The sequence below is a fragment of the Streptomyces angustmyceticus genome, from assembly GCF_019933235.1.
GTDB lineage: Bacteria > Actinomycetota > Actinomycetes > Streptomycetales > Streptomycetaceae > Streptomyces > Streptomyces angustmyceticus.
Map to the genome: position 1 here is coordinate 897630 of NZ_CP082945.1, position 57200 is coordinate 954829.

A 57200-nucleotide genomic window follows, 5' to 3' on the forward strand; every position below is an offset into this window, starting at 1 on the left:
AGGGGTCACCGCGCTGTTCGGGCGGCCCGCCGAGGTCGTCGCGCCGCTGCTGGACGGGACGCGGACGCTGTCGGAACTGCTGACGGAGGCGGCCCGGGAGCTGCCCGCGGTGCAGGCCGGCGCGGTGGTGGCCGAGCTGGCGACGGCCGGGCTGATCGGCTACCGCGCGGCGCCCGGTGCGCCGTGCGACGGTGCGGCCGCGGCGTTCTGGGACCTGGCCGAGGTCTCCGGCCTGCGGTCCGCGCCGCCGCGGGCGCGGCCGACGGTCGAGATCCTGACCGTGGGCCGGGGCGCGGCCGGCCCGCTGGGCGCCGCCTGCGCCGAGTCCGGCCTCACGGTGGCCGCGCCCGGCCCCGGCGGCGGCCCGTCCGCGGGCGCGGCGGATCTCTCCCTGGTGCTCTGCGACGACTATCTGGCCCCGGACCTGGCGGCCGTCGACGCCTGGCACCGGGCGCAGGGCCGGCCCTGGCTGCCGGTGCGGACCGGCGGCGCCGAGCCGTGGGCCGGGCCGGTCTTCCGGCCGCGGGACGGGGCCTGCTGGCACTGTCTGGCCCACCGGCTGCGCGGTCACCGGCGGGGCGAACTCGCGGTGCAGCGCGCCCTGGGGGCCCGGCGCCCGGTGGCGGCGCCCGAGGCCTCGCTGGCCGCCGGGCGCGCGATGGGCCTGCAGTGGGCCGTGCTGATGGCGGCGACCTGGCTGGGCGGGGTGCGGCGGGAGGGCCATGACGCGATCTGTGCGCTGGACACCCTGACGCTGCACACCCGCCACCACGCCGTGCACCGAAGACCCCAGTGCCCGGCCTGCGGTGACCCGGCGCTGGTGGCGCTGACGGTGTGCCGGCCGGTGACACCGGTCTCCCGCCTCAAGGCCGCGCACGGCGGCGGCAACCACCGGGCGCTGTCCCCCGAGGAGATGCTGGCGCGCCACGGCCACCTGGTGGGACCGGTGACCGGCGTCGTCAGCGAGATCCGGCGGGCCGACAACGCCCCTGCCGCGCTGCACTGTTACACCTCGGGGCACAACGTGGCGCTCGGCGGCGGGCTGGGCTGGCTGCGCGGCGGACTGCGCAGCCTCAGCGGCGGCAAGGGCGTGACCGCCGTGGAGGCGCGGGTCAGTGCGCTGTGCGAGGCCGTGGAGCGCTATTCGGGGACGCGTCAGGGCGATGAGCCGGTGATCCGTGACTCGCTGCGGGCGCTGGGCGGCGACGCGCTGCACCCCAATCGCTGCCAGCTGTGGGCGGCACGGCAGTTCCGGGACCGCGCGCGGTGGAACGCGACCGCCTCGCCGCTCCAGCGGATCGCCGCGCCCTTCGACGCCGCCGCCCCCACCGACTGGACCCCGGTGTGGTCGCTGACCCACGGCCGTCAACGCCTGCTGCCCACCTCGCTGTTGTACTTCGGTCCCGGCCCGGACGGCAGGCCGCCCGCCCTTGCGGCCGACTCCAACGGCCGCGCGGCCGGCAGCAGCCTGGAGGACGCCGTCGTACAGGGCTTCCTGGAGCTGGTGGAGCGGGACGCGGTCGCCCAGTGGTGGTACAACCGCACCCGGCACGCCGCGCTGGACCTCGACGCCTTCGACGAACCGTGGATCGCCGGGCTGCGCACGGCCTACGAACGGGACCTGCACCGCGAGGTGTGGGCACTGGACCTCACCTCGGACTTCGGCGTTCCGGTGGTGGCGGCCGTCTCCCGGCGCCGGGACAAGGCCGCGCAGGACATCACCTTCGGCTTCGGGGCGCACTTCGACCCGCGGCTGGCGCTGCGCCGCGCCCTGACCGAGCTGAACCAGTTGCTGCCGCCCGTGCTGGGCGCCCGCGAGGACGGCACGGGGTACCTCACCCGGGACCGTGATCTGCTCGCGTGGTGGACCGGGGCGACGGTCGCCGCGCAGCCCTATCTGCTGCCCGACGGCGGGCAGCGCGCGTACACACCGGGGAGTTACGGATACCGGCCGCGGGCGGACCTGCGCGACGACATCGAGGCGGCGAAGCACCTGGTGGCCGCGCGGGGGCTGGAGTTGCTGGTCCTGGACCAGACCCGGCCGGACGTCGGCATTCCGGTGGTGGCGGTGCTGGTTCCGGGTCTGCGGCACTTCTGGGCGCGGTTCGCCCCCGGCAGGCTCTTCGACGTCCCCGTGGCCGAGGGGCGGCTGTCGCGCCGGACCCGATACGAGGACCTCAACCCCGTCCCACTCTTCGTGTAGAGGGGGCCGTACGACGGCCCGCGGGCCATATGCCAGAGGCCCCGGCCACCTCCGCAAAACCCGCTCCACAGACGGTCAGGACCCAGGTTTGGGCCATACTATGCTTCACGTCCGAGAGCCGCGCAGCCAAGGCACGGGGGGCATACATGGGTGTCACCGGCGTTCCGTCCGGTGCCGGCGCGGAGCCGTTACCTCAGCGACCGCGGTGGCCCGCGGGGCTGCCCGACCGTGACCTGCCGGCGCCGCGGCTCGCCCGGACCATCACCATCGTGGTCCTGCTGTGCCTGTCGATCGTGGTCTCGCTCAACTCCCTGGAGTACAGCGCCAATACGCCGACGCTGGTGGCGTCGGTGGCCATCGTCCTGGCCGTGTTCCTCCTGCAGTTCCTGCACTCCTCCGCACGCGCCCAGCGCTGGACGACGCGGACTAGGGTCCTGATGCTGCTGACCCAGGCGGTGTTCACCTACGCGCCCGTCCTGATCTTCCACCGCACCTGGGTCAGCATGACCGGCCCGCTGGCCGGATCGATTCTCCTGCTGGTGCCGTTCCCGCGGGCGTGGATCCCGTTCGCGGCGACCGTCGCGGTGCCCGCCTCCTTCCAGCTGGTGGTCTCGCTCAGCTGGCTGGAGACCTCCTATCTGGTGCTGTCGACGCTCTTCACCGGCCTGGTGATCTACGGCCTGTCCCGGCTGACCGACCTCGTCCAGGAGGTGCACCGCTCGCGCGCCGAACTCGCCCGGCTGGCCGTCTCGCAGGAACGGCTGCGCTTCTCGCGGGACCTGCACGACCTGCTCGGATACAGCCTCTCGGCGATCACGCTCAAGAGCGAGCTGATCTACCGGCTGGTGCCCGGCCGGCCGGAGCAGGCGCGCGAGGAGATCGCCTCGCTGCTGGACATCTCCCGTCAGGCGCTGTCGGATGTGCGCATGGTGGCCAGCGGGTACCGTGACATGTCGCTCGCCGCGGAGGCGGAGTCGGCGGCGGCGATCCTGGCCTCGGCGGACGTCCGGGCGGAGGTGGAGATCTCCTGCGGACGGCTGCACCCGGTCATCGACACCGTGCTCGCGACGGCCCTGCGCGAGGGCGTCACCAACATCCTGCGCCACAGCAAGGTCGAGACCTGCCACATCAGCGCCGTCACGGAGGAGGAGCGTGTGACGCTGACCCTGACCAACGACGGCGTACCCGACGATCTGCCCGCGCTCTCCCCCCACAGCGGCAGCGGCATCGGCAATCTCACGGCCCGGCTCGGTGCGGTCGGCGGGCGGCTGGAGGCGGAACGGACCCGGGACGGCACCTTCCGGATGGTGGCCGAGGCGCCGACGCGGCCGATCGCCGCGCGCACCACGCAAGACCGGATGGCCGCGAGACCCGCGGCCTGATCGATGACTGCCCGGCCGCGGCCGGGCACCTGCCGGCCGGGGGAGACCTGCCATGCTCGCCGTCAAGATCCTGCTCGCCGAGGACGTGCACATGATCCGCGGTGCGCTCATCGCCCTTCTGGAACTGGAACCGGACCTGCGGGTGATCGCTTCCGTCGACCGCGGCGACAAGATCGTGGAGGCCGCGCTCGCCAGCCGGCCCGATGTCGCCGTCGTCGACATCGACCTGCCGGGCATCGACGGGCTGACCGCCGCCGCGGAGCTGCACCAGCGCCTCCCGGACTGCCGCACGCTGATCCTCACCAGCCTCGGCCGCCCCGGGACCCTGCGCCGCGCGCTGGCCTCGCAGGTGACGGGTTTCCTCCTCAAGGACGCACCGCCCGACCAGCTCGCCCAGGCGGTACGGAGCGTGGCGGCGGGGCGGCGGGTGATCGACCCCCAACTGGCCCTGGCCGCCTGGGACTCCCCCGAGAACCCGCTCTCGCCGCGCGAGCTGGAGGTGCTGCGGCTGGCCGCGCGCGGCGCGGACGCCGCGGAGATCGCGGGCTGTCTGTTCCTGTCGCAGGGGACCGTCCGCAACTACCTCACGGCGATCGTCGCCAAGCTCAACGCGCGCAACCGGATCGATGCGGTCCGGATCGCCGAGGAGGCCGGCTGGATACCGTGACGGCGGTCCCCCGGCGGCGGGAGCCGGGCCGGCGCGGGGTCAGCCGGCGGTGTCCAGCAGGGCGTCCAGCAGTCCGGCGTCCAGGGCCGTCTGGACGGACAGATCGGTGCCGTCGCCGAACCCCGCGTCCTGCACGGCGGCGCTGACGACGTACTTGTCCTCGACGGCGAAGGTGGCGAAGAGCCAGTCGTCGGCCCCCGCGTCCCGCCCGTCGGGCCCGACCAGCCGGGCCCGGGTGCCGTCCAGGGCGAAGCCGAACTCGGTGAAGCGGAACCGCAGTCCCTGCCCCAGCGCCTTGCTGTACGCCTCCTTCAGCGTCCACAGCCGCACCAGCGTGTCGTTGCGGTCCCGGCCGTCGGCCGCGTCCAGCCGCTGCCGCTCGAAGGGGGTGCAGCCCTGTGCCTCGGAGCCGGTGCCGGCCATCCGGCGTGCCGCCAGCTCCACGTCGACGCCCACCCGCCCGCGGCTGGTGATGCCCACCACCATCACCTCCTCGGTGTGGCTGAGGCTGATGTCGATCTGGTCGCAGCCGCGCACGAAGGGCCGGCCGCCGGGCTGGTAGGCCAGGTCCACCAGGTCCGGCGCGGTCTCGATGGCCACCGCGGCGGCGTGCCGCAGCAGCAGCCGCGAGGCCAGGAACCGCTCCTTGGCCCGGGGGTGGGTCAGAGTCTGGTAGCGGTGCCAGTCACGGCCGAGGACCGGCCGCACCCGCGCCACGTCCTGGATGTGCGGCAGCCACTGCGCCAGCAGCCCGTAGACGAGGACCACACCGGTGGCGGACAGGTCGTCATGGACGGTGTGCCACGGTCCCTGCGGTCCGGCAACGGCCCGGGGGCGGCTCGGCGGGGGCCCGGCATGGGGGGACGCCGGTGCCATGTCAGGCCCGCACCAGCGGGTCGGAGAGCGGGCCCGCGTCCAGGGCGGACAGCACGCCGGCCAGGTCGACGGCGTTGCTCTCCGGGCCGCGGCACACCCCCAGGCAGACCGGGCCGGCCGAACCGCCCATCCTCCGGACGAACGGGGTGAGCACCACCCGCGGGCCGATCTCCACGACATGGCTGGGGGTCTCCTGGTCGAGGAGCTGCCGTGCCGCGTCGGCGAACCGGACCGGGGCGGTGATCTGCCGGCTCCAGTAGGGCGCGTACAGGGGCTGGGTGGTGAGCCTGCCGTGGACGGTGGAGTAGTAGGGCAGCTGCGGGGCGCTGCCGGGCAGCCGGCGGGCGACCGCCTCGAAGCGCGGCAGCATCGGCTCCATCAGCGGCGACTGGAAGGGGTGCGAGACCTCCAGCAGGGTGCAGCGGATGCCCCGTTCCTCCAGCCGGACGCGGACCCGTTCGAGGCCGGCGCGCTCCCCGGACAGCACGGTCGCGCGGGCGGCGTTGACCGCGCCGATCACGACGCCCGGCTCGCCCGCGATCGCCTCGGTCGCCTCGTAGGGCGCGGCGCAGGTGGCCATCATGCCGCCGTCCGAGGACGGCAGGTACTGCATGAACGCCCCGCGCAGGGCGACGAGCCGGGCGGCGTCGGCCAGCGGCAGGGCCCCGGCGGCGGTGGCCGCGGCGTACTCGCCGATGCCGTGGCCGAGCACCGCGACCGGCCGTACCCCGGCCTCCTCCAGGGTGCGGGCGAGGGCGTACTGCACGGCGAACAGCGCGGGCTGGGTGAACGCGGTCCGGTGGATGCGGCGGTCGCCGCTGAGGATGAGGTCGACGACGGAGCGGCCGGTGTAGGGGCGCAGGACGTCGGCGGCCTCGTCGAGGTAGCCGCGGTAGCCGGTGGAGTGCATGTACAGGCCGGCGGTCATCCCGGGGTGCTGGCAGCCCTGGCCGGTGAAGACGAAGGCGGCGCGGATGCGCCGGCCGCCGCAGGGCCGGATGTCGCGGAGCTGGAGGTAGCGGGTGAGTTCCCGGACGGTGGGGTAGTCCCAGATGTCGGTGGGGTCGATCAGCGGCCCGAACTCCTCCTCGATGTCGCCGTAGAGGCTGAGCGCCGCCACCGAGTCCAGCCCGTACTCCGCGAAGGCGACGTCGGCCGCGACGGGCCGGCCGAGGTAGTGCCGCAGGCGCGCGGTGAGCCAGCCCTCGTAGTCCGGTTCGTTCGGCGGGGTGGACGGGGGCGTGCGGTGCATGGCGGGCTCCTCGGGACGGGGTCGGGTGCGTCGGTACGGCGACGGGGTGCGCGGGTGGTCAGGCCAGCGCGGATCCGTACAGGTCGTAGCTGCGGCGGCCGTGGAGCCTGGCCAGCACCTCGGCCAGGACGCGTTCCTCGTCGGCGGCCGGGCGGTCGGGCAGCGGCAGGCCCAGGCGGCGGCCGAGGCGGTAGAGCGCGGCGGTCGCCCAGGCCGGGTCGGCGAGGAAGGCGTCGGTGCCGGCGCGCTGTTCGTGCCACACGCCCAGGCAGGCGGCCGCGGTCAGCACCAGGGAGTAGCGGTCGGCCAGGCCGAAGGCGTGCGGGCTGGCGAGCGCCTTGCGGTCGTCGGGGGCGATGTCGGTGAACGCCTTGCGCAGGTCGGCGAGTTCGCTGGTGAAGGCGCGGGCGAGGAACCGCAGGGTGCCGCCGTCCCGGGACGCGTCCGCGGCGCCCTCCAGCCGGTCGGTGCAGGCCACCAGGGTCGCGGCGAGCGGATCGCCGTCGCCCAGCAGCGCCGGCTGCGAGAGGTCCAGCGGCGGCAGTCCGTCGTGGACGCGGAACAGCGCGGCCGGGGCCTCGGGGTCGGCGAACCAGGCGTTGCGGGCGAAGTACGGCAGCTGCGGCAGCAGGCTGACCTGCCGGCCGGCGCTGCCGGCGTGCCCGAGCGAGGTGACCGGCAGGTCCCGCAGCTGCTTTTGGAACATCGCGTACGCGCCCGCCTCGGCGAAGGTCGCCTTGCCCAGCACCGCCGACATCTCGTCCATGGACTCGGCCAGCAGCTTGGGGGCCTGGTAGGCGGCAGCGGCGGCGTAGGCGCTCATCTGGCGGGGCAGCAGGTGCAGCGCCCGGGTGGCGACGGCGGCCAGGCAGTCGCCGAGCAGCAGGTCGAGGAACGCGCCGGTCAGCACGTCCCGTACGTGCCGTACGTCGAGCGAGGAGCGGCCGTCGGCGCGGCGCCGGGTGGCGAACTGGGCGACGGTGCGCAGCGCGGTGTCGGCGCCGGAGAGCACGATGGACGGGATCAGGCCCCGGATGACGAGGGAGGAGCGCAGGCTCAGTTCGTAGCCGTCGCCGAGGGAGCCGACCAGTGCCTCGTGCGGGACGGTGCAGTCGGTGATGCTCAGTCCGCTGAAGTCGGTGCTGCGCATGCCGTTGGTGGCGCGGCGGCCCAGGTTGCGCACCCGCCCCGCGGGCAGCCGGTCGCGGTCGAGCAGCAGCACCGAGTGGGTGCGGCCCCTGGTCTCGCCGGTGCGGGCGAACACCACCAGTCCCGCGGAGCGGGCGGCGTTGGCGATGACGGACTTGCTGCCGTGCAGCCGGTAGCCCTCCGCGACCGGCTCGGCGGCGAACTCCTCGCGGACGAAGGCGTTGCCGTGGGCGACCTCGTGCCGGGCGACCGCGATCCGGCGGCCGCCGAGCAGCAGCCGGGCGGCCAGCGCGCACTGCTCGTCCGTGCCCCCGGTCCACACCGGGACGGCCGCGAAGAAGCAGTTGAGTCCGTAGCCGAAGCCCAGGGAGGCGTCGCGGCGGAAGACCGGGCGCAGCACCCGGCCCAGGACGTCCATCCGCGCCAGCCGCCCGCCGTGGCGCTCGGGCACGAACTCGGCGTCGAAGGCGAAGGAGTCCAGCACCGCTTCGGCCGCCGCCGGTGCCCGGCCCGCGGAGTCCGCGGCGAGCAGGGCGTCCTGGCCGCACGGGTTGCCGGGGTCGTCCAGGGGACCGAAGGCGGCCTCCAGCCGGTCGATGCGGTCCTGTGCCGGGGCGCTCACCGCGGGCTCCCGGCCGGCAGCAGTTCCTGGACCTCGGGGTCGATCCGCTGGTGCAGCGGCCGCAGCTCGCCCTGGAGGAACAGCCGGCGCATCGCGGCGCGTTCGACCTTGCCGCTGGTGGTGCGGCGGACCGTACCGGGCCGCACCAGCAGTACCGCCCCGGCCCGGACGTCGTACTCGTCGGTGAGGGCCGCGCCGACCGCGGAGGTGAGCGCGGCCAGGTCGGTGTCGTAGCGGCTGCCGGGGCGCAGCTCCTGGACGACGACGACGCGTTCGCGTTCGCCGGGGACCACGAAGGCGGTGGCGGCGCCGAACAGGGCGCTCAGGCGCTGGACGGTGGTCTCCAGGTCCTGCGGATAGAGGTTGCGGCCGGCCACCACGATCATGTCCTTGAGCCGGCCGGTCACATACAGCCGGCCGTCCTCGCGGGTGCCGAGGTCGCCGGTGCGCAGGTGGCCGCCCTGGCCGGCCGCGGTGGTGCCGTCAAAGGCGGCGGCGGTCTCGGCGGGGCGGCGCCAGTAGCCGCGGGCGACGCTGTCGCCGCGCAGCCAGATCTCGCCGATGCGGCCGTCGGGGAGCGGCCTGCGGGTGGCCGGGTCGACGATGAGCAGGGTGCCGTCGGCGGGTTCGCCGCAGTCGGCGAGCAGGCGGCGCGGCGCGTCCTCGGCGGGGGCCCGCAGCTCGTGCGTCTCCAGGGCGGCGGCGTCGGCGGTCAGTTCGCGGCGCTCGGTGCCGGCCGGGGCGCCGGAGACCAGCAGGGTCGCCTCGGCCAGGCCGTAGCAGGGGGTGAGCACCCCGGGGCGCAGGCCGGCCGGGGCGAAGCGTTCGGCGAAGGCGCGCAGGGTGGCCGGGCGCACCGGCTCGCCGCCGCTGACCGCGATCTCCCATCCGGACAGGTCCAGGCCGGCGAGCTGTTCGTCGGTGACCCGCCGCACGCACAGGTCGTAGGCGAAGTCCGGGGCGCCGCTGACGGTGACGTGGTGCTGCCCGATCGCCTCCAGCCAGCGCGCGGGGCGGCGGACGAACGCCTCGGGCGAGAGCAGCACGCTGCTGCCGCCGAGCCACAGCGGGTGCAGCAACTGGCCGATCAGGCCCATGTCGTGGTGGAAGGGCAGCCAGCCGCCGAGGCGGGCGCCGGGCGGGGTGTGCAGCACCCGGCTGATCGCCCGCTGGTTGGCGAGGAGGTTGTCGTGGGTGACGATCACGCCGCGGGGTTCGCGGGTGGAGCCGGAGGTGTACTGGAGGAAGGCGACCGTGTCGCCCCGCAGATCCGGCTCCTGCCAGGTCCCGGACGCGGGGACGACCTCGGTGGCGAGGCAGGGGATGTGGCCGTGGCCGTGCCGGGCGAGCAGCCGGGAGACGTCCGGTGCGCCGGCACCGTCGGCCAGCGCGAGGAGGGGCGCGGCGTCCTTGACGATGCCGGCGAGGCGGGCTTCGAGGTGGCCGCGCCCGTCGGGCGGCGGCACGGGGACGGCGAGTGCGCCGGCGTAGAGGCAGGCCAGGAAGCTGATGGCGAACAGCCGGCGGTCGCTGTGCACGACCAGCACCCGCTCGCCGGCGGCGCCGCGCTCCTGCAGCCAGCCGGCGAGGCGGCGGGCGCCCTCGTCCAGCGCACGGTAGGTCACCACTTCGGGCCGGGCCCGGCCCTCGTATTCGGGCAGCACGATCAGCGCTTCCCGGTCGGGCGTCTGGGCGGCCCTGGAGCGGACGAGCTGGGCGAAGTCGTGGTTGCCGTTCAACGCCTCCCCCTCCCATGTCGTGGTGGACGGGCCCCGGTCGGCCCCTGCGGCGGTGCGGTGCGGGCGCCGGGCGCGGCCCCGCCGGCGGGGTGCGGGTGCCGGTGGTGCGGTGCGCGCGGCGGCCGCGGGGTCATGGCGTGGACCAGCCGACGGGTGCGCGGCGCGCGCGGCTCCATCCGGCGCGGGGCACCGGCGGTTCACCGGGCGCGGGTGCGGCGGTCTCGCCGGCACGCAGCACGGCGAGCAACACTGCGGTGACGGCGGCGAGTTCGGCCTTGTCCGGTCTCCCCCGGACCACGGTGAACCGTATGTCGTTGGCCATGTCCGCAGGATGCGCCGGGTCGCTCGAAGGGCGCTCGGGTCCGCCCGGGAAGATCGCTATACGCGGGCCGTCCGGGGCGGGAACGGCCGGAGCCGAGGACCGGTGGGTCCTCGGCTCCGGCGGTGCGCGCGGGTGCGGCGTCAGCCGATGACGCGCTGGTAGGCCATGTGCACGGTCCGTTCGGTGGTGACGTCGGCGATCTCGGAGACGTCCCTGAGCCGGTCGCCGGCCCGCGGGTCCGCCAGCGCGGAGACGCAGGCGTCGCCGTCGCGCCACCACGACAGCCCGACATAGGTCGTGGGACTGAGGGTGGAGCGCAGCAGGTCGCTGCCGCCGAAGCCGTCGAGCCGGGCCCAGCGGTGGGTCAGCTCCCTGAAGCGGCGCTCGAACTCGTCGCCGGAGCCGCGGACCCTGGCGTGGAGGAGGACGACGTCCGCGTCGCCGACGGCGGCGTCGTCGTGGAGCGTCCGCCCCACGCTGACGGCCTGGTCGGCCTCGGTCTCCACCAGCGCCCCGAGGCGGCGCACCCGGTCGAGGAAGGTGTCGTCGTGGACCACGTCCAGAAAGTCCCGCAGGCTGCGCCAGTGCCCCAGGTGCACATACCGCTGCGGCTGTTCGACGAGCCGGACGGTCACCAGGAAGTCGAAACCCCGCTGGCGGCGCAGGAACTGGGAGTGCTCGTGGAACTCCCGCTCGAACTTTCCGGTGTCGCCCTTGACGCGGAACCGGTTGATGACGGTGACGGGCCCGTTGAGGTCACGTCCGGGCATGTGCTTCCTCCGCGAACTGCTTGGCGTGGCGCAATGTGGTCGAGCTGTTGGTCCCCAGCGCCCTGCGCACCAGGGTGCGGGCCTCTTCGAGCGTCGCCCCGGGCCCGAGTGTCTGGCGCACCCCCTCCGGATCGAGGGTGACGGTGTGCCAGGAGGTGGCGGTGACGCCGGTGCCGTGCGGCGTGATCTCCCAGCGGCCGGTGTGGCCCGCCATGGCGACGGGCACCCGCAGCTGCTTGTAGACGATCTCCGCGCGGTCGGCGAAGCAGATCCGCACGGACGTGGTGTTGTGGGTGGAGCCGTCGGGGCTTCGGGTGTCCATGTCCAGGTGCTGGAGGCCCGGTTCGTCCTCGGTGAGCCGGAGCCGCGCCACGTGCGGCAGGCGCTCGGGCCACCGGTCGGCGCGGTCGAGGAAGGCGAAGACGTCGGCGGCGGCGCCGTCGATCTCCACCGAGTCGCTGAACGTGAACGTGGTCTCCCCGCGCCGGCCGGCGAGTTCGGCGGCGTTCTTCAGCGCCGCCAGTTCGGCGCGGCTGTTGCGGTCGACCGCCTGCTCGATGAGGGCGACGGCGGCCGGGTCGTCGCCGACGGCACGGTAGTCGTGCAGCAGCATCACCCGGCAGCCGCCGTCGTCGTCGGGCATGATCCGCCAGGTGCCGCCCATCGACGCCACCGGCGCGGCGGAGACCACCTGGCGGAAGGTGATGGTGTGGGCGGCGGGGTCGAGGGTGCGGCGGGAGGTCCAGTCGCGCACCTCGCCGTTGGCGAACGCCCAGAGGTGCAGGAGCTGTTCGCCGCGGGCCTCCTCCAGCACCTCGACGTGCACGGTCGGCCCGAAGACCTGCGGCCAGGCGGTGACGTCGGCGACCAGGTCGTAGACGGTGCCGGGCGGGGCGGCGACCGTGACGGTGTGCTCGGTGACATGGGTTGTGCCGGTGGTGGTGACGGTCGGCGCCACGGCGGACCTTCCCTTCGATACGCGCCGCGCAGGCGGCGGCAGCAGACTGGCAGGGGGGACTTGAGCGGGGCTGGAGCGCGGGTCGGACGGCGCCCGGACCGGCGGCGCACCGGTCCGGGGGCCGAGGGGCGGCGGCCGGCCGGGGACCACCCGCCGGGCGGGCTCAGGCCGTTGCCCAGGCGGGCCGGTCGCAGATCTCCACCACGGCGGCGCCCCAGCTGTAGCCGGCGCCGACGCCGATGAGCACGACCCGGTCGCCGGGCCCGGCCCGGCCCGAGGTGACGAGGTGGTCCAGGCCCGCGAACTGGTCACCGGCGCCGAGGTGGCCGACGGTGCGGCTCCACTCCCAGGTGGTGCGGGCCGGATCGATGCCGTAGGGCCGGTAGTAGATGGCCTCCAGCCGGCGGCGGCCGAAGTGCGGCAGCACCACCCACTCCGCCTCGGCCAGCTCCAGGTCCGCGTCCGCCAGGGCCTGTTTGACCACGGTGCGCTGGCCGGCGTTGGCGCGGCTGATCGCGAAGGACATCCCGACCCGGCCGACGAAGGCGCGCTTGGCCTCCTCGAAGTCGACCGGGGTGCGGTGGCTGAAGGGGGCCGGGCCGAAGGGTTCGTCGCCGCGGTGCATCGGCTCCAGTTCGGGGTCGGCGAGCAGCGCCAGCGACCGCAGCCGGGCGAAGCCGCCCTGCCGGGAGAGCACCAGGGCGCTAGCGCCGTCGGCGTAGGGGGTGCCGGGGTCGGTGCGCCAGCGGTCGATGCCGGGCGCGCAGAACCGGTCGGCGGCGCTGAGCAGGGCGTCGCGGCGGCCCGCGGCCGCGGTGAGGTAGGAGGTGGCCAGGTCCAGGGCGGCCATCCCGCCGTTGGACATCTGCCGGATCTCGATCGCCGGGCAGGTGTTGCCGACCGCCTCGCGCTGGATGTACGAGGCGACCGGCCACAGGTCCTGGCCCTGGTGGTAGGTGTCGGCGTGCAGGATCAGCGCGATGTCGCCCGGGGCGGACGCGGCCCTGGCCAGAGCCTTGCGGGCGGCCGCCGCGCCCATCTCGGCGGCCGACTCGTCCGGCGAGTGGGCCACCGCCAGCATGCCGGTGGCCCGGGCCACCTGGGGCGGGCAGCTGCCGTCGGCGACGGCGTCGGCGATCGGTAAGGAGGAGGGCAGCCTGGTCGCGGTCCCCCGGATGAAGATGTCGTCCACTCGCACAGCCACTCCTGGAGTGTGGTTCGCGGCCGGCGCGGCCGCATGAGCGGCGGCCCGCCGGCGGGTTCAGTCGGCAACGGCGGCGGTCGGCCGTGCCCGGCGGTCCTCACCGCCGGTCCGCGCACCGGACAGCAGCACATAGCGGACCGCGTCGAGCAGGGCCCGCCAGGACGCGGCGACGGTGTTCTCGTCCACGCCGACGGTGCCCCAGCGGCGCCGCCCGTCGCTGAAGGTGACCAGCACCCGGGCGGCCGCGCCGCTGCCGTCGCCCGCCACGGCGCTGCCGGGCAGCACCCGCACCTGGTAGTCGACGACCTCCAGTGCGGCCAGCTCCGGGAAGAACGGGTCGAGGGCGGTGTGCAGCGCGCGGTCCAGGGCGTTGACCGGCCCGTTGCCCTCGCCGGCGGCGCTCAGCGGCACCCCGTCGACCCGCAGCCGCACCGAGGCCTGGGTGCGGGTGCCGCCGCCGGGCCGCCGGTCCACGCCGACCCGCCAGGTCTCGACGTCGAAGGGGCACTCCGGCGGTCCGCCGACGGCCCCCTGCAGCTCCTCGCGCAGGAGCAGTTCGAAGGACGCGTCGGCCGACTCGAAGCTGTAGCCGCGCGTCTCCAGGTCCTTGATGCGGGCGGCGGCGCGGGCGACCGGCTCGGAGCCGGCCTCGACGTCGTAGCCCAGTTCACGGGCCTTGAGCTCCACGGAGGAGCGGCCGCCCAGGTCGGAGACGAGGGTGTGCATGGCGTTGCCGACCAGCGCCGGGTCGACGTGCTGGTAGAGGCCGGGGTCGACGCGCAGTGCGGAGGCGTGCAGCCCGGCCTTGTGGGTGAAGGCGCCGGCGCCGACGTACGGGGCGGCGGCGCGCACCGGGATGCCGGTCAGTTCGGCGATGGACCCGGCGGAGAGGGTCATCTCCCGCAGCTGTTCGAGGGAGATGACCTCCAGCCCGCGCTGGAGCAGCAGGTTGGCGGTGACGGTGAACAGGTCGGCGTTGCCGCAGCGTTCGCCGTAGCCGTGGGCGGTGCCCTGGACGTGGTCGGCGCCGGCGTCGACGGCGGCGAGGGTGTTGGCGACCGCGCAGCCGGAGTCGTCGTGGCAGTGGATGCCGAGGCGGGCCCCGGTCGCCGTGCGGGTGTCGTCGACGACCGCGCCGATCCGGTCCGGCAGTCCCCCGCCGTTGGTGTCGCACAGCACCACCGCCTCCGCCCCCGCGTCGGCGGCGATCCGGACCACCTCCAGGGCGTACTCGCGGTTGAGGCGGTAGCCGTCGAAGTAGTGCTCGGCGTCGACGAAGACCCGCCGGCCGGCGTGCACGAGGAAACGCACCGTGCTGCCGATCATGGCGAGGTTCTCGGCGAGCGTGGTGCGCAGGGCCAGTTCGACATGGCGCGGGTGGCTCTTGGCGACGATGGTCACCACCGGGGTGCCCGCGGCGAGCAGGGCACGCACCTGCGGGTCGCTGGACACCATGGCGCCCGGCTTGCGGGTCGCGCCGAAGGCCGCCAACTGGGCGTTGTGGAGCTGGATTTCGTGTGCGGCGCGGCGGAAGAACTCGGTGTCCTTGGGGACCGCACCCGGCCAGCCCCCCTCGATGAACCCGACGCCGAAGGCGTCCAGATGGCGTGCGACGGCGAGCTTGTCCTCCACCGTGAGCACCATGCCCTCCTGCTGCGTTCCGTCGCGCAGGGTGGTGTCGTAGAGCTGGAAACGCTGGTCGGCCATGGCCCCTCCGTCTCCCTGACTCACGCCGCTCTCGGTCGGGCGGCTCGGAGCGGTCACGGTCGGGTGGTGGGGTGGAGCGGGGATGGAGGGCCGCTCAAGCGGGGGGGGCGGGGCGGCGGGCGCGGGCCGGTGGGGCGCGGGCCGGTGGGGCGCGATCGCGGCGGTTGGCCTGGCGCGGGACGGGGCAGGCCGGCGGGGGGTACGGGGAGGGCGAGGCGCGCAGGACGGTGCGGCGACGCGCGGGACGGCGGGCGTGCCGGACGGCAGCCGCGGCCAGGCGACAGGGCACGGTGGCGGCCCGTCCGGAGCGGCAGTCGAGGCATACGGCCCCGTCGGCCGGCGGTGCGAGGTGGGTGAGCGCGCCCGGCCGGGGAGCGCCCACCCACCGGTCAGGCGGCGACCTCGACGCTGGAGTGGTCGCCGACGACGAGACGGGAGCAGCGGGTGCGGACGGCCGAGGTGACCGTCGCGTCCCGGCCGATGACCGAGCCCCGAACGCCGCCGACGCGCCGGACCGTGGCGCCGTCCAGCATGATGGAGTACTCCACCTCCGCCGCGGTCAGCACACAGTCCCGGCCGATGGAGGTGTGCGGCCCGACATGGCTGTCCTCCACCACCGTGCCCGCGCCGATGATGACCGGGCCGGTGAGGCGGGAGCGGACGACGCGGGCACCCTCCTCGATCACCACCGGGCCGCGCACCTCGCTCGCCCCGTCCACGGTGCCCCGTACGGAAGGGGCGAGCCGGTCGAGGAGTTCGCGGTTGCAGTCGAGGACGTCCTCGATCTTCCCGGTGTCCTTCCAGAAGCCGGAGTAGATCCGTGCCCGCACCTCCGCGCCGCGGGAGACCATCCACTGCAGCGCGTCGGTGATCTCCAGTTCGCCGCGGGCACTGGGCTCGATAGCGGCGACCGCCTCGTGCACGGCCGGGGTGAAGAAGTAGACGCCGGTCATCGCGAGGTCGCTGCGCGGCTCGGCGGGCTTCTCCACGAGCCGCACCACCCGGCCGTTCTCGTCGATCTCCGCGACCCCGAACGCCCGGGGGTCCGGCACCTTGTGCACCACCACCTGGGCGGCGGGCCGGTCGGCCCGGAACTGCCGGGCGATGTCCGCCACGCCGTCGGTGAGCATGTTGTCGCCCAGGTACATCACGAAGTCGTCGTCGCCGAGGAAGTCCTGAGCGATGGTGATGCAGTGCGCCAGGCCGAGCGGTGCGTGCTGCCGGATGTAGGTGAGCTCGACGCCGAGGCCGGTGCCGTCGCCGAGCGCGGCCACGATCTCCTCGCCCCGGTCCCCGACCACCACGCCGACCCGGGTGACGCCGAGGGCGCGCAGCTCCGCCATCACATGGACGAGCACCGGGCGGTTGGCGATCGGGATCAGCTGCTTGGGCATGGAATGGCTGAACGGGCGCAGCCGGCTGCCCAGCCCGCCGGCCAACACGAGTGCCTTCATGGGAAGTCCTTCCTCACCGCGTCGCCGGCCGCCGCGCTGCACGGCGGCGGCGGGCCTGTGACCTAGCCGGCGCAGAATGCGGCGGTCAGGTCGCGGCGCGCTCAACCCCCGCTGGTTCTTGCCGTCGCAGCGGGCTGCTCCCCCGCGCCCAGTCGCGCGCTCTCCGCCTCCGTGAGGCCCCAGCGGGCGAGCAGGCTCCGGGAGGGCCTCCGGGGCGGTGCCGGGTCCGGCCGGGCCGGGGTGCGGGCGAACCGGGGCGCGGGGGCGGGCTGGACGCCGTCGGGGGCGGGGCGGTAGGTGCCGCGCGCACGGTGGTGCGGGTGGGCGGCGGCCTCGGCCAGGCTGAGCACGGGGGTCACACACGCCTCGGTGCCGTCGAAGGCCGCGGCCCACTGCGCGCGGGTCCGGGTCGCGAACCGCTCCTCGAACTCCCGCCTCAGGGCTGGCCAGTTGGCGGGGTCGTCGCGGTCCGGCAGCCGGTCCCCGTCCAGTCCGAGGCCCGCCAGCAGCGCCCGGTAGAAGCGCTCCTCCAGCGCGCCGACCGCGACATGCCCGCCGTCGGCGCAGGGGTACACGGCGTAGAAGGGCGCCCCGCCGTCGAGCAGGTTGCCGCCCCGGTCCGCGTCCCACTGGCCCGCCTGCGCCATGGCCAGCAGCATGCCGGTCAGCGACGCGGTGCCGTCCACGATGGCCGCGTCCACCACCTGGCCCAGGCCGGAGCGGGACCGTTCGACGAGGGCCGCGAGGATCCCGGCGGCCAGCAGCATGCCGCCGCCCCCGAAGTCGCCGAGCAGGTTGGCCGGCGGGACCGGGGCGCCGCCGGCCGGTCCGATGGCGTGCAGCGCTCCGGTGAGGCCGATGTAGTTGATGTCGTGGCCGGGGGCCTGGGCCAGCGGCCCGTCCTGGCCCCAGCCGGTCATCCGGCCGTACACCAGCGCCGGGTTGCGCGCGCGGCACGCCCCGGGCCCGACGCCGAGCCGCTCGGCCACCCCGGGCCGGAAGCCTTCGACCAGCACGTCCGCGCCGTCCACCAGCCGCAGCAGCAGGCCGGTGCCGGCGGGATCCTTGAGGTCGAGGGCGACCGGCCGGCGGCCGCGGTCGAGGATGCGGTGCCACGGGGCGAAGGCACGCTCCTGGCCCGGCCGGTCGACGCGGATCACCTCGGCGCCGAGGTCGGCGAGCATCATGCAGGCGTAGGGGGCGGGGCCGATCGCGGCGAGTTCGAGGACCCGCAGGCCGGCCAGCGGGCCGCCGCTCACCGCGGGCCCCGGTGGTGTGGCGCGGACGGGGCGGCGGGGCGGGGCGGCGTAGCGGCGGGCGGGCGGCCGGGATAGGAGGAAGGCGGCATCCGCGGAGGGTGGCAGCGGGCGCTGCACCGGGCCTTGAGGGTCTCTCGCGCCACGCCGACGGCCCGCCGACACCCCGCCCGCGCGGTTCGAGCCGGAGGCGAGTGCCGGGGTCCATAGTGGGCCTGCCCTCCCGCACCACGACCGAAGGAACCCGATGGCCACCCGGATGCCGGCGAGCAGCCGCCCGCACCACGGCGGCGACGACCGTCCCGTCCTCAGCACCCGAGCCCTCAACCGCGCACTGCTGGCCCGCCAGTTGCTGCTGCGGCGCCACCGGCTGGGCGTCCTCGACGCGGTCACCCGGCTCGTCGGACTGCAGGCCCAGGCGCCCAACCCGCCCTACATCGGCCTGTGGACCCGTCTGGACGGGCTGGCGATCGCGGACGTGGCGGGGGCGATCGAGGACCGCTCGCTGACCCGTATCGCCGTGATGCGCAGCACCGTTCACCTCGTCACGGCGCAGGACTGCCGCACGCTGCGGCCGCTGACCCAGCCGGCCCTGGACCGCGACCTGTGGGTGGGCAGCGGGTCCGGCAAGGCGGTGAAGGGGGTGGTGGACCCGGCCGAACTCGCCGTCGCGGCGCGCGACGCGCTGGCCGACGCCCCGCTGACGACCGCCGAGCTGGGCGAGGCGCTGCGCCGGCGGTGGCCCGACGTGGCGGCGCGGCATCTCGCGTACGCGGCGCGCACCCTGCTTCCGCTGGTGCAGGTGCCGCCCCGTGGCATCTGGGGCGTGGGCGGCCGGACCCGGTACGCCACCGCCGAGTCCTGGCTGGGCGAGCCGCTGGTGGCGGACCCGTCCCCGGCCGAGATGGTGCTGCGCTATCTGGCGGCGTACGGGCCGGCCACCGTCAAGGACGTCCAGACCTGGTCGGGGCTGACCCGGCTGCGCCCGGTGCTCGACGGGCTGCGGGACCGGCTGCGCACCTTCCGCGACACCGCCGGCAACGAGCTGTTCGACGTTCCCGGGGCGCCGCTGCCCGACCCTGATCTCCCCGCCCCGGTGCGGTTCCTCCCGGAGTTCGACAACATCCTGCTGTCGCACGCCGACCGGGGCCGCGTCATCGGCGACGACGACCGCCGGCGCATCTTCACCCGCAACGGCATCGTCCGCGCCACCTTCCTCGTCGACGGTTTCGTCCGCGGGATGTGGGCCCTCGACCGCGACCGCGAAGGGGCGGTCCTGCGCATCGAGCCGTTCGCGCCGCTCGGCGCCGCGGACCGCGCCGCGCTGTACGGGGAGGGCGCCCGCCTGCTGGCGTTCGCCGCGGCCGACGCCGGCGCGCACGACATCCGCTTCGCACCGCCCGGAGGGTGAGAGCGCCCTCCCGCACGGCAGGTGCGCCCGTACGACCCGCCCCGGGCGGACGAGCCGCCCGGCCTTCCCGAGAGGAACCCGCCATGCCCCACGCACCGTTCGCCGGCCGGACCGTCGTCGTCACCGGCGGCGGCAGCGGCATCGGCCGCGCCACCGCGCTCGCCTTCGCGGAGCAGGGCGCCGCCGCCGTGCTCGTCACCGGCCGCCGCAAGGAGCGGCTGGCGGAGACCGCCGCGGCACACCCCGCGGTGGTGCCGGTGACCGCCGATGTCACCACCGAGTCGGGCGCCGAGGCGGTCGCCGAGGCCGTACGGGCGCACGGCGGGACGGTGGACGTGCTGGTGCACAACGCCGGCATCTTCCGCTTCAGCCCGCTGGCGGCGCTGGACGCGGCCAGCGCCCGCGAGGTGCTCGACACCAATGTGATGGGCCCGGTGCTGCTCACCGCGCACCTGCTGCCGCTGCTGCGGACGCCCGGCGGCTGCCTGGTGCTGGTCTCCAGCCGCGGCGGCCACAACCCGGGCCCCGGCAGCTCGCTGTACTCGGCCAGCAAGGCGGCCGTGCACAGCCTGACGCGCAGCTGGGCGGCCGAGCTGTCCGGGCAGGGCATCCGGGTCAACGCGGTCGCCCCGGGTTTCGTCCGCACCGACGCCTATGCCGCCAACGGTCTGGCGCCGCAGGAGGTCGAGGGCCTGTTCGCGGGCGTCGCGCAGAGCATCCCGCTGGGCCGGGTCGCCGAGACCGACGACATCACGCCCTGGATCGTGCAGCTGGCCCACCCGTCGTCCGCCCAGGTCACCGGGCAGGTCATCACCATCGACGGCGGGCTGGACGTGGGTGGGCCGCAGGGGGCCTGACCTGCGGCGAGGGCCGGATCCAGCCGGGCTCGACCCGCTGTTCAGGGGCCGCTCCTAGCCTCGGTGCGACCGAGGGACACCGCAGCGTTGGAGGGGACGTCCACATGAGCCCGGCAATCACCCCGTTCCGCATCGACGTGCCGCAGCCGGAGATCGACGACCTCCGGCTGCGGCTGGCCCGGACCCGCTGGCCGGAGGCGGAGACCGTGTCCGACCGGTCCCAGGGCGTCCCGCTGGCGGTCATGAAGGACCTGTGCGCCTACTGGGCGGAGCGCTACGACTGGCGGGCCACCGAGGCCCGGCTGAACGCGCTGCCCCAGTTCCGTACCGGGATCGACGGGCTGGGCATCCACTTCCTGCATGTGCGCTCCCCGCACCCGGGGGCGGTACCGCTGCTGATCACCCACGGCTGGCCGGGCTCGGTGGTCGAATTCCTGGACATCATCGGCCCGTTGACCGACCCGGAGGACCCGGCGGACGCGTTCCATGTGGTGTGCCCGTCGCTGCCGGGCTACGGCTTCAGCGACAAGCCGTCCGAGGCCGGCTGGAGCGCCGAGCGGATCGCCGCCGCCTGGCAGGAGCTGATGGCCCGGCTCGGCTACCGGCGCTATGCGGCGCACGGCGTGGACTGGGGTTCCTTCATCTCGGCGGTGATCGGCGAGACCGACCGCGGCGCCTTGCTCGGGCTGCATCTGGCGATGCCGTTCGCGCGTCCGCCGCGGGAGGAGGCCGAGCTGTCCGAACGGGACCTGGCCGGGCTGGCCGCGATGAAGCGGTTCCAGCAGGAGGAGGGCGGCTACTCGGTCCTCCAGACCACCCGGCCGCAGACGCTCGGCTACGGGCTGACGGACTCCCCCGCCGGACAGCTGGCCTGGATGGCCGAGAAGTACTGGGCGTGGAGCGACCACGACGGGGACCCGGAGAAGGTCATCCCCCGCGACCGGCTGCTGGACGCCGTGTCGGTGGCCTGGTTCACCGCGTCGGCCGCGTCGTCGGCCCGGATCTACTGGGAGAGCCAGAACAAGCTCGCGCTGGCCCCCGTCCACGTCCCCACCGCCGTCGCCAACTACCCGAAGGACGGCCGGATGCCGCGGCCCTGGATCGAGGGCCGCTTCACCGATCTGCGCGACTGGAAGGACCACCCGCACGGTGGCCACTTCCCCGCCCTGGAACAGCCCGAGCACCTCGTCCGCGAGCTGCGCGCCTTCTTCCGCACCCTGCGCTGACCCCCGCCCCTTCTGGAAAGGACCCCTTGTGACGACCTCTGCCACCGGACCCGGCGCGGCCACCGGCGCCAAGACGTTCCCGTACCAGCGCCGGTGCCCCTTCAGCCCGCCGGCCGAGTACCGGGAGATGACCGAGCAGGACGTCTCGCAGGTCACCCTGACCGGCTCCGGGCTGCGGATCTGGACGGTGACCGGATACCACACCATCCGCCGGCTGCTCACCGATCCGCGGGTCAGCGCCTCGCGCAAGCACGCCAACTTCCCCTTCTACTTCGTGGCGCCGCCGGAGTACCGCACCGAGACCTCGTTCATCGGGTACGACGGCGCGGAGCACACCACGACCCGGCGCAAGGCCGCGCTGACCTTCACCAACCGGCAGGTGCAGCGGCTGCGTCCGCGCATCGAGCAGATCGTCGACGAGCACCTCGACCTGATGCTGGGCATGCAGCCGCCCGTCGACATGCACCGGGTGTTCTCGCTGGCGGTGCCGATGACCGTCATCTGCGAACTCCTCGGCATCCCGCAGGACAAGCACGACTTCTTCATCAAGCACGGTACCGCCCTGCTCGGCGGGCACAGCTCCACCGAGGAGCGGCAGGCCGCCATCGTCGAGGTCAACGCCTATGTGGACGAGCTGATCCAGCTCAAGAAGCGCGAACCGGGCGACGACCTGCTCAGCCGGGCGATGGCCGACTACGCGGCGTCCGGTGAGGAGTACACCGACCGGGACCTGTTCAACATGGTGCGGCTGCTGATGAACGGCGGGCACGAGACCACCGCCAGCCAGATCTCGCTGGGCACCGCCTGCCTGCTGGAGAACCCCGACCAGCTCCACCTGCTGCTGGACGACCCGTCGCTGGTCAAGCCGGCCGTCGAGGAGCTGGTGCGGTTCGCCACCATCGGGGACACCGCGGTGCCGCGGGTCGCGCTGGAGGACATCGAGATCGGCGGGCGGCTCATCCGCAGGGGCGACGGCATCCTGTGCCTGGGGCTGGCCGCCAACCGCGACCCGGAGACCTTCCCCGAGCCGGAGAAGCTCGACATCACCCGCGGCAGCCGCAAGCACCTCGGCTTCGGCCACGGCGTGCACCACTGCATCGGCGCGGACCTGGCCCGGCTGGAGCTGGAGATCGTGTGGAGCAAGCTCTTCCGGCGCATCCCGACCCTCCGGCTGGCCAAGCCGTTCCTGGAGATCCCGCGCAAGGAGGGTGCGGTGATCTACGGGCTGTGGGAGCTGCCGGTCACCTGGTGACCTCCCGGGTCCGTCCGGCGCCGCCCGCCGCCCCGGTCCCCCGCACCAGCCGTCTTCCGGCCGCCACCAGACGAGGAGAGCTCCATGGCCAAGATCACCTACCGGCACCCGAACGGTACCGAGACCGTCGTCGACGTCCCGGTGCCCAACACCGTGATGCGCGGCGCGAAGATCAACAACATCGACGGGATCGAGGCCCAGTGCGGCGGCTCCGCGCAGTGCGGCACCTGCCATGTGTACGTCGACGAGGCCAACACGCTGCCGCTGCCCGCGATGCACGAGTCCGAGGACGACGTCCTGTACGGCACCGCCGCCCCGCGCCGCGCGACCAGCCGCCTCAGCTGCCAGCTGCCGGTCTCCGAGGAGATCGACGGGCTCGTGGTGCACCTGCCGGAGACCCAGAGCTGATGGCGGCGCCGTCGGTCGTCGTCATCGGCGCGGGGCAGGCCGGCTCGGACACCGCCGCCGCACTGCGGTCCCAGGGCTTCGACGGGCGGATCACCCTGGTCGGCGCCGAGGGCGTGCCGCCCTATCAACGGCCGCCGCTGTCCAAGCAGTTCCTCGCCGGGGCCGGGGGCGGCGGCGATCTCGCCCTGCGCCCGGCCTCGTTCCACGCCGAGCGGGACATCGAGTTCGTGGCCCGGGACCCGGCCGTGCGCCTCGACCGGGACGCCCGCCGGGTCGCCCTGGCCTCCGGGCGCACCCTCGGCTACCGGCACCTGGTCCTGGCCCTCGGCGCCCGGCCGCGCCGGCTCGCCGTTCCCGGTGGCGGGCTGGACGGGGTGCTGACCCTGCGCACCCTCACCGAGGCCGGCCGGCTGCGGGACGCGATGCGCGACACCGGCCGTCTCCTGGTGGTCGGCGGCGGGTTCGTCGGGCTGGAGGTCGCCGCGACGGCGCGGGCGGCCGGGCTGGCGGTGACCGTCGTGGAGTCCGGGCCGCGTCTGTTGGCGCGCGCGGTCAGCGGCGCGATGTCGGCGCATCTGCTCGCCGAGCACCGGGCCCACGGCGTCCGGGTCCTGCTCTCCCGCGAGGTGGCGGCCCTGCACGGCGACGGCGCGGGCCGGGTGCGGGAGGCCGAACTCGCGGGCGGGGAGCGGATCGCGGCGGATCTGGTGCTCGTCGGGATCGGCGCGGTGCCGGAGACCGCCCTCGCCGCCGGCGCCGGCCTCGCCGTGGACGACGGCGTCCTCGTCGACCGGCACCTGCGCACCGGCGACCCCGCGGTGTACGCGATCGGCGACTGCGCCCGGTTCCCCGACCCGCGCACCGGGCGCCCGCTCCGCCTGGAATCGGTGCAGAACGCGGCCGACCAGGCCCGGTGCGTGGCCGCCGCGCTGTGCGGGGCGCCGCGGCCGTACGCGGCGCTGCCGTGGTTCTGGACCGAGCAGTTCGGGCTGCGGCTGCAGATCGCCGGGCTCGGCACGGGGCACGACCGGGTGGTGACCGTCGGCGATCCCCGCACCGGCCGGTTCTCGCTGCTGTGTTACCGCGGCGAGCGGCTGCTGGCCACCGAGTCGGTGAACCGGCCGGCCGACCACATGATCACCCGGCGGCTGATGGGCGCGGGAGCACCGCTGCCGACCCCGCGTCAGGCGGCCGCGCCCGGCTTCGGCTTCAAGGAGTTCCGGCAGACCGCCGCCGTATGACGCGGTGGCGGGCGGGCCCGTCCTCCGGTGTCCGGGGTGTCAGCCCGCCGTGCCGTTCTCGGCGCGGGACAGCGCGACGTCGAGGACAACGAGCAGGGCGTCCCGGACCGAGCCGGTGGCGCGGGCGTCGAAGACGACCAGCGGTACGTGGTCGGAGACGTCCAGTGCCCAGCGCACCTCGTCGAGGGCGTGGTGGACCTCGCCGTCGAAGGCGTTGACGGCGACGGCGAAGGGGATGCCCTTGTGCTCGAAGTAGTCCACCGCGGCGTAACAGTCGTCCAGGCGGCGGGTATCCACGATCACCAGGGCGCCGAGCGCGCCCTCGACCACGTCGTCCCACATGAACCCGAACCGGTCCTGGCCCGGCGTGCCGAACAGATAGAGCTTCAGCGTCGGGTCGATGGTGAGGCAGCCGAAGTCCATGGCGACCGTGGTGGTGGTCTTGCCGGGGGTGTGGGTGAGATCGTCCACCCCCGCCGCGACCTCGGTGATGGCGGCTTCCGTGGTCAGCGGCCGGATCTCGGAGATCGCGCCGACGGCCGTGGTCTTGCCGACGCCGAAGCCGCCGGCGATGACCAGCTTGACCGGTACCGGCGGCTGTTCAACCGCTGTCACGGAGTGCGCCTCGTGAGTCGGGGACGGCGCGGAGACCATCGATAACCCTTCGCAGTACGGAAATGTCCTGGGTGGTGCCGGTGTCCGGGACGTGCACGGCCAGATGTCCGGCGGTGCGCAGGTCCTCCGCCAGCACCCGGACGACATTGAGGTGGAGGCGGAGTCCGGCGGCCAGCTCCGCCACCGATTGCGGCCGCCGGCAGGCGGCCACAATGTCGTGTTGCTCGAAGGCGAGCGATCCCAGGGCGGTGATCCCGGACGAGGTCGCCACGATCTGCGTCTCGACCGGCAGCGACGCGCCGGTGCCGCCCCCCGCCACGCGGCCGGCGGTCAGCAGGAAGGGCCGGATCGCGGGAGCGCGGCCGACCGGCTCGGACGGGGCCGGGGCGTCGCCCGTCCCCGGACTCGCGGTTCCTGCCCCGCTCCCGGCGTCGTTCGAGCGGGGGGAGCCCCATGAGCCGGGGGGACCCCCGTCCTCGTCCGGTCCTGGTTCACCGGCGGCCATCATGATCCTCTTCTCGGTACCCGTGTCCCGCCTCCGCGGAGTGGAACGGTCAGCTGGCCGGTGCGGCGCCGGCGTTCTTCTTGAGCTCCATGACCAGCTGGGGGGTGAGCGCGCCGCCCGCACGGTTGGCGAACAGGGTCATCTCGTAGGCGATGTTGCCGAGCTTGGCCTCCTTGGAGGTCACCACGCCCAGGACGGCACCGCAGCCGATGGCCGACACCAGGACATGGCCGCCCTCCAGGTCGATGATGACCTTGTTGAGGCCGCCCAGGCCGTAGTTGCCGGACGCGCCGGCGGCCAGGCTCGTGACGCCCGAGACGATCGCCGCGAGCCGTTCGGAGTCGGCCTGCTCACGCAGGCGGGAGACGGCGATCAGCAGGCCGTCGGAGGACACCGCGATGGCGTCGACGACACCGGCGGTCTCGCTGGCGAACCGGTCGAGGAGCCAGGTGAAGTCGGCCGCGGCGGCTGTGAGATCCATGGGTTCCGCCCGCTCGGGACTGCTCTTACCTGTCGGCGTCGTCACTGCCCGACTCCTTCCGGGGTTGCTGGTGTGGCGAGGGCGCTGGGTCCCCCTGGGGCGGAGCGCTCTCTTGCTCCGCCCGGCGTACTGCGGCTTCGAATTCGTCGAGCTCGGACCGGACCGCGTCGGCGTCGACGGGCCGGCGCGGGGCCTGGGTCTCCCGGTCGGCCACCGGAGTGGTCATGGTGAGGGTCGCGCCTCGTACCCGCCGTCGCAGCGGGCGGCCGGCCGGTGCGGAGCGCGGACCGGCCGGGGAGCCGGTCCCCTCCTCGTCCGTGCGCTGCGGGAGGCGCCGCGGGAGCTCGCCCTGTCGCGCGGGGGCGACGGGCCGCCGCTCGGGGGCGGCGGCGGGGGTCCGCACGGGGAGCGGCGTGGCGGGAGCCGGCGCGGACCCGGGCGTGCCGGGCTCGGGCGCGGCCGACGGGGCCTCGGTGCCGTCCGCCCCGCCCTCACCGGAGCTGTCCGGCTCTCCGGTCTGCTCTCCGGCTTGTTCCCCGGCCTGTTCCGGCGCCTCGTCCCCGCTCTGCGTCGCGGACGGGTCCGCCGCCGGGGACGGGGTGCCGGCGGGGAGCACGGCCGGCAGCAGCGCGGAGGGGAGCCAGACGCTGGCGGTGACGCCGCCGCCCGGCGTACGGCCGAGGGCGACGCGGATGCCCGAGCGCCGGGCGAGGCTGCCGACCACGAACAGGCCGAGGACCTTCGTCGGTACGAGGTCGAGCCGCTCCCGGCGGACCAGGCGGGCGTTCTCCTCGCCGAGCCGGTCGGCGCTCATGCCGAGGCCGTGGTCGATGATCTCGATCAGGGCACCGCCGTCCGCGGTGATGTCGGTGCCGGGGCGGACGACCACCTCGACGGGGGTGTCGGACGGCGAGAACGAGACCGCGTTCTCCAGGAGTTCGGCGAGCATCAGCGTCAGGTCGTCGACCACGTCGGGTCCGACCGTGACCTCGGTCTCGGACCGCAGGGACACCCGCTGGAAGCCCTCGATCTGGCCGAGCCCGGCCCGGATGACATTGACCAGGCTGGTCGGCCGGGCCTCCAGCTCGGGGTCCCGGACGCCGGCGAGCAGCATCAGGCTGTCGGCGTTGCGCTGGAGGCGTACCGCGATGTGGTCGATGCGGTACATCCGCTGCAGCACGTCGGGGTCGGTCTCCTCGCGCTCCACGGCGTCGATCAGCATGAGCTGGCGGGAGGTCAGGTTGCTGACCCGGCGTCCGACGTTGCCGAACATCTCGGCGACGTTGCGGCGGCTGAGCACCTGCCGCTCCAGCAGCGCCGCGGCGGTGACCTGCACCTGGTTGAACGTCTCGGCCAGGTGACCGATCTCGTCGCGCACCGGGACGGGGATCGGCCGCGGCCTGAGCGGGGTGCTGTCCGTCGACTCGTCCTCCTCGACGCGGGCGAGTTCTTCCCCGGCCACGTCGACCACCTGCTGCGCGGCGCCGGTCAGGGCCGTCAGAGGACGCACGACCGAGCGCCGGACCTGGACGGAGAAGGTCAGCCAGGAGGCGAAGCCGAGCAGGGCGAGGCCGAGCATCAGCAGCGCGTTCCGCAGGGCGTCGGCGGAGAGGGTTTCGGCGCGGGCGGCGATGTCCTCGATCAGCGACCGGGTGATGTCGAGACGGGCCTCGGCCTGCCGGCTGCCCGCGGCGATCGCCTTGCGCAGTTGCTCCGGGGTCTGGCCCTGGAGCGAGGCGGGGTCGATCTGCAGCTCCGCGAACTGCGCGTCGATGCCGTTCGCCTCGGCGTCCCGCTCGATCCCGCCCAGGCGCAGGACCTGGCTCGGCGAGGCGATCCGGGCGAAGTGGGCGGCCTGTTCCTCGTAGAGCTGGTGGGCGCCGACGGCACGGGTGTACTCGGTGAGGGCGTTGGCGTCCCGGGTCTGGGCGGAGAACACCCCGCTCTCGTAGGTCGCGTGGGCGGCGTCGGCGCGCAGCACCGTGTCGAGGAGATCGGTGACCGAGGACGACGAGGTGCCCAGGAAGCGGTCGAGGCCGATGCCGTCGATCAGGTAGTCGACCGCGGCGGCGTAGGCGGGGTCGATACCGGCGGCCGGCACCGAGCCGCGCTCGACCTTGTCCCGCAGCACCGCCAGGCCCCGGACGTACTCCAGCGCCCGCGCCCCCTCCTTCGGCAGGCCGGACCCGAACGCGGAACGCACGGTGGTGACCTGTGCGTCGGTGCTCCGCTGCGCCGCGCGGTAGGTGGCGGTCGACGGCAGTGCGGCACCGGGCCGGGCCGCCTCCTGCTCCACGGACAGCAGCAGCGCCTGCCGGTGTTCGGCCTGGATGTCGTTGATCAGCCTGGTGACCTGCTCGCTGTCGCGCACCAGCTCTTCGGTGCGGCCGGCGTCCAGGGCCTTGTCCATCTGGTTGTCGACGCCGATGGCGAGCAGGACGCCGACGACCGCGACCGGCGCGATCACCAGAACGTTGAGCTTCCGCCGGAACGGCCAGCGGTCCAGGAGCGCGCCCGTCCGCTGACGGAGCCGCGGCCCCGACGGCGCACGCCGGGCACGGTCCGGTTCGTGTGGTGGGTCCACTGCGTCCACAGACACCCAGGTCTCCTTACGACGTGCTCCTGAGCGGGGACCGAGAGGGTGTTGGTGCCGACCGCCGACGACGGGCGCGGAGCGCGGCCCTCGCGATCCTCACCCCCATGACAAGCGAAAGGATCACGCCACACCTCCGACGGCCGTGAACACTACCGCTTGTGCACGCACAGGCAACACAGGACTACCAATGATCAGGCTGTATTCAACTCTTTGTCATGTTTGGCCCGTTGTCTTCACCGGGAGGCGCGAGCCGGGATGGATGGCCTGATTGGCCGGTTTCCGACGGGGAGTGGAGTATGTGGAGTGACTCGTTCCGGTGTGCGTGCGGTGTCGGCGGCGTACGCCGGGCCTGCCGGAGGCGGCTGCTCCGCGGACCGCCGCCACCCGTAACCTGTCTCCCCCACCCCACCCGTATCCTCATCCTGCTGCCCTGCGAGGAGACCCGTGCACCCCACCCGCAAGGCGGTCGTGACCGCCGCCGCATTCCTGGTCATGGCCACCGTCGCCGGCTGTGAACCCGGCGGCGCCGCCGCGTCCCACCAGGGCTCCGCCGAGCCCGGATGCCCCACCGCCCTCGCCAGGGCCAAGCGGGCGGTCAAGAAGGCCGAGGCGGTGAGCGCCCCCTGGGAGGGGCCCACCACGGGACCCGAGGCCGTCCACGACAAGACCGTCGTCTACATAGCCCAGACCCTGACCAACCCCGGCGTCGCCGGAGTCGCCCAGGGTGTCCAGGAGGCCGCGAAGATCGTCGGATGGCACGCCCGCACCCTCAACGGCCAGGGCACGCCGGAGGGCCTCAAGGCCGCCTTCCAGCAGGCCCTGCGCCTGAAGCCGGACGGCATCGTCATCAGCGGATTCGACCCCTCGACGACCGCGGCGGAGGTCAAGAAGGCCCGTGCCGAGGGCATTTCGCTGGTCGGCTGGCACGCCGCGCCGGCCCCCGGCACGTCCCCCGAGCTCTTCAGCAACGTCACCTCCCGGGTCGAGGACGTCGCGAAGATCAGCGCCGACTGGATCATCGCCCGGTCCAACGGGCACGCGGGCGTCGTCCTGTTCACCGACGCCACGGTGCCCTTCGCGAAGCGCAAGTCCGACCTGATCAGGAAGGAACTCGCGACGTGCTCGGGCACCAAGCTGCTGAGCTACACCAACATGCCCATTCCGCAGGTCAACAGCCGGTCCATCAAGGAGGTCCGCTCGCTGCTGTCCCGTTTCGGCCGCAAGTGGACCTACTCCGCCGCCATCAACGACCTGTACTTCCAGCACGCCGCCCCCGCGCTGCGCGCCGCGGGCAAGGACGGCGCGGGTGCCCCGTTCAACATCGGCGCCGGTGACGGCGACCCGTCGGCCTTCCAGCGGGTCAACGGCAAGGAGTTCCAGGCGGCGACCGTGCCCGAGCCGCTCTCCGAACAGGGCTGGCAGATCGTCGACGAGTTCAACCGCGCCTTCAGCAAGGCCCCGGACAGCGGGTACACCGCCCCCGTCCACATCGCCACCTCCGCCAACAGCGGCGGTGCGCTCTCCTGGGACTCCGAGGGCTACCGCCAGGCGTACCGCAAGATCTGGGGCAAGTGACTCAGGAGCGGGTGCCGGTGTCGTGCGCCCGCACACTGCGCACGAGGACGTCGTCCGCGTCGTACTGCCGGGAGACGCCGCTGCTGGTGAAGGTGTCGCCGGCCAGCCGGGCGCGCTGGTCGACGCTCACCCGGCCGAGGTAGTCGCCCTGTGCGCCCCAGACGGGTTCGGCGATCCGGAAGGTGAAGCGCCCGTCCCCGGTGCGGGTCCAACTGCCCGCGCCGCCGCCCACGATGAAGGCCGTGCCGCCCGGGGTGAACTGCACGGTGCTGTCATAGGTCCGGCCCTCGAAGGACACCTTCAGGGCCCATCTCCCGACCGGGCTCGCGGCGGCCGTCCGGCCGGGGCGCGCGGCCGGGGCGCCCGCTCCCGCCGGGGCCAGGGCCGTCGCGGTGCCGGCCATCACCGGCACCGCGGCCAGGACGGCGGCCGCCACGACGACCGCGCTCCTCGGCCGCCGTGCTCCGTCTGCCGAACGCTTCATGCTGTTCCTCCCCCGCGCGCAGCGCGTCTGCTGTGGTGGACCGGTCGGGCCAGGCTGCGGCCGCCGCCTCGACGGGCGCTCGAACCGCGCTGCACACACGGTGCTCCAGCGGGCTGCGAGGCGGCGCCCGGACACTGGGCGGCCGCATCCCGAGGAGGCCCGATGCCGCTCCCCCGCAGCCGCTCCGACCGCGACGCCCCTTCCCCGCTGCCGGCCGCGGCCGGTGTCTGGCGGGCGCTGGTGCGGCGGCCCAGGGAGACGTCCACCGCCACCTTCGTCCTCGGCCCGCGGGGCACGGCGGTGCTGCTCTCGGGCACGGCGGGCCACGGCTCCTGGAGCACCACGGATACGGGGGTGTTCTCCTACCGGATCACCGAGCCCCTCATCGGCGCGGACGGCCGGTGCACGGGCTGGGTGGACGTCGACCAGACGGGCGTGTTGCGGGGTGCGGTGTTCACCAGTCGCGGGGTGTCCCGGGTGCACGACGCACGGGGCGTCCTGCGCTCCCGCGTACCGGTGGCGGTCCTCGCACGCCGGTGGGAGTGAGCGCCGCACACGAAGGGGGCGGGCACCGGAGGTCCGGTACCCGCCCCCGGCGCCCGGCCGGCCCGGCGTGCCGTCAGGCGGCCGTCAGATCCAGCGCGACATTGCCCCGGTAGGCCCCCTGGAGCAACGAGATCAGCGCGGCCGGCGCGGCCTCGATGCCGCCCTCGACGGAGGTGTGCGGGAAGACGAAAGTGCCCTCGGCCACCCACATCGCGAAGTGCCGCGTCCACGCGGTGATCTGCTCCGGCGTGTGGTACGTCGCGAACGGCCGCAGCTCCAGATGCTTGGTGATGGCCGTCATGAGGTCGAGCCGGGGGTGTGCCCGGTCGCCGTTCTGCGCGGACAGCGCACCGCACAGCGCGAACCGCGCGTGCGGGGCCGCGACCTCGATCGCGGCCTCGAACTGCTCCCCGCCGACGTTGTCGAAGAACACCTGGATGCCGTCCGGGGCCAGCTCGCGCAGCCGGTCGACGACCGGGCCGTCGTGGTAGTCGAAGGCGTCGTCGAAACCCAGCTCGCCCACCAGGTAGTCGACCTTCTCCTTGCTGCCCGCGCTGCCGATCACCCGGGCCGCTCCCCGGCACTTGGCGATCTGCCCGGCGAGCGAGCCCACCCCGCCGGCCGCGCCGGAGACGAAGACCGTGTCGCCCTTGCCGGCCCGGGCGATGTCCGCCATGCCGTAGTAGGCGGTGGGCCCCTGACTCAGGTAGTACACCGGGCTGGGGAAGAGGTCCGGGTCCACCTTGAAGTAGGTGTTGGCCGGACCGCAGGAGTACTCGCTCCAGCCGGACATCGACTGGACGACGTCACCGACGGCCAGGTCCGGGCTCGCCGACCGGACCACCGTGCCCAGGGCGCCCCCGCCGAGCCGCTCGCCGACCTGGAACGGCGGCAGCGGCAGCGGGCAGTCGGCCCGCATCAGGTCCTGGTAGGCCGCCGCCAGCGGCAGATGGTCCGTACGGACCAGGACCTCCCCGGGCGCCGGCTGCGGCACCTCGACCTCGACGATGTCGAAGTGGCCGAGGGTGAGTTCACCCTCCAAGTGCGCGGACAGCCGTACCTCCCGGGCCTTGGGCGGAATGCCGGGACCCACACCAGCGCTCATGACTCTCCTCCGTCGGCAGCCTGGGCTGAGAACACCCCAGGGATATCCCGGCCCGCTCGCGGCCGCCTCGGGCGCCGGTGCAGCGCCGGGCGGAACGGCGGGCGGTGCGGCGGGCCGGGGGCCGTCAGGCGTCGGGGGCGGCCTGCTGCAGGTCGAAGGCGTTGGCGCCGTCGAGGGACTCGCGGATGAGATCGGCGTGGCCGGCGTGCCGGGCCGCCTCCCCGATCAGGTGCAGCAGGATCCAGCGGACCGTGCGCGGCTCGTCCTGCGGGCCCCACGGGGTCTTGGGCATCGGCACCCGCTCGTCGAAGTCCTTGACCGCCCGCACCGCCTGCGCCACCTCGGTGCCCACCCGCTCGTGCTCGGCCAGCAGACCGGCCACCGTCTCCGCCGCGGGCACCTCGAACTCGGCCTGCCCGTCGCGCTGCAGCCAGTCGGCGCCCCGGCCGGCGATGACCGGGATCCAGGCCGGCTCCCCGCGCACGGCGTGGGTGAGCAGCGACGCGAGCGACAGCGTGCTGACGCTGGGGGTGCTGCGCGCCTGGTCGTCGGTGAGGCCGGCGAGCGCCCGGCGCAGCGCGGCGCGGTGCTCCTGCCAGGCCGCCAGCAGCTCTTCGCATTCGTCCATCCGGGGGTCAGCCATGGTCGGCATGCCGGTCTCGCCTCTCGTCCGTGCTGGGTCCGCCGCGCCGTCCGCGGCGCCGGCCTGCACAACGCCGCAGGTCCGGCCGGGGACACGCGGCGCCGCAGGGCCCGCCTCCACCGTCCGTCCGCCACGCGGCGCCGGACACCGGGCCCGTGAAGGTGCGTCTGCCCCGTGGTGCCCTGCCCTAGCGCCTCTCCAGGGCGCGTCCAGCCCGTCGGGGCACGGTGGGCGCGCCACAGACCCCCGGCGACGGTGGCGCGCCATGGCCGGAAGGAGCCGATGTGTCCCAGGTATCGCACCGCACCGTGCCGCGGGTGACCGCGGAGCTGTATGTGGAGGTGCAGCAGTTCTACGCACGGCAGATGCCGCTCCTGGAAGCCCGGAAGCTGGTGGAGTTCCTGGAGACCATGACCGAGGACGGTTCGATCGAGCACCGTCCGGGCGGCTGGAAGCTGGCGGGCCGTCAGCAGTTGCTGGCCGAGATGCGGGCGCGCCGCGGGGACCCGGAGCGGCCGCTCGTCGAGGAGATCTCCGCGCGCGACGCACGGGAGCACGACGTCGCGTACTACGACGGACTGGTCTACCGCTACTGGTTCGACCGGATGCACATCGAGCCGGCCGGCGAGGACACCCTGCACGTGCGCTACCAGGCGATCGTGAGCATGACGGACGCCGCCGGCAAGGTCAGCTTCGAGCCGACCACGGTCGTGGAGGACGTCCTGGTGCGGATCGACGGTGAGCTGTACACCCGTTCCCGCGTCGTCACCCATGACTCCCCCGCCTGGGCCGACAAGATCCACAACCCGTCCTGAGCAGCCCGGCCGGCCGCCGGCCCCCGGTCCGATCCGATCCGATCCGAACAGGCCGCACACCGCGGAGGTGCCCCTTGTCCGCCTGCCCCGTCTCCGACGCGTTCCCCTTCCCCGGCTCGTCCTATCACGGCCCGGCCCCGCACTACGCCCGGCTGCGCACCGAACAGCCGGTGGTACGGGTGCGGACGGCGGGAGGTGTGGACGCCTGGCTGGTCACCCGGTACGAGGACGTCCGGGCGGCGCTGGCCGATCCCCGGCTGAGCAGGGCGGAGACCTGCCGGCCCGGGGCACCCCGGATCGGGGGGTCGATGACGACCACGCCCGAGATGATCATTTCGCTGGACGGCGCCGAACACACCCGGCTGCGCAAGCTGGTGGTCGGCGCGTTCACCACCCGGCGGGTCGAGCGGATGCGGCCCGGGGTGCAGAAGGTGGCCGACGAGCTGCTGGACGACATGGCGGACCGCGGCGGGCCGGTGGACCTGGTGCAGCGGCTGACGGTGCCGCTGCCGCTGACCGTCATCGGTGAGCTGCTGGGCGTCCCGCGCGAGGACCTGCGGCAGTTCGAGACCCACGCCCGCGCCTTCGCCACCGTCGACGACCGGGCCGGCGGCGCGGAGTCGCTGGCCGGGCTGGCCAAGCTCAACGAGTACATCGTGGGGCTGATCGCCGACAAGCGGGCCGAGCCCACCGGCGACATGCTCTCGGACCTGATCGCGGCCCGGGACCACGACGACCGGCTCAGCGAACAGGAGCTGGTGACGTTCGGCTTCACCCTGATCGGCGCCGGGTTCGACACCACCGCCAACCAGCTCGCCAACTCCGTGCTGGCGCTGGTGGCCGGGCACCGCGACCAGTGGCGCGCCCTCGTCGAGGACCCCGGCCGCATCCCGGACGCCGTCGAGGAACTGCTGCGGCACGTCAACCTGTTCGCCACCGACACCTCGGGGTTCCCGCGAATGGCCGTCGAGGACCTGGAGATCGGCGGGGTGCGCATCGCCGCGGGCGAACCGGTCCTGCTGTCCCTGGCCTCCGCCAACCGCGACCCGTCGGTCTTCGACGACCCCGACCGGCTGGACCTCTCCCGCGGCCGCAATCCGCACATCTCCTTCGGCCACGGCATCCACTACTGCCTGGGCAAGCAGCTCGGCCGGATGGAGATGGAGATCGCGCTGGCCGGGCTGGTGCGGCGCTTCCCCGACCTGCGGCTGGCCGTGCCCGAGAGCGAACTGCCCTGGCACACCGGCGAGATCAACCACACCCTGACCAGCCTGCCGGTCACCTGGGGAGCCTGAGGCCATGGCCACCGCCACGCCCCCGCGTGCGGCAGCGGACCTCGCCGGGCGCTTCGCGCGCTCGGCCGCGGTGACCGAGGCCGGCTCCTGGCTGCGCACCGCCGACGTCCCCGGCTGGCTGGCCGAGCGCCGTGCCTGCCACCGCTTCGCGGTGCGGCGCATCCCGTTCGCGGCGCTGGACGGCTGGTCCTTCGCCCCCGGGACCGGGAACCTCTGTCATGACAGCGGGCGCTTCTTCACCGTGGAGGGCCTGCGGGTCTCGGCCGGCGCCGGGCCGTTCCCGCACTGGCAGCAGCCCGTCATCAAGCAGCCGGAGGTCGGCGTCCTGGGCCTGCTGGCCAAGGAGTTCGACGGGGTGCTGCACTTCCTGATGCAGGCCAAGATGGAGCCGGGCAACCGGAACCTGCTGCAGCTGTCGCCGACCGTGCAGGCCACCCGCAGCAACTACACCAAGGTGCACCGCGGCGCCGATGTGCCCTACCTCGACCACTTCCTGCGGCCGGCCCCGGGCAGTGTGGTCGCCGACTCCCTGCAGTCCGAACACGGGTCGTGGTTCTTCCGCAAGAGCAACCGGAACATGATCGTGGAAACCCGTGCGGCGGTGCCGGTGGCCGACGACTTCTGCTGGCTGACGCTCGGCCAGATCGGACGGCTGCTGCGCCGGGACAACCTCGTGAACATGGACGCCCGCACGGTCCTCGCGGGGGTGCCCACCGGCGGCGGCCCGGGGCCCGGTGGCGGGCCGTACGGCGATACGGAGCTGCTGTCCTGGTTCACCGGGGAGCGCTCCCGGCACACGGTCGGCGCCGAGCTGGTCCCGCTGGACGCGGTGGCGGGCTGGCGGCGCGGGCCGCACACCATCGAGCGCCCGGACGGCCGGTACTTCCGGGTGGTGGCGGTGGCCGTCGAGGCCGGCAGCCGGGAGGTGGCGGGCTGGAGCCAGCCCCTGATCGAGCCGTGCGGACTCGGCGTCACCGCCTTCCTCACCCGCCGCACCGGGGGCGTCCCGCAGGTGCTGGTGCACGCACGGGTGGAGGGCGGCTTCCTCGACACCGTCGAACTCGGGCCGACCGTCCAGTGCGTGCCGGGAAACCACGCGGCGCTCCCGCCCGACCAGCGGCCGCCGTTCCTCGACACGGTGCTGACGGCGCCGCCCGGCCGGATCCGGTACGCGGCGGTGCACTCCGAGGAGGGCGGCCGGTTCCTGCACGCGGAGAGCCGCTATCTGCTGGTCGAGGCGGGCGACGCGGTCCCGGACGCGCTGCCGCCCGGCTACCGCTGGGTCACGCCCGGCGCGCTCGGCGCACTGGTCCGGCACGGCCACTACCTCAACGTCCAGGCGCGCAGCCTGCTCTCGCTGCTCACCACCGGCGCCGTCCGCCTCCAGGACTGACGCGTCGCCGGCGGCGCGGTTCGAGCGGCGGTCGAGTGCGGAGGGCGACACTGGCCCGTATGCCCCCGCTCTCCCCGCTCTCCCCACGCACCCTCAACCGCACGTACCTGGAACGGCAGTTGCTGCTGGACCGGTCCGCCCGCACCCCGCTCGACGCCGTCCGGCATCTGATGGGCCTGCAGGGCCAGGAGCCCGACGCGCCCTATACGGGCCTGTGGGCACGGCTCGCGGACTTCCGGCACGACGCGCTGACCGCGCTGCTGCACGACCGCCGCGTGGTCCGCGCCAAGCTCCAGCGCAACACCCAGCACCTGGTGGACGCCGAGGACTTCCGCACGCTGCACCCGCTGCTGGCCCCGGTGCTCGGCAAGGCCCGCCAGGGCGCGTTCGGGCGGGCCGTCCAGGGGCTGGACCCGGACGATCTGGTGCGGGCGGGGCGGGAGCTGCTGAGCGGCGAGGGGCTCACCCGCCCGCAGCTGGGCCGGGCGCTGGCGGCCCGGTTCCCCGGGCGGGACAGCCTCGCCCTGGCCTACGTCGTGCAGTCCCTGGTGGCGCATGTGCACCCGCCGCCCAGCGGCGTCTGGGGCCGGCGCGGCGCCACCGGGGTGGTCCTCGCGGAGGAGTGGCTCGGCGGCCCGATGGCGCGGCGGCCCCGCGTCGACGAGGTGATCCTGCGCTACCTCGCGGCCTACGGGCCGGCCACGGTGCGGGACGTCCAGGCGTGGTGCGGTCTGACCAGGCTGCGGGAGGTGGTCGACGGCATGCGGTCGCGGCTGCGGGTGTACCACGACGCCACGGGCCGGGAGCTGTTCGATGTGCCCGGCGCCGCTCTCGCCGACCCGGACCGGCCCGCGCCGGTGCGCTTCCTGCCGCGCTTCGACAACCTGATCCTCAGCCATGCGGACCGGACCCGGGTGATCGGCGACGAGGACCGCAAGCGGGTGATCGTCGGCAGCGAGGTCAGCCCGGTGTTCCTGGTCGACGGCTGGGTGCGCGGCATCTGGTCCTGGCGGGACGGCACCGTGGAGGTCACCCCGTTCCGGCCGCTGGGCCCGCAGGAGGCGGCCGCGGTACGGGAGGAGGCCGGGCTGCTGTCCGGCTTTCTGCGGGGGCCCGACGGCACGGGCGCGACGGGGCGGCCCGCGGCGGGCGAGGTCGTGATCGGGTAGCGGACGCGGGAGCCGGTGGCGCTCGGGCGGCCACCGGCTCCCGCGTCCGCCGTCCGCTCAGGCGGGCGGCGGACCGCCCACGGTGTCCCACATGTCGCGGAGCGAGGTGGCCAGGTCGCGGCGCGGGCGCCAGCCCAGCGACCGCTCGGCGCGGGAGCGGTCCACCTGGATCCAGTCGGCGCCGGCGCTGCGGCTGCGCACGTCGTCCCGGCGGACCCGGACGGCGTCCGGGGGCAGGCCGCTGACCGTGACCAGGGTGCGGACCAGGGCGTGGATGTCCACCGCGGTGCCCCGGCCGATGTTGACCAGCGGTTCGGCGGTGGACGCCGCCGCCGCGGCGAGCACCGCGTCGGCCGCGTCCCGGACATCGACGAAGTCGCGCCGGGCCGCGGCCACCGTGACGTCGAGCCCTTCGGCCGGGTCGGCCTGCCGCAGCCGTGCCGCCAGGGCCCCGAAGAAGCTCTCCTTGGCCGGGTGCGGCCCGAGGGTGTTGGTCAGCCGCAGCACCGAGCCCTGGACCTCCCCGCCGCGGACGGCCGCCAGCACCAGGCGCGACGCGGTCAGCTTGGCCTGGGCGTAGAGGGAGGCGGGGCGCGGTGCGACGTCCTCGTCGAGGGAGGTGCCGGCCGGGACCGGGCCGTACTCGTGGATGGTGCCCAGGTGCACGAGCCGCACCGGCCTGGGGAGCCGGGGCAGCGCGGCCAGCAGGCGTTCCACGGGGCGGACGTTGGCGTACGCCATCTCCTCGGGTGTACTGCCCCAGCCGAGGGTGGCGTTGACGACCGTGTCCACGTCCTCGTCCGCCAGGACCGCGGCCAGCCCGGCGCCCGTGCACCGGGCCAGGTCGAGCGGCAGGAACGGATGGCGGGGCGGGTGCGGGGCGGGCCGGCGGGCGATCGCGACGACGTCCGTGCCCCGGGCCGCGAAGGCCGCGCACAGGTGGCGGCCCACACAGCCGGTGGCGCCCAGGACCGCGACCCGGCGGGGCAGGTCTGTCGTGGTCATCGAGGCTCCCGTCAGGCCCGTGCGCAGTCCGCGTAGCGGGGCAGCAGCCCCCGGGCGGTGGCCTCTGCCAGGCCGGGGGCGAGGCGGTCCCGGTCGGAGAGGACGAAGTCGACTCCGACCGGCCACGGCAGGGCCAGGTCCTTGTCCAACGGGCTGACGGCCAGCTCCCGTTCCGCCCGGTAGCCGGTGGACACCAGGTACGACATCACGGTGTCGTCCGCCAGGGCGAGGAAGGCGTGCCCGACCCCTTCGGGGTAGTAGGCGGCCCGGCAGGTCCCCTCGTCCATGTCCACGGTGTCCCAGGCGCCGAACGTCGGGGACCCCAGCCGCAGATCGACCACCACGTCCAGGGCCCTGCCGCGGGCGCAGTGGACGTACTTGGCCTGGCCGGGCGGCGCGGTGGTGAAGTGCACCCCGCGCAGCACCCCGCGGGCGGACCTGCTGTGGTTGGTCTGTGCCACCGGGAAGGGGCGGCCGACGGCGGCGAGGAACGCGTCCTCCTGCAGCGGCGAGACGAACACCCCCCGCTGGTCGGCGTGGACGTCCGGGGTGAACTCGAAGGCGCCGGACACGGCGAGCTCTCGGGTGCGCACGGGCTCACCACCGTCCCTGACGGGGCGTCGGGCGGGTGGTCCGCGGCGCGGCCGGGGCCCTCACAGGACCGTGATTTCCGGGAGCGGGAAGACCAGCTTTCCGCCGTGGGCGAGGTAGGGGGCCTCGCGTTCGACGAAGCCGTCACGGTAGATCCAGGGCAGGACCAGCAGCTGGTCCGGCGCGAGGGCCTTGGCGTCGGCCTCGGAGACGATCGGGATGCCGGTGCCGGGGGTGAAGCAGCCGGCCTTCTCCTCGTTGGGTTCGCCGATGCACGGCAGGTCGTCCGGGCCCAGGCCGCAGTACTGGAGGATGACGTTGCCCTTGGTGGAGGCGCCGTACCCGACGGTCAGCTTCCCGGCCTTGCGGGAGTCGGCGAGGAACTCCACCAGGTGGTCGCGGGAGTCCACGGCCCGCCGGGCGAACGCCTCGTAGGGGGCCGGGGTGTCGAGGCCCGACTGCCGCTCGTGGGCGCGGACGCGGGCGAGGGCGGCGTGGTCGGCGGCGTGCCGGCTGCCCTGCTTGGCCAGGGTCAGCGAGAGGCTGCCGCCGTAGACGTCGGTGAGCCGGGCGTCGATGACCTCCAGCCCCGCGCGCTCGGCCATCCACTCGATCTGCCGCAGCGCGTAGTACTCCAGGTGCTCGTGGCAGACCACGTCGTAGGCGGTGGCCTGCAGCATGGCCGGCATATAGCTCTGCTCCATGACCCATACGCCGTCGTCGTCGAGGACGGCGGCGACGTCGCGCATGAAGTCGAGCGGGCGCGGCAGGTCGTAGAACATGGCGATGGAGGTGACCGCCTTGGCGCGCCGGGTGCCGAACCGCTCGGTGAAGACCTCCCGGGAGAAGAAGTCGGTGACCAGTTCCGCGTGCGGCGGGTAGGAGGCGCGGAACTTCTCGCCCGAGGGGTCGATGCCGACCGGCGTCAGGCCGTTGCGGGGGTAGCAGCCGAGCAGGGTGCCGTCGTTGCTGCCGATGTCCAGCACCAGGTCGCCGGGGCCGGGCGCGACCCGTGCGGTGATCTCCGCGACCTTGCCGCGCAGGTGCTCGATCATGAACGGCCGGATGCCCGAGCGGTATCCGTAGTGCTCGCCGTACATCAGCCCCAGGTCGGCGGTGTGCCGCAGTTGCAGCAGACCGCAGCCGTCCGGCGAGCAGAGCACCAGCTCCAGCGGGACGGTGGGGACGTGCTGGTCCGGCGTCGCGGGGAAGACGCCCGTGAGGGCGGAGGGGCCCAGGTCGAGCACGGGCAACAGCGTGCGGTTGTCGCAGATGCGGCAGGCATCGATGACCATTCGTCCTCCAGGGCGCGTCGAACGGCGAGCCGGGCCGGCTCGGACGCCCCCACCGTCGGGGACCGGACTCGAACGCCCGTGGAGCGCCGCTGAAGGCCCGCGTCCCGTCCTCCGGCGGCCGGCCGCCGCTGCCGTGCCCCGCGCGCACCGGAGGCGGAACCCCCGGCTCCGGCGAGACCCGAGCGAGGCTCTAGTGGGGTGCAGCAGGCTCGGTCGACACGCCCGAACCCCCGTATCAGGAGAGGCCCATGAGCTCCGCCCGCGAAACAGCGGCAGAACCGGTCGCGGATGCCCGGCGCTGGATGGCACTGGCCGTATTGCTGACCGCGACCCTGCTGGACCTGCTCGACGCGACGATCATCAACATCGCGATTCCGAGCATCCAGCGGGACATCCATGCTTCCTACACGGCCGTGCAGTGGATCGCGGCAGGCTATACGCTCGCGTTCGCCATCGGCCTGGTCACCGGTGGCCGGCTCGGCGACATCTTCGGACGCAAGAAGGTCTTCCTGCTCGCCATGGCCGGCTTCACCCTCGCGTCCGCGCTGTCGGGCCTGGCGACCGGGCCGGACATGCTGATCATCTCCCGTGTGCTGCAGGGCGGGATGGCCGCGATGATGGTGCCGCAGGTGCTGTCGATCATCCATGTCACCTTCGCCCCGGAGGAGAGCGGCAAGGTCTTCGGCATGTTCGGCGCCGTCTGCGGCATCGGGGCGGTCTCCGGTCCGGTCCTCGGCGCCCTGCTGACCGAGTGGAACCTCTTCGGCCTCGAATGGCGCCCGATCTTCCTGGTCAACCTGCCGATCGGGATCGCCGGTCTGATCCTCGGACACCGCTTCGTGCGCGAGTCCAAGGCGCCCAGCGCACCGCGCCTGGACCTGGCCGGCGTCACCCTCGTCACGCTGGCCCTGTTCATGCTGCTCTTCCCGCTCACCCGCGGCCGTGACCTGGGCTGGCCGGCCTGGTGCCCGGCTTCCATGGCCGGCAGCGTCGTGGTGTTCGCGCTGTTCGTCCTGCACCAGCGCGCCAAGGTGCGGCAGGACGCCTCCCCGCTGCTGGAGCTGTCGCTGTTCCGCATCCGGAGCTTCGCGGCCGGGATCGTCGTGCAGCTGGCCTTCGGCACCTCCTTCGGCCTGTTCTCCCTCACCGGCGCGCTGTACATGCAGGTCGGCCTGGGCTGGACACCGTTGCGGGCCGCGCTGACGAGCCTGTTGTTCGGCGCGACCATGGCCGGTGTCGCCATGGTCGCCGTGCCGAAGCTGGTCCCGCGCTTCGGCCGGAAGGTGCTCCAGGCCGGGGCGCTGCTGATGATCGTCGGGCTGGGCCTCTACGGTTGGATCGCCCACCAGCAGGGCACCGGGGTCACTCCGGCGCAGATCGCGCTCCCGCTGGTCGTGGGCGGCTGCGGCCTCGGCATGATCATGGCGCCGCTGACCAGCGCGGTGCTGTCCGAAGTACCCGGTCAGCACGCCGGTTCGGCGTCGGGCCTGATCAACACGATCAACCAGGTGGGCCTGTCCCTGGGCCTGGGGCTGACGTCGGTGGCCTTCTTCACCGTCGTGGACGACGCGGGAACGCCGGCGCCGACCGGCGGTACGGCCTTCATCACGGCGTTCACCCACTCCCTGTGGTGGGTGATCGGCGGCATGGCGCTGGCCTTCCTGCTGATGTTCGCCCTGCCGAAGGCCGCCGGCGCGCAGTTCGCGCCGCCCGCCGAGGAGGACGCCGGCGCCCCGGCCGCCGACGCCGGCACCTCGTCGTCCGACGGCGCCCCGGCGGCGCGTGCCGAGGCCACGCCGGCCGCGAACGCGCCGACACCCACCGCCGGCTGACACCCCGCCCGCCGCCGCGCCCGAACGCGCCGGTCCGTGGCCCCTCCCGGGCCCGCGGGCCGGCCGTCGTGCTGCGCCCGGGACACGGAGACGCGGGTCGAGCGCCGGTCGAGCCGCGCACGAGCCGGAGTGGGTAGGTTCACCAGTCCGCCCGTCGCCGCGGGCGCCGCGAGGAACAGGAAGTGATCACTGATGAGCGACACCACGCACGACGCCGTGCGGCTGCGGTGGCCGGCGGTCTCCGCCCGGCGGCTGGAGCGCAGCGCCCTCGCCGCGCCGGCCCCCGAGCTGGACCCCGCCGGGATCGTCGGCGCGCTGTGCGGGGCGCACGCCCAGGTGCTGAGCGCCGCCGAACTGTCCATCGGCATGCGGGGCGAGGGCATCACCCGCAGCGTGGTGCGCAAGACCCTGTGGGACGAGGCCGGGCTGATCAAGATGTACGGGCCGCGGGGCACCGTCCATCTGCTGCCCGCGGCCGACCTGCCGATGTGGGTGGGCGCGCTGAGCGCGCTGCCGCCCTCGCCGAGCCCGTTCACCAAGGACGTCCGGATGACGGACGAGCAGACGGAGGAGGTCGTCGCGGCCGTCGGCGCGGCCCTGCGGGACGCCGAACTGACCATCGACGAGCTGAGCGAGGCCGTCGTCGCCGCCACCGGCCCCTGGGCCGGGGACCTGGTCATGCCGGCCTTCCAGGGCATGTGGCCGCGCTGGCGGCAGGCCATCACCCTGGCCTCGCACCGCGGGCAGCTGTGCTTCGGGCCGAACCGCGGCCGCAAGGTGACGTACACCCACCCGCAGCACCTGACCGGGGGCCGCGCCACGGACGGCACGGCGGCGCTGGCCGGGCTCGTGGAGCGGTATCTGCACGCCTACGGCCCCGCCACCCCGCAGCACTTCGCACGGTGGCTCAATGTCTCCCCGCGCTGGGCCGGCGAGCTGTTCGACTCCCTGGGCGGCGCACTCCAGCGCGTCGACCTGGAGGGCACGGCGGCCTGGGTGAACGCGGGCGACACGGCAACGCCGGAGGAACCGCCGCGCGGGGTGCGGCTGTTGCCGTACTTCGACGCCTATGTGGTGGCCTGCCAGCCCCGCGAGCGGCTCTACCCCGGGGCCATGGCCCAGCGGGCGCTGACGCCCAGCGGCCAGGCCGGCAACTACCCGGTCCTGCTGATCGACGGCGTGGTCGGCGGGGTCTGGCACCAGCGGCGGTCCGGCCGCCGGCTGACCGTCACCGTCGAACCGGGCACACCCCTGACGGCCGCGCAGCGCGCGGAACTCGACGCGCAGGTGGAGCGGCTGGAGTGCGTCCTGGAGGGGACCGCGGAGCTGACGATCGGGACGGTGGGCGTCGGCCCCCACGCGTAACGGCGGCCCCACGCGCAGCGGCAGCCCTTCCCGGCCGGGCGTCCTGAGCACCGCGGCGCCCGGCCGGGCCCGGTGGTGCGCGAAGCGCCCCGCGGGACCCGGCCGCCCTCAGGCCCTCGCCGTCACCACGCCACGGTGCCGGCGTCGTTGAGGAACCGGCCGGTCGGCCCGTCGTCGCCGAGGGTCGCGAGGCGGACCTCGATCTCGGCGCCCTCGGCGGCCGTCCGCTCGCCGACGCCCCGGTTGATGTCCGTGGCGACGAAACCGGGCGAGCAGGCGTTGACCTTGACGGCGGTGCCCCGCAGTTCGTTGGCGTAGAGCACGGTCAGCATGTTCACCGCCGCCTTGGACACGCTGTACGCGGTCATCGCGGGCATCTCGGATCCGTCCAGCCAGGCGGGCAGGCCCATCTCGCTGGAGACGTTGACGATCCGTCCTGCCGGGGAGCGCCGCAGCAGCGGCAGCAGCGCGTTGGTGACCTCGACCAGGCCGAACACATTCGTCTCCAGGGTCGCCCACAGGGCGTCGCGGGTGAGCGTGCTCGGCGCGCCGGCCGGCCATTCGACGTTGATCCCGGCGTTGTTGACGAGGATGTCGAGCCGCCCGTACCGCTCGTCGATGTGCCGTGCGGCGGCGGCGACCCCGGCGGCGTCGGTGACGTCGAGGGGCACCGCGTGCGCGTCCGCGCCCTCCGCGCGCAGCGCCTTCGCGGCGGCCTCGCCGCGGGCCGGGTCGCGGGCGCCCAGCAGGACGACGGCGCCCTGGGCGCCCAGTTGCCGGGCGGCCTGGTGGCCGATGCCCTTGGTGGCGCCGGTGATCAGTGCGATCTTCGCGGTGGCAGTCATGGAGCGAGGCTGCCACCGTCCGCTAGGGCGCGGCTGGTCCCCGGCTCAGCACCCGGGGCGGCTGGGGCCCGCGGGCCCCGGCCGCCCGGCCGGTTCAGAGCGCGGCGCCCGTGGGCACCGCCTCCACGATGCTCAGGGACGAGTCCGTGCCGATGACCCGCTCCACCCGGAACCCGGCCTCGGTGAGCAGCGCCGTGTACTCCTCCTCGGTCCGCTCCTGGCCGCCGGCCATGACGAGCATCGCCAGGTCGAACGCCTTGCTGGAGTGCGGGGTGTCCCCGGCGGGGATCACCCGCTCGATCAGGAGCAGCGTGCCGTCCGGCTTCATCGCCCGCCGGCAGCCGGTGAGGATGCCGACGACCTCCCGGTCGGTCCAGCCGTGCAGCACCGACTTCATCATGTACAGATCGCCGCCGGCCGGGAGTTCGCCGAAGAGGTCGCCGCCGACGATCTCGCAGCGGCCGGTGAGCCCGGCGTCGCCGATCCGGTTGCGCTCGACGACGTGCGGGAGGTCGAACAGCACCCCGGCGGTCTCCGGGTGGGCCTGAAGGACCGTGGCCAGCAGGGTGCCGTCGCCGCCGCCGATGTCCACGAGCCGGGCGGCCCGGGAGAAGTCGTAGGCGGCCACGATCGCGTCGCGCTCGATCCGGCTGTGCTCGTGCATCGCGGTGTCGAAGTCCGCGCCCTCGTCGGGGTGTTCCTGCAGGTACTCCCAGACGGGCTGCCCGAAGGCGGTGGTGAAGGCCCCTTCGCCGGTGCGCAGCACCTCCTCGGCGTGCTGGAACGTCGTCGCGGTCAGCCGGCCGGCCTGCGCCACGGTCGCCCGGACGGACCGCGGGTGGTCGGAGCGCAGGCACGCGCCGACCGGGGTGAGGCCGAAGCGGCCGCGCGCCACCTCGGTGAACACTCCGCGGCCGGCCAGCGCCCGCAGCAGGCGGTGGAGGGCCTCCGGCCGGGTGCCGCTGGCCTCGGCGAGCTCCGCCGTCGGGCGCGGGCCGTCCGCCAGCAGATCGGCGATCCGCAGCTCCGCCGCCAGATGCAGCGCCCGTGCGTAGATGAAGCTCTCACTGATTTCCAGCAGTCGCAGACTGCCGTCCTGTGCGCTGTCGCTGCCCATCGGCTGATCCCACTCCTTCGTCCGTTGCGCTGAGGTCTTGTCCACCGGGTCACCGGGTGCGGTGCCGTACGGTCAGCGGGGCACGGCCTCGACGAGGCTGTCCGGTCCCGAGCTGTGAATGACGCGGGTGAGGCGCAGCCCCGCGCGGTCCAGCAGCTCGCGGAACTCCGCTTCGGTGCGCTGCCGGCCCGTCGTGCCGATCAGGGTCTCCAGGTCCAGGAGCTTGCCGACGGAGGGCTCCGGGCCGTCCGGCAGCACCGGTTCGCCCAGGAGCAGGGTGGCGTGCGCGGGCATGGCGGCGCGGCAGTTGCGCAGGATGCGCACCGAGGACTCGTCGTCCCAGTCGTGGATGACGGCCGTCAGCACATAGGCGTCGGCGCCCGGCGGCACCTCGTCGAAGAAGGAGCCGCCCCGCACCTCGCAGCGGTCGGCGACGCCCGCCTTGGCCAGGACCGGGGCGGAGCGCTCGACGACGTCGGGGAGGTCGAAGAGGACACCGCGCAGCTCCGGGTGGGAGGCGAGGATGCCGGACAGGTAGGCGCCGTTGCCGCCGCCCACGTCGACGACGGTGGCGAACCGCCCGAAGTCGTAGGACTCCAGCGTCGCGTAGATCGCGGAGGCCACCGACGTCATCGCCGCGTCGAAGACCGCGGCCTCTTCGGGGTGGCTGCGGTAGTAGTCGAACTGCGGCGCCCCGTGGACCCGTGCGAAGGCCGCCTCGCCGGTGCGGACGCTGTCGTACAGGCCGCTCCAGGCGGCCCGGTGGAAGCCCGATCCGAAGTGCGTCGCCAGGCCGCGCAGCGAGGGGGTGCTGTCGGTGCGCAGCAGCGCGCCCGCCGGGGTGTTCGCGAAGCGCCGGCCGGCCAGTTCGGTGAACACCCCGAAGTCGCCCAGGGCGCGCAGCAGCCGGTACAGCGAGGGCGCGTGCGCGCCGGCCTCGGCGGCGATGTCGTCCACGTGCCGGGGCCCGTGGGCGAGGGCGTCGGCGACGCCGAAGCGGGCCGCCACGCCGATGGCCTGGGTGACGAAGCCCCCCATCAGGAGGTGCATGAGTGCCGCCTCCGGCGGTGCGTCGGCCGTCGGCCCGGCCCACCCCGTCGACGGGTCCCGCTCACTCGCCGTGTCGGTCATCGCCTGTTCCCTTCCACTCCCGCCTGTGCTCCTTCGGACCTGGTCACAGTGCAGGACCTGCCTCAACGAGCACTTGAGGCGTGGTGCACCTGCGCGGCCGGGGTGCCGGGGGCGGGGCGCACCCGGACCGGGACGTGCGGCAGGCCCCGCATCATGGCGCTGTGGTGCCAGACGAGTTCGCCGGGCGCGGCGTCCAGCGCGAGGTCCGGGCAGCGCTCCAGCAGGGCCCGGATCGCGGTCCGCGCCTCCAGCCGGGCCAGCGGGGCGCCGAAGCAGTAGTGGATGCCGTGTCCGAAGGCGAGATGGCCGTGGGGGTCGCGGCGGATGTCGAAGCGGCCGGGGTCGGGGAAGCGGACGGGGTCGTGGTTGGCGGGGGTGTTGCCGATGAGGACGAGTTCCCCGCCGCCCGGGATGCAGGTGCCCGCGAGGTCGACGGGGGCGGTGGTGAACCGGTGCAGCGAGGTCCCGGTCGGTCCGCTGTGCCGCAGCATCTCCTCCACCGCACCGTCGAGGAGCCCGAAGTCTGCCCGCAGTGCGGCCAGTTGGTCGGGGTGGCGGAGCAGCGCGAGCATGCCGTTGGAGAGCAGCCCGGCGGTGGTCTCGTGGCCGGCGATGAGCAACAGGACGGCCATGCCGAGCAGTTCGTCGAAGGACAGCCGGTCGCCGTCCTCGCTCGTGCGCAGCAGCGCGCTCAGCAGATCGTCACCGGGCCGCCGGCCCTTGTCCGCCAGCAGCCGCGTCAGATAGCCGACCAGCTCCCCCATCGCCGCTTCGGCCCGCGGTCCGCCGGAGCGCTTGGTGACCTCGGTGGACCAGGCGTGGAAGTCCGCCCGGTCGGCGTAGGGCACCCCGAGGAGTTCGCAGATGACGGCGGCGGGCAGCGGGAAGGCGAAGTCCTCCACGAGGTCGGCCCGGCCGTCGGGCCGGCTCAGCACGGCGTCGATCAGCTCGTCGGTGATCTCCCGTACCCGCGGCCCCAGGGCCTCGATGCGGCGCGGGGTGAACTCCTTGACCACCAGCCTGCGCAGCCGGGTGTGCCGGGGCGGATCGGAGATCAGCATGTGCGGCGCGGCCGCGGGATCGCCCGCCCCGGCGCCCGCGGCCCGGCGCCAGTCGTTGGAGAGCCGCGGGTCGGCCAGCGCGGCGCGGGCGGCTTCGTACCCGACGACCAGCCAGGCTTCGAACCCCTCCGGGAGCCGTACCCGGTGCACCGGCCCCCGCGCCCGCAGCTCCGCGTACACCGGGTGCGGGTCCCGGGTGAACTCCTCCCCCAGGGCCGCCAGGTCGACGATGTGCTCTGCACTCACCAGGACACCTCCGTACGGGAACGGTTCATCGGCCGGCACGGTAGGGAGCCCCGGTGGAGGCCGGGTCGTCCGCTGATCGGATGTACGCCCGGCGGCGGATCCCGTCGAGCAGCCGGGCCTGTTCGCGGATGCCGTCGTCCGGGGGCGTGGTGCGGGAGCGCACCGCGGTGCGGAAGGCGAGGACGGTGTTGCGGACCTGGTCGTCCGGGGGCAGCGGGATCTCCCGGGTGCCCGTGCCGTTCTCCAGGCGGACGAGGGGGGCCAGGTCGGCGGGCGGGGTGAAGGCCCGCTCGACGGTGATCCGGCCCCGGGTGCCCCAGAGTTCGCAGACGTTGCGGTAGGCGTGGTCGAGGCCGAAGGACAGGTGGGCGGTGACCCCGTCGTCGCGGACCAAGAGCGCGGAGCCGGCGGTGTCCACCAGGCGGCCCGGCCCCCGGGACAGAGCGGCTCCGACGACACGCAGCCCGCCGCCGAGGTGGTGGACGGCGGCCCGGACGGGGTAGACCCCGGTGTCCCACAGGGCGCCGCCGCCCAGTTCGGGGCGGTGACGGATGTCCTCGTCGGGAAGGCGCGGGACGGCGAACGCGGCAGACAGGGAGCGCAGTTCGCCGATGGCGCCCGCGCGCACCAGGGCGCGTACGGCGGTGTGCTGGCGGTGGTGGGGGAACATCACGTTCTCCGCGAGGACCAGGCCGCGTGCGGCGGCCAGTGCGAGCAGCCGTCCGGTGCGGTCCGGGGCGAGCGCGAGGGGCTTCTCGGCCAGGACGTGCTTGCCGGCGCGCAGCGCGGCCTCCGCCCAGTCGGCGTGCAGCGCGGCGGGCAGCGGAAGGTAGACGGCGTCCACGTCCGGGGCGTCCAGCGCGGCGGCGTAGCCCTGGACGTGCCGGCACCCGTACGCGCGGGCCAGCTCCCTCGCGCGGGCGGCGTCCCGGCTCGCCACCAGTACGGGTGTGATGCCGGGCGTTCGGGCGAAGGCGGGCAGCATGCGGCGGCGGGCGATGCCGGCGCAGCCCAGTACGGCGATCCGGACGGGGGGCGGCATGGCTCCTCCTGCGTCGGCGGCCGCACACGGCGGCGGGGCGGTCGGGCCGACGGTAGGAGGGCGGGCTCGACACCGGCTCGGCTCCGCGCGGAGCGCCTCCGGCACGGGCCGGCTGACCGCGGCTCGACCGGTCGTTGAGCGGCGGCCCGGAAGCTGTGGACTCCAGCGGCGCCGCGTGCGGCGGGTGAGGAGGCACAGGAGATGGACCAGTCGGTGACCGGCCCGGCCGCGACGGCGGCGACCCCGGTGGGCACCTGGACGGAGGAGCTGCTCCTGGAGCGCGGGACGTACACCAGCACCCTGCGCTTCACCCCCAACGGCCGCACCCTGCTGCTGGCCGGCCCGCGCCCGGGGTGCGTGGGCGCCGGGAGCTGGACGGCGACGGGGCCGGGCCGTTTCTCCTTCCGGCTCGCCGAGCTGGTCTTCGACCCGGACGGCACGTTCACGGGCTGGGTGGACATCGAACAGCACGTCATACAGACCGGGGACACCTTCACCAGCTCCGGGGTCTCCCACGTCTACGACGCCGGCGACCGGCTGCTGGAGCGCGCCGAGGTCGCCGCGCGCGGGATCCGCCGCGCCTGACGGGGCGCACCGTCCGCGCCCAGGGCGGCCGCTCCGGCGGGGTGCGACCCGCCCTGTGCCGTCGCTCATGCGGCGGTCGGCACCGTGGGAGCCACGCAGCACGGCCACACTCCGGGCCCGCAGCCGGGCCTTCCCTACACCTCGGAGGACGAAGATGACATCTGCTCACGGCGACGCCGCCGAGCTCAGCGCACAGCTGTCGGAGCACATGAACGGCTTTCTGTACTCGGCGGCGCTCTACACCGTGACCCTGCACGGTGTCGCCGACCATCTGGCCGGCGGCCCGCGCACCCCCGAGGAGCTCGGGGAGCTGACCGGTCTGCACGGCCCGCACCTGGGCCGGGTGCTGCGCTATCTGTCCACGCGCCAGGTGTTCCAGGAGGACGCGGAGGGCCGCTTCGCCCTCACGCCCATGGCGGAGCTGCTCCGCACCGGGGTGCCCGGTTCGCTGCGCGACAGCTTCCTGATGCTGGGCGACGACCTGTACTGGAAGCCCGTCGGCCGGCTGCACGAGACGGTCCGCACGGGCCGTACCGCCTTCGACGAGATCTACGGCGCGCCCTTCTTCGCCCACCTGCGCACGGACCCGGCCGCCGCCTCGCTCTTCAACGCCGGCACCGCGGGCTTCTCGCACCTGGTGACCGAACACGTCGCGCAGAGCTACGACTTCCCGGACGGCGCCACCGTCGTGGACGTCGGCGGCGGGCGCGGCGGCCTGCTGCGCTCGGTGCTCGCCGCGCACCCGCGGATCACCGGCACGCTGTACGACCAGGCGTCGGTCATCGCCGAACACCAGCTGGACGGGCCCGAGGTGGCGGGCCGGTGGTCCACCGCCTCCGGCGACTTCTTCACGTCGGTGCCGGCCGGCCACGACCACTATCTGCTCAAGTCCATCCTGCACGACTGGAGCGACGAGAACTGCCTGCGCATCCTGCAGGCCGTACGCGCGGGCATGCGCGAGGACAGCAAGCTGCTGGTCGTCGACCCGGTCATCCCGCCGGGCAACACGTTCGACGCCAGCAAGACCATCGACGTGATGATGATGGCCGTCTACGACGGCAAGGAGCGCACCCAGGGCGAGTTCGAGGAGATCCTCACCAAGGCCGGGTTCCGGATCACCCGCGTACTGCCGACGCCGTCCCTGATGTCGGTCATCGAGGCGGTCATCGCCTGACCTGGCGGCCGCCCGCCCCGGCCCACCTCGCACGGCCGCCCACGGCCCCACCGCCGTCGGCGCACCTGCCCCCCCCGCCCTGCCCGGACGCTCCGCACCCGGGCAGGGCGGACGGCTGCCGGGGCGGCCGGTAGCGGGCCACGGGGAGTCGAGTCCCCCTCGACGGCGGCGTGTGACGCTCCGGGGCGGGTCCGCGACGCGGGCCGGACAGCAGAGGGGAACCCCATGCGCATACTGATCGTGGTGTGGCCACTGACCGCACATCTCTACCCGACCCTGCCGGTGGCCTGGGCGCTCCAGGGCGCCGGCCACGAGGTCCGGGTCGCCTCCCATCCGGACCTGGCCGGCACCATCACCGCCGCCGGCCTGCCCGCGGTGCCGCTCGGCACACCGGAGACCATCGCCTCCCCCGGGACCGTCGGCGAGCACCTGCTGCCGGCCGGCCACCGGGACCGGCTCGCCACGGCCCTGGGCATCGACCAGGACGGCGACAGCGACGTCTGGGCCACCGTCAGCACGTACACCCTGGCGTCCTCACGCGTCTTCCACCCCGCGGACGGCTCCGCGGCACACGGCTGGGGCGGGGTCGACGACCTGGTCGCCGCGGCCCGTGACTGGCAGCCCGACCTGGTGCTGTGGGACCCGAACTGGCCGGCCGCCGCGGTCGCCGCACGGGCCTGCGGCGCGGCCCACGGGCGGGTGCTGTGGGGGCGCGACTACCTGGGCTGGGCCTGTCACCGCATCGACCTGCGCCGCGCCGAACTGGCGGCCGCGGGGCTGCCGGACCCGGTGGCCGAGATCGTCCGCCCGGCGGCCGCCCGCCACGGTGTGCCGGTCGACGACGACCTCCTGCTGGGCCAGTTCACCCTCGACCCGACACCGGCCGACATGCGGCTGCCGAGCCGGGCCCGTACCGTCCCGGTCCGGCGCATCCCGTACACCGGCGCGGCCGCCGTCCCGTCCTGGCTCGGCGCGCGGCCCGACCGCCCCCGGGTCGCGCTGACGCTGGGCGCCACCCAGCGGATGTTCGACAACGACAAGGTGCTGGTCCCGTCGCTGCTGGAGATGGTCGACGGCCTGGACACCGAGGTGATCGCCACCCTCGACACGTCCCAACTGGCCGGGCAGCGCCTGCCGGACAACGTCCGCGCCGTCGACTACCTCCCGCTGAACCTGCTGCTGCCGAGCTGCTCGGCGATCATCCACCACGGCGGTATCGGCACCTTCACGGCGGCGGTCGCGCACCGCGTCCCGCAGCTGGTCGTCGGGGACGAGCTGCGCGTGGCGTACGCCGCCAACTCCGCCTACGCGGTCGGCCACGGTGCGGGCCTGGCGGTGGATCCCCAGCAGCAGTCGGTGGCGGAGATGCGCGCCCGCTTCCTGCGGGTCCTGTCCGAACCGTCGTTCCAGGAGGGCACCCGGCGGCTGCACGCGGACTGGCTGGCCATGCCGAGCCCCAACGACACGGTGCCCGTACTGGAGAAGCTCACCGCGCTCCACCGCACCGCGCGCTGAACACGCCCCCGGGCTCCCCCGGTTCCGGTCCGGAGCGGTTCCAGGGCCTCTCAAGGCGCCACCGCGACGCTGACGTCCTCACGAGAACGGAGATCCCGGTGGTAATCAAGCGGTCCGACTCCCCGACTCCCCCCTCCGCGGCGCACGCCTTCCGCACCCAGCGGCCACGGTGGACGGCAGCCACAACCGACGACGGCCTCCCGGTCGAGTACGCGACCATCGAGGTGCCCCGGGACCACGCCGATCCCGACGGAGAGCGGCTGACCCTCGCGCTCAGCCGCCACCGGGCGACCGACCCGGCCCGCAGGCGGGGCATCCTGCTGGCGGTCAACGGCGGCCCCGGCGGCGACTGGGGCCTGGGCCGGGGCCTGGTGGCGAAGTTCGCCGGCACCCCGCTGCACGAGGTCTACGACCTCATCGGCTTCGACCCACGCGGCACCGGCACCTCCACCCCGCTGCACGCCGAAGTGACGCTTCCCCAGGCCCCGTTCGACTCCCGTCCGCCCGACTCCGCCTTCGAGGCGCTCGCCGAGGACATGCGGCGCCGCGAACTGGCCTGCGAGCGGGCCGGCGGCACGCTGCGCCGCCACATCAGCACCCCCAACACCGCCCGGGACATGGACCTCATCCGGTGCGTCCTCGGCGAGGAGCGGGTGAACTTCGTCGGGTACGCGTACGGGGCGTACGTCGGCGCCGTCTACGGCGCGCTGTTCCCCGCACACCTGGACCGCAGCGTCCTGGACTCCTGCGTCCACCCCGGCTGGACCTGGCGCGAGCAGTTCCTGTGGCAGGGGGACGCCGTCCGGCGCAATGTGGACGCCTGGGCCGGGTGGGCCGGCGAACGCCACCGCCACTTCGGCCTCGGCACCGACATGGCCGCGGTGCTCGCCGCCGTCGAGGACGCGGTCGCCGCCCTGGAAGGCCGGCCGGACGGGACCCGGATGCGCACCCTCCTCGACGGCGCGGTGGGCAACCGCGCCACCGACCGTGCCCAGTGGGCCGAACTCGGCTTCCTGGTACGGGACGTACGGGCCGCGGCGCGGGCCGGGGACGAAGCGCGCATCCGCGATCTGCTGGCGGAGCAGGGCACCTGGCGGCCCGGCGACAACGAGGGCGACCTGCGCTGCGGCGTCCTCGAAGCCATCACCCTGGAACACGACTGGCCCGCGGACCCGGAGACCTACTTCGCGGACATGCGGGATTTCCGCCGGCGCTTCCCCTACGGGTACGGAGTGCTGCGGGCACAGCCCTGGGTGGGCGCGTTCCGCACCTTCACCGCGCCGGAGCGCCCCGTCGCCCTCACCCGCCGGGACTACCCGGCCGGGCTCGTCGTCCAGGCCGACGGCGACCCCATGGACCACTACGCCGGCGGCGTCGCCATGGCCGAACGGCTCGGCCATCACCTCGTCACGGTCGAGGACTCCGGCGACCACGAGGTGTTCGTGCTGTCCGGCAACGCGCGGGTGGACGCCCATGTCCACCGCTACCTCGTGGACGGCACCCTGCCGCCCGAGCGCACCGGCGTGCCCGGGACCGCCGCCCGCCCCGCCCTGCCGGCCGACGCCCCCGCCGCCACCCTCCCCGTCTGAAAAGCCCCGGCCCCACCGCCCGCCACGCCCCGAGGAGCAGCCCGCATGACGACAGCAGCCACCGGCCAGGACTTCAAGGTCGCCGACCTGTCCCTCGCCGCTTTCGGCCGCAAGGAGATCACCCTCGCCGAGCACGAGATGCCCGGTCTGATGGCGATCCGCAAGGAGTACGCCGCCGCCCGGCCGCTGGCCGGTGCCCGCATCACCGGGTCCCTGCACATGACCGTGCAGACCGCCGTGCTGATCGAGACCCTGGCCGCCCTGGGCGCCGAGGTCCGCTGGGCGTCCTGCAACATCTTCTCCACCCAGGACCACGCCGCCGCGGCCATCGCGGTGGGCCCGAACGGCACGCCCGACGCACCGCAGGGCATCCCGGTGTTCGCCTGGAAGGGCGAGTCCCTGGAGGAGTACTGGTGGTGCACGGAGCAGGCGCTGACCTGGCCCAACTCGCCCACCGGCGGCCCGAACATGATCCTCGACGACGGCGGCGACGCCACCCTCCTGGTCCACAAGGGCGTCGAGTACGAGAAGGCCGGCAAGGTCCCGGCGGTGGAGACGGCGGAGAGCGATGAGCACCGGGCGATCCTGGAGCTGCTGACCCGTTCGCTGGGCGAGTCGCCGCAGAAGTGGACGGACCTGGCCTCCGAGATCCGTGGTGTGACGGAGGAGACCACCACCGGCGTGCACCGCCTCTACGAGATGCACCGTGACGGGGACCTGCTGTTCCCGGCGATCAACGTGAACGACGCGGTGACGAAGTCGAAGTTCGACAACAAGTACGGCTGCCGCCACTCGCTGATCGACGGCATCAACCGTGCCACCGACGTCCTGATCGGCGGCAAGACCGCCGTGGTCTGCGGTTACGGCGACGTCGGCAAGGGCTGCGCGGAGTCGCTGCGCGGCCAGGGCGCCCGCGTGATCATCACCGAGATCGACCCGATCTGTGCGCTGCAGGCGGCGATGGACGGCTACCAGGTGACCACCCTGGAGGAGGTCGTCGAGACGGCGGACATCTTCGTCACGACGACGGGCAACAAGGACATCATCATGGCCTCCGACATGGCCCGGATGAAGCACCAGGCGATCGTCGGCAACATCGGTCACTTCGACAACGAGATCGACATGGCCGGACTGGCGAAGCTCGACGGCATCGTCAAGGACGAGGTCAAGCCGCAGGTGCACACCTGGACGCACCCGGACGGCAAGGTGCTGATCGTGCTGTCCGAGGGCCGTCTGCTGAACCTGGGCAACGCCACCGGCCACCCCAGCTTCGTGATGTCGAACTCGTTCGCGGACCAGACGCTGGCCCAGATCGAGCTGTTCACCAAGCCCGAGGAGTACCCCACCGACGTCTACGTGCTGCCCAAGCACCTCGACGAGAAGGTCGCCCGCCTCCACCTCGACTCCCTCGGCGTCAAACTCACCGAGCTGCGCCCGGAGCAGGCCGCCTACATCGGCGTCCAGGTCGAGGGCCCGTACAAGCCCGACCACTACCGCTACTGACCGCCCCGGAACCGCCGACACCTGGAGTGCGCATGTCCCGCCGCCTGTTCACCTCGGAGTCCGTGACCGAGGGCCACCCAGACAAGATCGCCGACCAGATCAGCGACACCGTCCTCGACGCCCTGCTGGCCGCCGACCCCGCGTCCCGGGTCGCCGTCGAGACCCTGATCACCACCGGGCAGGTGCATCTCGCCGGTGAGGTCACCACCACCGCCGCCGCACCGATCGCCGCCCTCGTCCGCGAGAAGATCCTCGACATCGGCTACGACTCGTCCAAGAAGGGCTTCGACGGCGCCTCCTGCGGCATCTCCGTCTCCCTCGGCGCCCAGTCGCCCGACATCGCGCAGGGGGTGGACACCGCCTACGAGAAGCGCGCGGCCCCCGCCGGCTCCGGCGCGGAGACCGATGACCTCGACGCCCAGGGCGCCGGCGACCAGGGCCTGATGTTCGGCTACGCCTGCGACGACACCCCCGAGTTGATGCCGCTGCCGATACAGCTGGCCCACCGGCTCTCCCAGCGGCTGACGGAGGTCCGCAAGAACGGCACCGTTCCTTACCTGCGCCCGGACGGCAAGACGCAGGTCACCATCGAGTACCTGGGCAGCCAGCCGACCCGCCTGGACACCGTTGTCGTCTCGTCCCAGCACGCCTCCGACATCGACCTGGACACCCTGCTGGCCCCCGACATCCGCGAGTTCGTCGTCGAGCACGTCCTCGGGCAACTGGCCGACGACGGCATCAAACTCGACACCGACGGCTACCGGCTGCTGGTCAACCCGACCGGCCGCTTCGAGGTCGGCGGCCCGATGGGCGACGCCGGCCTCACCGGCCGCAAGATCATCATCGATACGTACGGCGGCATGGCCCGGCACGGTGGCGGCGCCTTCTCCGGCAAGGACCCCTCCAAGGTCGACCGCTCCGCCGCCTATGCGATGCGCTGGGTGGCGAAGAACGTGGTCGCGGCCGGGCTGGCCCGGCGCTGCGAGGTCCAGGTGGCCTACGCCATCGGAAAGGCGCAGCCCGTCGGCCTGTTCATCGAGACCTTCGGTACCGCCGTGGTGGCCACCGAACGGATCGAGAAGGCCGTGACCGAGGTCTTCGACCTGCGTCCCGCCTCCCTCATCCGCGACCTCGACCTGCTCCGCCCCATCTACGCCAAGACCGCCGCGTACGGCCACTTCGGCCGGGAGCTGCCGGAGTTCACCTGGGAGCGCACCGACCGGGTGGACGCCCTGCGCAAGGCCGCAGGAGTCTGAGATGCGCCTCGCCATCGGCGGCTACCCCGCCGCCCTCCCCACGGTCTGCGGACCCACCGCCGCCCGGCCGGCGGCCCCCTGGCCGGGAGCACTCTCATGAGCGCCCGCGCGACCTCGCTGCGTGAGGCATGGGCCTCGCGGGTGGTGGTCGCCGATGGTGCGATGGGCACCATGCTGCAGGCGCAGGATCCGTCCATGGAGGACTTCCAGCAGTTGGAGGGCTGCAACGAGATCCTCAATCTGACGCGGCCGGACATTGTGCGGTCGGTGCATGAGGAGTACTTCGCGGTCGGTGTGGACTGTGTGGAGACCAATACCTTCGGTGCGAACTTCGCCGCGCTGGCGGAGTACGACATTCCCGAGCGGGTCTTCGAGCTGTCGGAGTCCGGTGCGCGGATCGCGCGTGAGGTCGCGGACGAGTTCACCGCCTCGACCGGTCAGCAGCGCTACGTCCTCGGCTCCATGGGCCCCGGCACCAAGCTGCCGACGCTGGGCCACGCCCCGTACACCACGCTGCGCGACGCGTACCAGCAGAACGCGGAGGGGATGATCGCCGGTGGTGCGGACGCGCTGCTGGTGGAGACCACGCAGGACCTGCTGCAGACCAAGGCCGCCATCCTCGGCGCCCGCCGCGCCCTGAAGGCGACCGGCAGTGACCTGCCGGTGATCTGTTCGGTGACGGTCGAGACGACGGGCACGATGCTGCTCGGGTCGGAGATCGGTGCGGCGCTGACGGCGCTGGAGCCGCTGGGCATCGACATGATCGGCCTGAACTGCGCCACCGGCCCGGCGGAGATGAGCGAGCACCTGCGCTACCTGGCCCGCCACTCCCGCGTCCCGATCGCCTGTATGCCCAACGCGGGGCTGCCG

At 74.1% G+C, this 57200-nt stretch carries 50 protein-coding genes (2 of these 50 cut by a window edge); 24 read left to right on the top strand and 26 right to left on the bottom strand.

Features of this window, described 5'->3' with window-relative positions; genetic code table 11:
- The 3 genes from K7396_RS04435 to K7396_RS04445 form a co-directional block, all read left to right on the top strand.
- Positions 1 to 2203: the 3' portion of a TOMM precursor leader peptide-binding protein gene (locus K7396_RS04435; RefSeq protein WP_143589081.1), read on the top strand. It extends 89 nt beyond the left edge of the window; only the last 2203 of its 2292 coding nucleotides appear in the window; its start codon lies off the left edge, out of view; it ends in the stop codon at positions 2201 to 2203.
- Between the two features lie 146 nt (positions 2204 to 2349).
- Positions 2350 to 3585: a sensor histidine kinase gene (locus K7396_RS04440; protein ID WP_086717494.1), complete on the top strand. Its 1236-nt coding sequence runs from the start codon at positions 2350 to 2352 to the stop codon at positions 3583 to 3585.
- 52 nt (positions 3586 to 3637) lie between these two features.
- Positions 3638 to 4252 carry a response regulator transcription factor gene (locus K7396_RS04445; protein WP_086717492.1) on the top strand — a complete coding sequence of 205 codons (615 nt, stop codon included), beginning with the start codon at positions 3638 to 3640 and terminating at the stop codon, positions 4250 to 4252.
- Between the two features lie 39 nt (positions 4253 to 4291).
- Here the strand turns inward: K7396_RS04445 and K7396_RS04450 are convergent, their stop codons facing one another.
- The 11 genes from K7396_RS04450 to K7396_RS04500 form a co-directional block, all read right to left on the bottom strand.
- On the bottom strand, positions 4292 to 5128 hold the full coding sequence (locus K7396_RS04450; RefSeq protein ID WP_086717490.1) for a 4'-phosphopantetheinyl transferase family protein: 837 nt from the start codon (positions 5126 to 5128) through the stop codon (positions 4292 to 4294).
- Between the two features lies 1 nt (position 5129).
- Positions 5130 to 6380: an acyltransferase domain-containing protein gene (locus K7396_RS04455; protein WP_086717488.1), complete on the bottom strand. Its 1251-nt coding sequence runs from the start codon at positions 6378 to 6380 to the stop codon at positions 5130 to 5132.
- Positions 6381 to 6438: 58 nt separating this feature from the next.
- Positions 6439 to 8151, bottom strand: coding sequence for an acyl-CoA dehydrogenase family protein (locus K7396_RS04460; RefSeq protein WP_086717486.1), 1713 nt, complete (start codon positions 8149 to 8151; stop codon positions 6439 to 6441).
- Complete coding sequence (locus tag K7396_RS04465; protein WP_086717485.1) at positions 8148 to 9890, bottom strand: fatty acyl-AMP ligase; 1743 nt, start codon at positions 9888 to 9890, stop codon at positions 8148 to 8150. Before K7396_RS04465 ends, K7396_RS04460 begins: the two co-directional genes overlap by 4 nt.
- Positions 9891 to 10020: 130 nt before the next feature.
- Positions 10021 to 10212, bottom strand: a complete 192-nt coding sequence (locus tag K7396_RS04470; protein ID WP_086717483.1) for an acyl-CoA carboxylase subunit epsilon — start codon at positions 10210 to 10212, stop codon at positions 10021 to 10023.
- A gap of 140 nt (positions 10213 to 10352) precedes the next feature.
- Positions 10353 to 10982, bottom strand: a complete 630-nt coding sequence (locus K7396_RS04475; protein ID WP_086717482.1) for an antibiotic biosynthesis monooxygenase family protein — start codon at positions 10980 to 10982, stop codon at positions 10353 to 10355.
- Positions 10969 to 11940: an aromatase/cyclase gene (locus K7396_RS04480; protein WP_086717479.1), complete on the bottom strand. Its 972-nt coding sequence runs from the start codon at positions 11938 to 11940 to the stop codon at positions 10969 to 10971. Before K7396_RS04480 ends, K7396_RS04475 begins: the two co-directional genes overlap by 14 nt.
- A gap of 163 nt (positions 11941 to 12103) precedes the next feature.
- Positions 12104 to 13138: a ketoacyl-ACP synthase III family protein gene (locus K7396_RS04485; RefSeq protein ID WP_086717478.1), complete on the bottom strand. Its 1035-nt coding sequence runs from the start codon at positions 13136 to 13138 to the stop codon at positions 12104 to 12106.
- Positions 13139 to 13201: 63 nt separating this feature from the next.
- Positions 13202 to 14851 (bottom strand): citramalate synthase, encoded by a 1650-nt coding sequence (gene cimA, locus K7396_RS04490; protein WP_086717476.1) that lies wholly within the window; start codon positions 14849 to 14851, stop codon positions 13202 to 13204.
- Between the two features lie 389 nt (positions 14852 to 15240).
- Positions 15241 to 16305, bottom strand: coding sequence for a glucose-1-phosphate thymidylyltransferase (locus K7396_RS04495; protein WP_152104192.1), 1065 nt, complete (start codon positions 16303 to 16305; stop codon positions 15241 to 15243).
- Between the two features lie 101 nt (positions 16306 to 16406).
- Positions 16407 to 17549: a CaiB/BaiF CoA transferase family protein gene (locus tag K7396_RS04500; protein ID WP_170314252.1), complete on the bottom strand. Its 1143-nt coding sequence runs from the start codon at positions 17547 to 17549 to the stop codon at positions 16407 to 16409.
- Between the two features lie 259 nt (positions 17550 to 17808).
- Here K7396_RS04500 and K7396_RS04505 point away from each other — a divergent pair, with 259 nt between their 5' ends.
- From K7396_RS04505 to K7396_RS04530, 6 genes are all read left to right on the top strand, one after another.
- Positions 17809 to 18972, top strand: coding sequence for a winged helix DNA-binding domain-containing protein (locus K7396_RS04505; protein ID WP_223659631.1), 1164 nt, complete (start codon positions 17809 to 17811; stop codon positions 18970 to 18972).
- An 83-nt stretch (positions 18973 to 19055) separates the two neighbouring features.
- Positions 19056 to 19829, top strand: a complete 774-nt coding sequence (locus K7396_RS04510) for an SDR family NAD(P)-dependent oxidoreductase (RefSeq protein ID WP_086720956.1) — start codon at positions 19056 to 19058, stop codon at positions 19827 to 19829.
- Positions 19830 to 19933: 104 nt separating this feature from the next.
- Positions 19934 to 21055, top strand: a complete 1122-nt coding sequence (locus K7396_RS04515) for an epoxide hydrolase family protein (protein ID WP_086720955.1) — start codon at positions 19934 to 19936, stop codon at positions 21053 to 21055.
- Positions 21056 to 21083: 28 nt separating this feature from the next.
- On the top strand, positions 21084 to 22307 hold the full coding sequence (locus tag K7396_RS04520) for a cytochrome P450 (RefSeq protein ID WP_086720954.1): 1224 nt from the start codon (positions 21084 to 21086) through the stop codon (positions 22305 to 22307).
- 84 nt (positions 22308 to 22391) lie between these two features.
- On the top strand, positions 22392 to 22715 hold the full coding sequence (locus tag K7396_RS04525) for a 2Fe-2S iron-sulfur cluster-binding protein (RefSeq protein ID WP_086720953.1): 324 nt from the start codon (positions 22392 to 22394) through the stop codon (positions 22713 to 22715).
- Complete coding sequence (locus tag K7396_RS04530; protein ID WP_086720952.1) at positions 22715 to 23956, top strand: NAD(P)/FAD-dependent oxidoreductase; 1242 nt, start codon at positions 22715 to 22717, stop codon at positions 23954 to 23956. Before K7396_RS04525 ends, K7396_RS04530 begins: the two co-directional genes overlap by 1 nt.
- A gap of 39 nt (positions 23957 to 23995) precedes the next feature.
- On the opposite strand, the gene K7396_RS04535 is transcribed toward K7396_RS04530, so the two are convergent.
- From K7396_RS04535 to K7396_RS04550, 4 genes are read right to left on the bottom strand one after another with little or no spacing between them, the layout of a single operon-like run.
- On the bottom strand, positions 23996 to 24610 hold the full coding sequence (locus K7396_RS04535) for a GTP-binding protein (protein WP_086720951.1): 615 nt from the start codon (positions 24608 to 24610) through the stop codon (positions 23996 to 23998).
- On the bottom strand, positions 24558 to 25076 hold the full coding sequence (locus K7396_RS04540) for a DUF742 domain-containing protein (RefSeq protein WP_373866870.1): 519 nt from the start codon (positions 25074 to 25076) through the stop codon (positions 24558 to 24560). Before K7396_RS04540 ends, K7396_RS04535 begins: the two co-directional genes overlap by 53 nt.
- Before the next feature lie 49 nt (positions 25077 to 25125).
- Entirely contained in the window at positions 25126 to 25557 is a 432-nt protein-coding gene (locus tag K7396_RS04545) for a roadblock/LC7 domain-containing protein (protein ID WP_086720950.1), read from the bottom strand.
- A 25-nt stretch (positions 25558 to 25582) separates the two neighbouring features.
- The gene (locus K7396_RS04550) at positions 25583 to 28024 is read right to left on the bottom strand and encodes a HAMP domain-containing sensor histidine kinase (protein ID WP_152104259.1); all 2442 of its coding nucleotides are present in this window, start codon (positions 28022 to 28024) and stop codon (positions 25583 to 25585) included.
- Positions 28025 to 28597: 573 nt separating this feature from the next.
- Here K7396_RS04550 and K7396_RS04555 point away from each other — a divergent pair.
- A complete protein-coding gene (locus tag K7396_RS04555) occupies positions 28598 to 29728 on the top strand; it encodes a substrate-binding domain-containing protein (RefSeq protein WP_086719094.1) in 1131 nt (376 codons plus the stop codon).
- 1 nt (position 29729) lies between these two features.
- On the opposite strand, the gene K7396_RS04560 is transcribed toward K7396_RS04555, so the two are convergent.
- The gene (locus K7396_RS04560) at positions 29730 to 30212 is read right to left on the bottom strand and encodes a hypothetical protein (protein WP_143589143.1); all 483 of its coding nucleotides are present in this window, start codon (positions 30210 to 30212) and stop codon (positions 29730 to 29732) included.
- A gap of 162 nt (positions 30213 to 30374) precedes the next feature.
- Here K7396_RS04560 and K7396_RS04565 point away from each other — a divergent pair, with 162 nt between their 5' ends.
- Positions 30375 to 30758, top strand: coding sequence for a hypothetical protein (locus K7396_RS04565; protein ID WP_086719092.1), 384 nt, complete (start codon positions 30375 to 30377; stop codon positions 30756 to 30758).
- A 73-nt stretch (positions 30759 to 30831) separates the two neighbouring features.
- Here the strand turns inward: K7396_RS04565 and K7396_RS04570 are convergent, their stop codons facing one another.
- Both K7396_RS04570 and K7396_RS04575 read right to left on the bottom strand, forming a co-directional pair.
- A complete protein-coding gene (locus K7396_RS04570) occupies positions 30832 to 31863 on the bottom strand; it encodes an MDR family NADP-dependent oxidoreductase (RefSeq protein ID WP_086719091.1) in 1032 nt (343 codons plus the stop codon).
- 124 nt (positions 31864 to 31987) lie between these two features.
- Positions 31988 to 32515: a DinB family protein gene (locus tag K7396_RS04575; protein ID WP_086719098.1), complete on the bottom strand. Its 528-nt coding sequence runs from the start codon at positions 32513 to 32515 to the stop codon at positions 31988 to 31990.
- Between the two features lie 275 nt (positions 32516 to 32790).
- Between K7396_RS04575 and K7396_RS04580 the strand changes: the two genes are divergently transcribed.
- The 4 genes from K7396_RS04580 to K7396_RS04595 all read left to right on the top strand — a co-directional run bounded on the left by K7396_RS04580 (position 32791) and on the right by K7396_RS04595 (position 37178).
- Entirely contained in the window at positions 32791 to 33321 is a 531-nt protein-coding gene (locus K7396_RS04580; RefSeq protein WP_208629129.1) for a nuclear transport factor 2 family protein, read from the top strand.
- 74 nt (positions 33322 to 33395) lie between these two features.
- Positions 33396 to 34616: a cytochrome P450 gene (locus K7396_RS04585; protein ID WP_086719090.1), complete on the top strand. Its 1221-nt coding sequence runs from the start codon at positions 33396 to 33398 to the stop codon at positions 34614 to 34616.
- 4 nt (positions 34617 to 34620) lie between these two features.
- Positions 34621 to 36009, top strand: coding sequence for an NDP-hexose 2,3-dehydratase family protein (locus K7396_RS04590; protein ID WP_086719089.1), 1389 nt, complete (start codon positions 34621 to 34623; stop codon positions 36007 to 36009).
- A 59-nt stretch (positions 36010 to 36068) separates the two neighbouring features.
- Positions 36069 to 37178 (top strand): winged helix DNA-binding domain-containing protein, encoded by a 1110-nt coding sequence (locus K7396_RS04595; RefSeq protein ID WP_086719088.1) that lies wholly within the window; start codon positions 36069 to 36071, stop codon positions 37176 to 37178.
- Positions 37179 to 37235: 57 nt separating this feature from the next.
- Here K7396_RS04595 and K7396_RS04600 read toward each other — a convergent pair whose 3' ends face one another.
- From K7396_RS04600 to K7396_RS04610, 3 genes are read right to left on the bottom strand one after another with little or no spacing between them, the layout of a single operon-like run.
- Positions 37236 to 38183: an NAD-dependent epimerase/dehydratase family protein gene (locus K7396_RS04600; protein WP_086719087.1), complete on the bottom strand. Its 948-nt coding sequence runs from the start codon at positions 38181 to 38183 to the stop codon at positions 37236 to 37238.
- 11 nt (positions 38184 to 38194) lie between these two features.
- A complete protein-coding gene (locus tag K7396_RS04605) occupies positions 38195 to 38776 on the bottom strand; it encodes a dTDP-4-dehydrorhamnose 3,5-epimerase family protein (RefSeq protein ID WP_086719086.1) in 582 nt (193 codons plus the stop codon).
- Between the two features lie 60 nt (positions 38777 to 38836).
- Positions 38837 to 40069, bottom strand: a complete 1233-nt coding sequence (locus K7396_RS04610; RefSeq protein WP_086719085.1) for a class I SAM-dependent methyltransferase — start codon at positions 40067 to 40069, stop codon at positions 38837 to 38839.
- A 248-nt stretch (positions 40070 to 40317) separates the two neighbouring features.
- Here K7396_RS04610 and K7396_RS04615 point away from each other — a divergent pair, with 248 nt between their 5' ends.
- Positions 40318 to 41901: an MFS transporter gene (locus K7396_RS04615; RefSeq protein ID WP_086719084.1), complete on the top strand. Its 1584-nt coding sequence runs from the start codon at positions 40318 to 40320 to the stop codon at positions 41899 to 41901.
- Positions 41902 to 42093: 192 nt separating this feature from the next.
- On the top strand, positions 42094 to 43266 hold the full coding sequence (locus tag K7396_RS04620; RefSeq protein ID WP_086719083.1) for a winged helix DNA-binding domain-containing protein: 1173 nt from the start codon (positions 42094 to 42096) through the stop codon (positions 43264 to 43266).
- A gap of 122 nt (positions 43267 to 43388) precedes the next feature.
- On the opposite strand, the gene K7396_RS04625 is transcribed toward K7396_RS04620, so the two are convergent.
- From K7396_RS04625 to K7396_RS04645, 5 genes are all read right to left on the bottom strand, one after another.
- Complete coding sequence (locus K7396_RS04625) at positions 43389 to 44111, bottom strand: SDR family oxidoreductase (RefSeq protein ID WP_086719082.1); 723 nt, start codon at positions 44109 to 44111, stop codon at positions 43389 to 43391.
- Between the two features lie 94 nt (positions 44112 to 44205).
- Entirely contained in the window at positions 44206 to 45228 is a 1023-nt protein-coding gene (locus K7396_RS04630) for a methyltransferase (protein ID WP_208629128.1), read from the bottom strand.
- Positions 45229 to 45300: 72 nt separating this feature from the next.
- A complete protein-coding gene (locus tag K7396_RS04635) occupies positions 45301 to 46359 on the bottom strand; it encodes a methyltransferase (protein ID WP_086719081.1) in 1059 nt (352 codons plus the stop codon).
- A 62-nt stretch (positions 46360 to 46421) separates the two neighbouring features.
- A complete protein-coding gene (locus K7396_RS04640) occupies positions 46422 to 47666 on the bottom strand; it encodes a cytochrome P450 family protein (RefSeq protein WP_086719095.1) in 1245 nt (414 codons plus the stop codon).
- Positions 47667 to 47691: 25 nt separating this feature from the next.
- Positions 47692 to 48708 carry a Gfo/Idh/MocA family protein gene (locus K7396_RS04645; protein ID WP_086719080.1) on the bottom strand — a complete coding sequence of 339 codons (1017 nt, stop codon included), beginning with the start codon at positions 48706 to 48708 and terminating at the stop codon, positions 47692 to 47694.
- A gap of 201 nt (positions 48709 to 48909) precedes the next feature.
- Here K7396_RS04645 and K7396_RS04650 point away from each other — a divergent pair, with 201 nt between their 5' ends.
- The 7 genes from K7396_RS04650 to metH form a co-directional block, all read left to right on the top strand.
- Positions 48910 to 49293 (top strand): class I SAM-dependent methyltransferase, encoded by a 384-nt coding sequence (locus K7396_RS04650; protein WP_086719079.1) that lies wholly within the window; start codon positions 48910 to 48912, stop codon positions 49291 to 49293.
- Positions 49294 to 49447: 154 nt separating this feature from the next.
- Positions 49448 to 50467, top strand: coding sequence for a methyltransferase (locus K7396_RS04655; RefSeq protein WP_152104190.1), 1020 nt, complete (start codon positions 49448 to 49450; stop codon positions 50465 to 50467).
- Between the two features lie 225 nt (positions 50468 to 50692).
- Positions 50693 to 51982 carry a nucleotide disphospho-sugar-binding domain-containing protein gene (locus tag K7396_RS04660; RefSeq protein WP_086721069.1) on the top strand — a complete coding sequence of 430 codons (1290 nt, stop codon included), beginning with the start codon at positions 50693 to 50695 and terminating at the stop codon, positions 51980 to 51982.
- A 98-nt stretch (positions 51983 to 52080) separates the two neighbouring features.
- Positions 52081 to 53571 carry an alpha/beta fold hydrolase gene (locus K7396_RS04665; protein ID WP_223659641.1) on the top strand — a complete coding sequence of 497 codons (1491 nt, stop codon included), beginning with the start codon at positions 52081 to 52083 and terminating at the stop codon, positions 53569 to 53571.
- 45 nt (positions 53572 to 53616) lie between these two features.
- Entirely contained in the window at positions 53617 to 55074 is a 1458-nt protein-coding gene (ahcY, locus tag K7396_RS04670; protein ID WP_086719964.1) for an adenosylhomocysteinase, read from the top strand.
- Between the two features lie 32 nt (positions 55075 to 55106).
- Complete coding sequence (gene metK / locus K7396_RS04675; RefSeq protein ID WP_086719966.1) at positions 55107 to 56330, top strand: methionine adenosyltransferase; 1224 nt, start codon at positions 55107 to 55109, stop codon at positions 56328 to 56330.
- Between the two features lie 96 nt (positions 56331 to 56426).
- Positions 56427 to 57200 carry the 5' portion of a methionine synthase gene (gene metH, locus K7396_RS04680; RefSeq protein WP_152105088.1) on the top strand. The gene runs 2724 nt beyond the window's last position, so the window shows 774 of its 3498 coding nt (coding positions 1–774); it begins with the start codon at positions 56427 to 56429; its stop codon lies off the right edge, out of view.

Bases quoted from the DNA above. Each gene is read 5' to 3' on its own strand.
- K7396_RS04625 (WP_086719082.1), bottom strand. From the start codon at position 44,111: ATGACTGCCACCGCGAAGATCGCACTGATCACCGGCGCCACCAAGGGC.
- K7396_RS04645 (WP_086719080.1), bottom strand. From the start codon at position 48,708: ATGCCGCCCCCCGTCCGGATCGCCGTACTGGGCTGCGCCGGCATCGCC.
- K7396_RS04650 (WP_086719079.1), top strand. From the start codon at position 48,910: ATGGACCAGTCGGTGACCGGCCCGGCCGCGACGGCGGCGACCCCGGTG.
- K7396_RS04470 (WP_086717483.1), bottom strand. From the start codon at position 10,212: ATGGCCAACGACATACGGTTCACCGTGGTCCGGGGGAGACCGGACAAG.
- K7396_RS04565 (WP_086719092.1), top strand. From the start codon at position 30,375: ATGCCGCTCCCCCGCAGCCGCTCCGACCGCGACGCCCCTTCCCCGCTG.
- K7396_RS04600 (WP_086719087.1), bottom strand. From the start codon at position 38,183: ATGACCACGACAGACCTGCCCCGCCGGGTCGCGGTCCTGGGCGCCACC.
- K7396_RS04560 (WP_143589143.1), bottom strand. From the start codon at position 30,212: ATGAAGCGTTCGGCAGACGGAGCACGGCGGCCGAGGAGCGCGGTCGTC.
- K7396_RS04660 (WP_086721069.1), top strand. From the start codon at position 50,693: ATGCGCATACTGATCGTGGTGTGGCCACTGACCGCACATCTCTACCCG.
- K7396_RS04630 (WP_208629128.1), bottom strand. From the start codon at position 45,228: ATGGGCAGCGACAGCGCACAGGACGGCAGTCTGCGACTGCTGGAAATC.
- K7396_RS04620 (WP_086719083.1), top strand. From the start codon at position 42,094: ATGAGCGACACCACGCACGACGCCGTGCGGCTGCGGTGGCCGGCGGTC.
- K7396_RS04610 (WP_086719085.1), bottom strand. From the start codon at position 40,069: ATGGTCATCGATGCCTGCCGCATCTGCGACAACCGCACGCTGTTGCCC.
- K7396_RS04510 (WP_086720956.1), top strand. From the start codon at position 19,056: ATGCCCCACGCACCGTTCGCCGGCCGGACCGTCGTCGTCACCGGCGGC.
- K7396_RS04450 (WP_086717490.1), bottom strand. From the start codon at position 5,128: ATGGCACCGGCGTCCCCCCATGCCGGGCCCCCGCCGAGCCGCCCCCGG.
- K7396_RS04475 (WP_086717482.1), bottom strand. From the start codon at position 10,982: ATGCCCGGACGTGACCTCAACGGGCCCGTCACCGTCATCAACCGGTTC.
- K7396_RS04595 (WP_086719088.1), top strand. From the start codon at position 36,069: ATGCCCCCGCTCTCCCCGCTCTCCCCACGCACCCTCAACCGCACGTAC.
- K7396_RS04545 (WP_086720950.1), bottom strand. From the start codon at position 25,557: ATGGATCTCACAGCCGCCGCGGCCGACTTCACCTGGCTCCTCGACCGG.
- K7396_RS04635 (WP_086719081.1), bottom strand. From the start codon at position 46,359: ATGACCGACACGGCGAGTGAGCGGGACCCGTCGACGGGGTGGGCCGGG.
- K7396_RS04575 (WP_086719098.1), bottom strand. From the start codon at position 32,515: ATGCCGACCATGGCTGACCCCCGGATGGACGAATGCGAAGAGCTGCTG.
- K7396_RS04445 (WP_086717492.1), top strand. From the start codon at position 3,638: ATGCTCGCCGTCAAGATCCTGCTCGCCGAGGACGTGCACATGATCCGC.
- K7396_RS04495 (WP_152104192.1), bottom strand. From the start codon at position 16,305: ATGAAGGCACTCGTGTTGGCCGGCGGGCTGGGCAGCCGGCTGCGCCCG.
- K7396_RS04440 (WP_086717494.1), top strand. From the start codon at position 2,350: ATGGGTGTCACCGGCGTTCCGTCCGGTGCCGGCGCGGAGCCGTTACCT.
- K7396_RS04455 (WP_086717488.1), bottom strand. From the start codon at position 6,380: ATGCACCGCACGCCCCCGTCCACCCCGCCGAACGAACCGGACTACGAG.
- K7396_RS04570 (WP_086719091.1), bottom strand. From the start codon at position 31,863: ATGAGCGCTGGTGTGGGTCCCGGCATTCCGCCCAAGGCCCGGGAGGTA.
- cimA (WP_086717476.1), bottom strand. From the start codon at position 14,851: ATGGCCGACCAGCGTTTCCAGCTCTACGACACCACCCTGCGCGACGGA.
- K7396_RS04515 (WP_086720955.1), top strand. From the start codon at position 19,934: ATGAGCCCGGCAATCACCCCGTTCCGCATCGACGTGCCGCAGCCGGAG.
- metK (WP_086719966.1), top strand. From the start codon at position 55,107: ATGTCCCGCCGCCTGTTCACCTCGGAGTCCGTGACCGAGGGCCACCCA.
- ahcY (WP_086719964.1), top strand. From the start codon at position 53,617: ATGACGACAGCAGCCACCGGCCAGGACTTCAAGGTCGCCGACCTGTCC.
- K7396_RS04655 (WP_152104190.1), top strand. From the start codon at position 49,448: ATGACATCTGCTCACGGCGACGCCGCCGAGCTCAGCGCACAGCTGTCG.
- K7396_RS04525 (WP_086720953.1), top strand. From the start codon at position 22,392: ATGGCCAAGATCACCTACCGGCACCCGAACGGTACCGAGACCGTCGTC.
- K7396_RS04535 (WP_086720951.1), bottom strand. From the start codon at position 24,610: ATGGTCTCCGCGCCGTCCCCGACTCACGAGGCGCACTCCGTGACAGCG.
- K7396_RS04530 (WP_086720952.1), top strand. From the start codon at position 22,715: ATGGCGGCGCCGTCGGTCGTCGTCATCGGCGCGGGGCAGGCCGGCTCG.
- K7396_RS04590 (WP_086719089.1), top strand. From the start codon at position 34,621: ATGGCCACCGCCACGCCCCCGCGTGCGGCAGCGGACCTCGCCGGGCGC.
- K7396_RS04615 (WP_086719084.1), top strand. From the start codon at position 40,318: ATGAGCTCCGCCCGCGAAACAGCGGCAGAACCGGTCGCGGATGCCCGG.
- K7396_RS04505 (WP_223659631.1), top strand. From the start codon at position 17,809: ATGGCCACCCGGATGCCGGCGAGCAGCCGCCCGCACCACGGCGGCGAC.
- K7396_RS04540 (WP_373866870.1), bottom strand. From the start codon at position 25,076: ATGGCCGCCGGTGAACCAGGACCGGACGAGGACGGGGGTCCCCCCGGC.